The following is a 57397-nucleotide window of genomic DNA, read 5'->3' as shown; positions in this document are numbered from 1 at the left end:
CGCCGATCGCCGAATCGATCAGCTCATTGGCCTTCACGGCCGTCTGCCCGAGGAACTCCCCGACCAGGTCGGCCCGTTGGGCCTCCACCAGGTGGTCCCCGCCGAGCAGCCCGAGAGCGTAGAAGACCCGCCCTAAGATCCTCGCCACCGTGGTCTTGCCCGTGCCGGAGGGCCCCGAGAACACGAAGTGCCGTTTCGGCGGCTGCACCGGCAGCCCCTGGCCGGCGCGCAGCCTGGCCATGTGCAATTGCGCCGACAGCGCCTTCACCTGCCGCTTGACCGGCTCCAGGCCCACCATCCGCTCCAGCTCCGCGAGCGCCTCGGCCAGGGCCTCCGGATCTGCGGGCCCCGGCGGCAGCCCCGCCGGAACGGCCTGCGGCGGCACGGACACCTTGCGCCGTACGCCTTCCAGCCGGCCCCCGGCGGGCGGTGGCCCGAAGCGCTGGTCGGGCGGGTCGGGCGCCGACAGCGGAGCGTCCCCCTGGCCGTCGACCTGCCCGTCCGCCGCGATGTCCTGGACGGGGCCGCCGCCGCCCAGCGCCACCGCCGCGTAGTCCCCGCCGGCCGGCGACAGGCCGTGCCCGGCGAACCCCTCGGCGGAGTGCCCGGCGAACCCCGCGTACCCGTCGAAGTCATCGCTGTCGGCGATGGCCGTCAGCCGCGCCGCCGTGTCCATGAACGCGGGGTCCACCCGGTGTACGGCCCGGTACAGCGGCAGCGCCGCCGCGCTGCGCCCCGTGCCCTCGTGCGCCCGCGCCAGCCAGTACCGCAGCTCCTTGCGCTGGGGCTGCTCGCTGCGACATCGCATCAGGGCCGCCGACAGCAGCGGCTCCGCCTGCCCGTACATCTCCAGCCGGACCCGGGCCATCCCGCCGAACAGGCCCGCCTCGATGCCCAGCAGCGGATCGTCCACCAGCGGCTCGGTGTGCCGGACCAGCTGCTCCCAGTCCTTGACCAGGTACGCCCGGCAGGCGTGCAGGAACCGCACCTGCGGATCGGCGTCCACCGGGGGCAGAGTGGCCAGCGCCTGGTCCAGCTCGGGGACGTGGCGGCCGTCCAGCCAGTGCGAGGCGTGGGCCAGCAGGAGATCCCGCCGGCTTTCCAGCACCGGCTGCACCCACCAGCCCAGCCAGTACCAGGAGTTCAGCGTCCGCCGGTGCCGGGCCCGCTGCTCCCCGAAGCGGTCCCGGTGGGTGTACATGCGTAATAAGGCGTTGGTGGTGTCCACCCGGAGCGCGTGCAGGCCCAGCCAGGCGTCGGCCATCGTGGGATCGAGCCGTACGGCCGCGCCGAACTCCTCCTCGGCCTGCGGATAGGCGCCCATGGTGCAGGCGTCGACGCCGCGCAACCAGGCGAGTTCGGCCGGGGCGTGCGTACCGCCCGGAGTGCCGAAGTCCATCACATCCCCCACAAGCCCGCCCTCGTGGTGCGCGGCAACCCCCGCGTCGCGCCCGCGAGTTGTCTGGCGCCCCGACTGGTGTCGATGAAATCAGGGCTGCATCGTACCTGCGGTTACGCACCTTACGTAGGGTGCGGCGGGCACGCGTCGATCGCGGACCCGGGGAGCGCACGGTGACTCAGGGTGAAGAACTGGGAACGAATCGACCCGTGTGACACCGGTGCGGAGGGGGTCGAGGGCAGAACGAAGCCCCCGATCACGGGGGAACAACCGGGGGCTTCGTGTCCGCTGCGGCCTTCGCAGACCGCGCATTCAGAACGTAAGGCCGCTGCGGGCCCTGGGTCAAGCACGCCGGAGAAGGCCCGTGCGGGCGGATTTCCGGGGTGGCTCAGGCCCGGGGGAGTTCGTCACCCTTGGTGACGGAAGTGGCCGTTCCTGCGATCACAGCCGCCCCGGAAGACCACTCGTATCCCGTACTGCTCTGGCGTACCAGAGTGTCGGCGAAGGGGCGCGAAGGGTCGTTCGCGAAGTGCGCGTGCTCCGCGCGCTCCCATCCGTCCCAGAAATCGGAAAGTTCACGCCCGTCCCGGTTTCTCCCGCGTCCCCAGGACTTCGTACGCGACGTCTCCATCCACAGCAGCCGCGCCAGATGCGGGCGCAGGGCCCGCCGGCCTGCCCCGACTCCCTCGACGAGCAGGACCGGCACCGGCTCCAGCACCCGTTCCGGGCCGAAGCGGCGCTCCACCCAGTCGTACGGAGCCCAGTGCGCGGGCCGGCCGGCGGCGAGCGGCTCCAGCACCTGCGCGAACAGCCGGTCGGGCCAGTCGAACAGCTCGTCGTGGGTGGCCACATCGTCCAGGTGCAGCACCGGCGCCCCGCCCAGCGCCTCGGCGAGCCGCCCGGCGAAGGTGCTCTTGCCGGAGCCGGCGTGCCCGTCGATGCCGATCAGCCGCACGGGCCCGAGCGACGGGGGCAGGGCGGCGATCTCGTGCGCGAGTGACGTTAGTGATGTGAGTGATGTGCGTGACGGCTGTGGCTCCACCCGGCCAGCCTACGGCCGGACCGGGCATCATCCCCGACACGGGCCCGGGGCTTCGGCCCCCCGGCGAGGGGAACTGGAAGGGTGAATTCACCAATGAAACCGGCTGGACCGGCTGGACCTGCTGGACCGGCCGCACCGAACCACCCCGGGGGGATCCCGCGATGACCGCACCCACACCGCGCAGGGCCGTACTCGTCGCCGCACTCGCCGTCGCCGCCGCCACCGTCTCCGGCGGCAGCGCCTCGGCCTCCGCCCCGAAGGGGGACGGGGCACTGCCGCCGGGCAAGGGCGCCGGCCGGACGGTCGACAACCGGTTCTGGTACGCGTACCGCCACTGGCTGGCCGGTACCCACAACGGCACCGCCGCCACCCGCGGAGCCCACGGCGGCCGCGCCGGCCTGGAGATCGGGACCCCGGCCGGCCGCACCGAGTACCAGGACCCGCACACCGGCAAGAAGAGCACCTGGGAGTACGCGGCCTGGACCTCCCCGATGCACCGTTCTACCGTGCCCGCCACCGAGGCCATCGCCTCCTGGAACGCCCACACCCCGGCCGGTACCTGGATCCAGACCGAACTGCGCGGCACCTACACCGACGCCACCACCACCCCCTGGTACGTGATGGGCCGCTGGGCCTCCGGCGACGGCGACATCCGCCGCACCTCGGTGGACGGCCAGACCGACGGCAAGACCACGGTCTGGACCGACACGCTGGCCGTCGACCACCACGAGAGCGGCCTGCGGATCACGGACTGGCAGCTGCGCCTGACCCTCCACCGCAGGCCCGGCAGCGCCGGTGGCCCCGTGGTCTGGCTGGCCGGGGCCATGGTCTCCGACATCCCGGACCGGTTCACCGTCCCCGCTTCCGTCCCCACCGCCGGCGGGGGCCGCGAGCTGAAGGTCCCGCGCTACTCGCAAGAGACCCACGCCGGCCAGTACCCGGAGTACGACAACGGAGGCGAGGCCTGGTGCAGCCCCACGTCCTCGCAGATGATCATCGAGTACTGGGGCGGGAAGCCCGACGGCAAGGCCCTGGCCTGGGTCAACCCGAAGTACAAGGACCCCCAGGTCTGCCACGCGGCCCGCTCCACCTACGACGCCGCGTACAAGGGCTGCGGAAACTGGCCCTTCAACGCCGCCTACGCCGCCACCTACCGCGGCCTCGCTGGAGTCGTCACCCGGCTCAGCTCCCTCGCCGACCTGGAAACCCTGGTACGGGCCGGGATCCCGGCGATCACCTCCCAGTCCTTCCGCCCCGAGGAGCTCACCGGCGCGGGCTACGGCACGGCCGGCCACCTGATGACCGTCATCGGCTTCACCGAGGGGGGCGACGTGATCGCCAACGACCCGAACTCGGCCGACAACCCGGCCGTCCGCCGCGTCTACAAACGCCGCGAGTTCGAGAACATCTGGCTGCGGACCAAGCGCCACAACGCCGCGGGCAAGGTCGTCTCCGGCAGCGGAGGCATCTGCTACCTCTACGCCCCCGCCCGCCCGGCCCCCGACGGGATCCGGGCCCTGCGCGCGGTCGGGGTGATCTGAAACTGTTCCGTTCCCGTTGACCCGAATGGGTTGTAAGCGGAACATAAAGGGCATAGGGCATATAAGGCTTCGACAGGAGGCGGCCCGCCATGACCACCCATCCGAGCATCGAACAACACCCCGACCTCGCCGAGATGCGCACGAGGTTCGAGCAGGTCACCACAACGCCGCGCGCGCAGGCCGTGGAGGCACTCGCCCTGCTCACGGGCCTGTACATCGCGGCCTCGCCGTGGATCGCCGGGTTCAGCGTCCTCACGGCGCTGGCGATCAACAACTTGATCGCCGGCCTGGCGTACTGCCTGTGCATGGGCGGGCTGGGCTCCGCCTACGAACGCACCCATGCCATGGCGTGGACGGCCGTCGGCATCGCCGCCTGGACGATCGTCTCCCAGTGGGTCATCGTGGGTGACGTCTCGACCACCCGCACCGTGGTCAGCAACTGCATCGCGGGGGGCGTCGGGCTGTTGCTTGCCCTGGCCATGGCCGGTATGGCCGGCCGCGAGCGCCGCACTACCTGACAGGAGGGCGTTCGCGTCCCAGACCTCACGCCCGTCGGTTTCCGGCGGGCGTGAGGTCTGCCACCAGTGACGAGCGGTACGGGTCCGGGTTCCGCGCGCCGCGCCCGCACCGGGATCACGATGCTTCCAGCCGCAGACCGTCGGTGACGATCACATCCGAGGTGACCAGTGCCTGCTCGGCGCTGACCCGGGTCATGAAGACGAACGGTGGGATCACCGGGGGAGCGGGCAGTCCCTCGGGGGTGAAGGTGACGCAGACCAGCCCCTCGATGCACCCGCTGAACCTGGTCAGGTACAAGGTCACGTGGCCGCGCAGGTCGAGGGAGTCGGCGGCCAGCCCGTACTCGTCGCGGCCGTCGCGGGTGCGCAGCCGGTAGTCGTAGAGCGAGGCCGCCGCCATCTTGAGCACCAGCACCTTCCGCGGCCCGCCGGCCGTGGACACCTCGCTGACGCCCGCGAGGGTGAAGCCCTGCGGCGCGAAGAGCGAGGTGGTGACCGTCGGGGGCGTCCGCCCGGCCGTCGGCGGCCCGGGGACGGCCTCGGCCGATACCGTCGCCTCCGCCGTATCCGTCGCCTCCTCCGGCCGGGCGCCCGTTGCCACCGCGGCCAGCAGCACCACCACCGGCAGTACGGCGGCCGGCGTCCGCGGACCGCTGCCGTCCAGGCGCGGTACGCGAGGACTCCCCGCCTCCTCCTCATCGGGCAGCGGGGTCCAGCCGAAGGCCAGCGCGCTGCCCGCGATGCCGAGCAGCATGCCGATCAGGAACCCGCCCAGGTTGGTGGCCACGAAGGACAGCACCGACAGCAGCAGCGCGTGGATGCTGACATACGCCCGGGCCTGCGGCAGGAACCACAGGAACAGCCCCGCCGCGATCAGCGCGATGCCGATCCCGATCGCCGCGATCCCGCCCAGGCCCAGGCTGACCAGCACGGTCAGCGGGGAGAGCGGGACCAGCAGCAGCTCGGCCCCGCCCAGCACCACCAGCAGCCCGCCCCAGAACGGCCGGGTCCGGCGCCACGCGCGCAGCCGCCGCCGGTGCTCCGCCGGCGCGGGCCACCGCGCCGGCAGGCCCCGTACGCTCAGAAGCACTTCTTGCCGTCCAGGCTGACGTTCAGCTTCATGCCCTTGAGGTGGAAGTTCCCGCCGGTCGCGGACCAGGCGTGCGATTTCACGCCCGCGACCTCGATGTTCCCGGCCTGAAGGCCGAACTTCCCCGGCTCGCCCTTGACCCCGTCCACCTCGTCGAGGGTGGAGGCGTCCCGGCCGATCTGGGCGGTGCCGAAGGTGGCGTCGCCGTTCAGATCCTCGCCGTCGATCACGAGATTGCTGGCGGTGACCTGCCCGGCCGGGCCGCCGGCGGTCAGCTTGAAGACCACCGTGCCCAATGGGGTGTCCACCTCGGCGGCCTGGCAGATGTCGGTGAGGGTGGCCTCGCCGATGCCCAGCAGGGCGACTGGATGCCCCTTGCCGTCGACGGACCGGTCCGTCTGCACGTAGGAGGCGAGTCCCTCGCTGCTGAGCTTGGATGAGGAGACCTGGAAGCTGGTCCCCGAGACGGCGAAGGAGGCGGCGAGCGCGCCCTGCGCCATGACCACGGCCATCGCCCCGACCGCGACGACCGCGGGCATCGCGGCGGCGGCCGTCTTCTTCCAGTCGACCCGGCCCTCGCGTCTGCTGTTCGTGCTCATGGAAGTGCCTCCCGTACGTCGTCCAGTGCGCAGGGGAAGTGCATGAGGCAGGTCTGCCATACTTCGGGCATCCTGTGGGAGTTCGAGGCTAGGGCCGAATTTGAATAATAGTCAACAGCGCGGAACGGCCGGGCGTTCGCAGGTCCGCAGGGCCGAACTCATAGCCACCGGGCGGAAGTTGTTCGCCGACACCTCGTACGACGCGCTCTCCATGGACGACATCGCCAGGCAGGCGGGCGTCGCCAAGGGACTGATCTACTACTACTTCAAGAGCAAGCGCGGCTACTACCTGGCCATCGTCGAGGACTCGGTGGCCGAGCTCGTCGCCCGCGCCGTCGGGGAGCCGGACCTCCCCAACGCCGAGCGGGTGCGCCGCACCATCGAGGGGTATCTGTACTACGCCGAGCACCACCAGGCCGCCTACCGCACCATCGTCACCGGCGGCGTCGGCTCCGACGCCGAGGTCCTCGCCATCCGGGACACCGTCCGTGAGGAGCTGGTGGCCGCCATCGCCGAAGGCGCGTACGGGCGGCCCACGGTTCCGCCGATCGCCCGGCTCGCCCTGGTGGGCTGGCTCTCCGGGGTCGAGGGGGCCACCCTGGAGTGGATCGGCACCCTCGCCGCCGACCCGACGGGAGAGGAGCAGCCCGACCGCGCCCGGCTCGGGGCCCTGCTGGTACGACAGCTGCGCGCGACGCTCACGGTCATCGGGGAGTTCGTCCCGGAGTGTCCCGCGCCGCCCGTTCCCGAGGGGTCGTCCGACCAGGTCGATGATCTTGTACCGGTGACGGGAAGCCCCTGATCGGGCATACTCAACCCGCCGCAGCCGCTGGTCAGCCCCTCTCGTGATCCGTGAGGGCAGCATCGGCTGCGAGAGAACCGAGACCCGGCGTCGCGTCCCACACCTCACGCGCCGCCGCCGTTCCCGACCAGGGAGGAGAGCGCCGCCATGACTGACCGCGCCCCGCAGCCGGTGGACCGTCAGCTGCCCACCGAGGAGTCCCGGGACCTCCTCGCACTCGTACGCGAGATCGCCCAGCGGGAGATCCGCCCCAGGGCCGCCGACGAAGAGGACGCCGGGCGGTTCCCGCGCGAGATCTTCACCCTGCTGTCCGAGGCGGGCCTGCTCGGGCTCCCGTACGACGGTGAATTCGGTGGCGGCGAGCAGCCCTACGAGGTCTACCTCCAGGTCCTGGAGGAGCTCGCCGCGGCCCGCCTGACCGTCGGGCTGGGCGTCAGTGTCCACTCCCTGGCCTGCCACGGCCTGGCCGGCTACGGCACCAAGGAGCAGCAGAGCGCCCACCTGCCCGCGATGCTCGGCGGCGGCCTGCTCGGCGCGTACTGCCTGTCCGAGCCGGCCGCCGGGTCGGACGCGGCCTCGCTCGTCACCAAGGCGGTGCGCGACGATGGGGGTACCTCCCGCTCGAGCGGAGCCGAGAGTGGGGGAGACTGGATCATCACCGGCACCAAGGCCTGGATCACGCACGGCGGAGTCGCCGATTTCTACACCGTCCTGGCCCGCACCGGAGCCGATGGCCCCAAGGGCATCACGGCCTTCCTGGTCCCGGGTGACGCGGAGGGCCTCTCGGCGGCCGTTCCCGAGAAGAAGATGGGCATGAAGGGCTCGCCCACCGCCCAGCTGCACTTCGACGGCGTACGGGTCCCCGACGCGCGCCGCATCGGCGAGGAGGGCCAGGGCTTCACCATCGCCCTGGCCGCGCTGGACGCCGGCCGCCTCGGCATCGCCGCCTGCGCGATCGGTGTCGCCCAGGCGGCCCTGGACGAGGCCCTGACCTACGCGCTGGACCGCAAGCAGTTCGGCCACCCCATCGCGGACTTCCAGGGCCTGCGGTTCATGCTGGCCGACATGGCGACGAAGATCGAGGCGGGCCGCGCGCTGTACCTGGCGGCGGCGCGGCTGCGGGACGCGGGCAAGCCGTTCTCCCGGCAGGCGGCGATGGCCAAGCTGTTCTGCACCGACGCGGCCATGGCCGTCACGACGGACGCGGTGCAGGTCCTCGGCGGCTACGGCTACACGGCGGACTTCCCGGTGGAGCGGCTGATGCGGGAGGCGAAGGTGCTCCAGATCGTGGAGGGCACCAACCAGATCCAGCGCATGGTCATCGCCCGCCACCTGGCGGGTCCCGAGTCGCGCTGATGTCCTCCCTGGACATCGCGATACGCCCGGCCCTGGCCGACGTCGAACTGAACGAACTGTTCGCCGCGGCCGGGCCCGGGCACCAGGCGGTGTCCTTCGCTCCGGTGCTGGAGCGCAGCACGGCATGGATCACGGCCCGCCGGGCCGGCCGCCTCGTCGGCTACGTCAACGTGGCCGGCGACGGCGGCGCCCACGCCTTCATCCTGGACACCACCGTCCACCCGGACGAACGCCGCCGAGGCCTCGGCGTCCAGCTGGTCCGCGCCGCCGCCGAAGCGGCGCGGGCCTCGGGCGCGCAATGGCTCCACGTGGACTACGAGCCGCACCTCGCCCCCTTCTACGCGGCCTGCGGCTTCCGCCCGACGGCGGCGGGGCTCCTCCCGCTCTAGGCGTTCTGCCGCCGCCTCACGGTGTGAACCGATGTAGGCCGTCGGGGTGGACCTGCACGGGTTCTGCCGTGCCGCCGGGCGCCACGCGGGTCCGGCGGAGAAGATGATGGGGCGGTGATCCATCTCAGACGCTCCGCGTTGCTTTTGCTGCACGTGCTTCTGCTGGTTCTCATCACCCTGCCGACCGGCAGGGCCTCGGCCCAGGCTGCCGAGGCCCCAGCTGCCGACTCCTGCCGCGCCGACCAGCTCAGCGAGGCGAAGGTCAAGGCATCGGCGAAATTCGACCACCGCGGCAGCGACTACAGCGTGCTGACGAGCACCATGGAGCTCAGAATTCCGGCGGGCTGGGCATACGCCTCCGACCTGCTCCTGGACACGCGCTCGGGTCACTACCGTTTCGCGCTGCGCTGTCTGCTCGGAAAGGTTTCACCGGATAGCGTCTATGACTACGAGTGGCGCTTGAAGCCGGTTGGGGTCGGGGCCGATGGGAAATGGGTCACCGTCCACTATGAGGCCGTCGCATGGGTTCAAGCACTTGGTGAGTACAGGGCCGGACCCTGGCAGCTGAACGCGGGAAAGAACGAGTGGACCGTTCAATTGAGACCTCCCGCGAATCTCGCGGCAGCCACGTGGGAAGACGTGCACGTCCATCTTGGGGGCCCTGGGGCCATGTCGGCCACGCCTCCGCCGACTTTCGGTGAAGCGGGCACCGTACTGAGGTGGCAGAGCAAGAGGCGGACACCGATCATCCGGGCAGAGTTCCGCCCGCCCCCAGCGCAGCAGTGGTACGCCATCAGCGCGACGGACGAAGAATTCTGGGAAGCACTGGGATCCTACAGTGCGTCAGGCGCATTCTATTATGTCGCCGCAAGTGCCCTCCTGATCATTTCCGCCAGACGGCTTCGGCGGAGTCTGGGAAGGAATGTCGTTCCGAAGGAGGACAGGACACTCAAGGTCGTGATGTCATGGGCGCTCTTGCAGGCGCTTATCGGTCTGACTGTCTACATGGGCGACAACATTTATCGGCTCTTGAGTCATCGGCTGTCGTGGAGCCATGATTACGAGCCGGTGTTCCTCCTGTTTTCTCTGATGTTCTTCGGAGTCGCCCTGTGTTTCTTCGGCAGGGTGGGGAAGCGTCTGCTCGTCTTCGTGTGCGCTTTTTTCCTCTGTGCAGCGGGTTTGTATTTCGGCGTTGAACTGTCCGAATTGGACCTGCTGCCCAACAGCGACGTCACGCTTTCCCCTGCCGGATCATGGGTTTCTGCACTCGTCTACCTGGTAGTGATTTTCGCCTGTTTTCTGGGATTGGTTTCAGCTGGACAGCGGGTCCTGTTCATGGGCGACAGAAGTTTGCCTCAATGGCTGGTGGTATCTGTTTCCCTCCTGGCGTCGGCATCGACTCTGCTGTGGGCGTACCTCGCCTTTGATCGCTCCTGGGAACGCGTCAGCTGGCTCGCCGACCCTGAATGGCCGCAATACTGGCCAGAGTGGGCCACATTCCGCGACGGGTGGTGGTGGTATTTGCCTTACACTGCACTCGTCAGTCTGGCGGACCTCGGCTTGTTCTTGACACCCCTGGCTTTGCTCGGCGTGCTACGCGTCTGCCGGGCTGAACAGCATCAGGATGATTCGTTTACGCCCAACCAGGCGGAGAAGCTCCTGTTGGTACTTTTCTTCGTCATTGCCGTTCTGCCCGGCTATGCTGTGTATTTCGGGTTCTCGGGGTATGTTCTGACCTTGATTATCGGCTTCGTTTCCGTATGGGGCGTTCTCGCTTTGGGCTATTCGAAGTCCGTACTGGAGCAGCCCGCCGCAGACAACGCGCCATTGGGTAAAGTGATCTCGCGAACCGATAGATCAGAGATGTTGCGGCTTGCGCGTCATTTTCGGGAACTCCAGTCCCGCCTCCAACGTCTCAACACCAGTAATTCGCCCGAGTCGTCCAGGGTGCAGGAATCAATCGAGCGTGAAATCGACCAATTGGATCGATCTCTGCCAGAAGGGGTGCGGCCTGTTGACCTGCCGTTCGCTTTCGGTCCGATGTCCACTTGGTGGGGAAACGCTTGTCGCAGTGCGCTCATCGCCTGTTTCTTCGGGCTGCCCGCCACCGCGCTGATGTATTGGACCGACCTGGTCCAAAATGAATCCTGGATCGTCATCACACAAAATGACAGCGGATTCATTTCGATCGTGGCGGAGATCCTCTACTGGCACACCACCTGGGTGGCCGGAGGATTCTTCTTGGGGGCGCTGTGGCGTGATCTCCCCGGTCGTCACGGACCCACGAAAGCGTTCTGCGTGGGCGTGGCGTTCGTCATCCCGGTCGTAGCCCATCAGATCATCGCTCAAGCCATCGGCCAAAGTGTGCAGGGTGCGAGCACCGCTATTGCCGCATTCGTTTCGGTGATGACACTTACAGGCTTTGCCATGGACGTGCAGACCTTTCAGAGCGAGCGGCGTTACTGGCCGACCAATGCCAACCTGGTCGCGTACGTCTACCAGATGCGCTTCGCCTCGGTGGCGTTCTTTCTCGCCCAGCTTCTGGCGCTGGCCACGATCTGGAAGACCCTCCGTGAAGGGGGCCCCATGGCGCCTCCGCCGCGGTAGTCGCGACTCGCGGATCCGACGCGCGCCGGCTCAGCCGCCGAAGAGCGGGCCGCTCGGCCAGATCGGGGACGAGGCGACCTCGGACCACTCCGGGTCGCCCCGACCCGGCAGGGTGCGGCCGTCGTCGGCCCAGCGGGCCAGTAGTGCGCGATAGATCGGCGGATCCGGGTACCGCTGCTGCTGAACCGATTCTTCGTGGCCGGGCGGCGTCGGCCGGCGACGGCGTCCCGTCCGCGGCGTGGCAGTCTCAAGCGTGGTCATACCCGGCCAACGCGAGACCCGACCCACGGTAATCGCCCCCGCCGCGCGCCCATGCGTTCGACCTGTCCCCGTCGTAGGCGCGCCCTCCCGGTCCAGTACCCCCGCACCGGCCGCCTCTCCGTCGCGCGCGCCCTGGTGCAGGCCATCCGCCGGCGCACGCCCCCTGTGGTCGGGGGGGTGCTCCGGGGTGGCCCCACCCCGGACTCCGGTTCGATCGCGGCCGACGGAATGGCAGGGAGTGCCCCGCTGGCAGGCCGTGCCAGAGTATGGCCTCCGGCCCCGTTTCTGACGTACCGTCATATCCGCCGATCCGCCCGCCCCCGCGCCCAGGAGGTTTGCCATGCCCGCGGACCGCCCCATATCCCTTGACGAATACCCCATCCACCAGGCCCCATTGTCGATGAAGCACCTCGTCAGCGGTGACCGCAACGCCTACGACCGCTGCATCTTCCACGTCTTTGATCACGCCGGCCGGGCCGTGCTGATCCTCGGGCTCGGTGTCTACCCCAACGCCGGGGTCATCGACGCCTACGCCACCCTCCGCGTCGGCGACGAACTCCTCGCCGTCCGTGCCTCCGACGCCCTCACCGACGACCGCATGAACCTCTCCGTCGGGCCGCTCCGGATCATCGTCGACGAACCCCTGAAGCGGATCACCCTCCAGTGCGACGCCGACCCCGCCGACCCCGACGGGCTCTCCTACGACGTCACCTGGACCGCCGAGTTCCCCGCCGTCTGGGAGCCCCACCACGTCCAGCGCCGCGGCGACCGCCTCATGCTCGAAGGCCGCCGCTTCGTCCAGGCCGGCCACGTCACCGGAACCATCCGCGCCAAGGGCGAGGGGTTCACCCTCACACCCCACGAGTGGACCGGAACCCGCGACCGCAGCTGGGGCGTGCGCCCGATACCCGGCGAGGACGGCGGCCGGGCCGCCGAGGAGTACCGCCCCGAGGGCTTCCACTGGCTCTGGATCCCCGTCCGCTTCGAGGACCGCTTCCTCATGGTCATCGCCCAGGAGGACGCCGACGGCCACCGCACCCTCAACGAGGCCGTCCAGGTCTTCCCCGAGGGCAGCGGCCGCCAGGACGTCCAACTCGGCTGGCCGCACACCGAGATCCGCTACCGCCCCGGCAGCCGCCACCCCGACAGCGCCGTCGTCCACCTCACCGACCCGGCCCGCAAATCCCTCGAACTCGGCGTGGAGATCCTCAATTCCTCCCCGCTCGCCATCGGCGCCGGCTACCCGCCCGCCGCCGACTGGCAGCACGGCACCTGGCAGGGCCGCGGCTGGACCGACCGCCGCGTCTACGACCTGTCCGACCCCGGCGCCCACCCCATGGCCGCCTTCGGGGTGACCGACCACTCCGCCCGCTTCACCCTCGACGGGCAGATCGGCCACGGCATCTTCGAGCACGGCAGCTTCGGCCGCCACGACCCCAGCGGCTTCACCGACTACAGCTCCGTCGCCCAGTAGAAGCACACGCAGGAACGCACATAGGGCCACACGTACGGCCACACGTAGGAAAGGGGTAGTCATGGCAGCATCGGCACCACGTCCCCGCACCTCCACCCGCGAGCCCGAGGAACTCGGCCGACGCCTCGCGGCCTGGCTCGACACCACGCTCCCCGGCGCGAAGGTCGCGGGCGTCTCCGTCCCCGCCTCCAACGGCATGTCCAGCGAAACCCTGCTCTTCGACATCGAGCACCCCGACGCCCCGGTCCGCGCCTGCGCCCTGCGCCTCGCCGCCGACCCGGCCGCCTACACCGTGTTCCCCACCTACGACATGCCCCGCCAGCACCGCGTGATGAGCCTAGTCGCCGCCCACACCGACCTGCCCGTCCCGCGCGTGCTGTGGCTGGAGGAGGACCCCGCCCCGCTCGGCGCGCCGTTCTTCGTCATGGCCCGTGCCGAGGGCCGGGTCCCGCCCGACGTCATGCCCTACACCTACGAGGGCAACTGGCTGCACTCCGCCACCGACGCCGAACGCGCCGCACTCCAGGAGGCCAGCATCTCCCTGCTCGCCCGGCTGCACGACCAGTTCCCCGCCAAGGAGGCCGAGTTCCTCCTCCCCGAGGGCACGGGCAGTCCGCTGCGCCGGCACGTCGACGCCCAACACGCCTACTACGCCTGGGTGGTCGGCGGCCTGGCCCCCTCCCCGCTGCTGGAGCGGGCGTTCGACCGGCTGGAGGAACTCTGGCCGGTGGACGAGGGCCCGGCCGTCCTCAACTGGGGTGACGCCCGCATCGGCAACGTCATCTACGAGCCCGACGGCTTCGCCCCCGTCGCCGTCCTCGACTGGGAGATGGCGGCGTACGCCCCGCGCGAGGTGGACCTCGGCTGGACCGTCTACCTCCACCGCTTCTTCCAGGACTTGACCGTCGGCTTCGGCCAGCCTGGCCTGCCCGACTTCCTGCGCCGCGAGGACCTGGAGCGCCGGTACGCCGAACTCACCGGGCACACTCCGCGGGACATGGAATTCCACACCCTCTACGCCGCCCTGCGGCACGGGATCGTGATGCTGCGCATCGCCTACCGGCAGGCGCACTTCGGCGAGGTCGAGGTACCGGCGGATCCGGACAGCCTGATCCTGCACCACGCCAGCCTCGCCGCCATGGTGCAGGGAACGTACTGGTAGGACGGGTAGACCGGGTAGGCCGGCTACGTCAGGTCAGGCAGCCTGGGCGTGCTGCCGCATCTGCGGCAGCACCGCCGGCACGGGCATCCGTACGGGACGCGAGCCCGGACCGCCGACGTGCGAGAACGGCTGCGTCCGCCAGTCCAGCCCCTGCGGCAGCGTCAGCAGTACGACGGGCTCCAGCTCCTGCACGCCCTCCGGCTGGAGCATGCCCACGGTCGGCAGCGCCTCGGAGGCCGGCCGGCCCGTACCCGCGCACACCGTGAGCCCGAAGGGGTTCCACGGGGTCAGGCAGAGCGCGTGCTCCGGGAGGTGCTCCTCGTCGGCGACGAGGGCGATGGCCTGGCCGCAGTCGGGGCAGATCGCGTGGTGGATCTCGAAGCCCTCGGCGTCTTCGAGGTAATCGTCATCCTCGGAATCGAGAAGTTCGAGGGGCTCCGGTTCGGTGCGACCGGCGCGCTTGGTGTTCAGCATGGATGTACTCCCCCTTGGGTCGGCCGGGCGGGCAGTTCCTTCAGCCACGGCCACAGCAAGCACTTCCCGTCGCGCGGCACGAGTAACCGCGACAGACCGGCATAGGCCCGCAGAGGCTTGTGGCCTTGGTCACATGCCCGGTGCAGGTGCCAGTTCATCCGTGGACACCGCTGGGCGTGGAGCGGTGTTGGGCCGTAGGTTGTGCGGCTATGAGCGCAATGGAGGAGCTGGACCGCCAGATCGTTGATCTGCTCGTGCGGGACGGGCGGATGAGCTACACGGATCTGGGCAAGGCCACCGGACTGTCCACGTCGGCAGTCCATCAGCGAGTACGCCGCCTGGAGCAGCGCGGGGTGATCCGCGGATACGCGGCCGTCGTCGACCCCGAGGCCGTCGGGCTGCCCCTGACCGCCTTCATCTCGGTCAAGCCCTTCGACCCGAGCGCCCCGGACGACATCGCGGACCGCCTGGCCGGCGTCCCCGAGATCGAGGCCTGCCACAGCGTCGCGGGCGACGAGAACTACATCCTCAAGGTCCGCGTGGCCACCCCGCTGGAACTGGAAGACCTCCTGGGCCGCCTGCGCGCCCTGGCACACGTGTCCACCCGCACGACGGTGGTCCTCTCGACCCCGTACGAGTCCCGCCCGCCCCGGGTGTGATTCCCCCTTCCTGAAGCGGCGGGCGGCGGCGGGCTTCCTGACGCGGCGGGCCGCGGCGGGCGGCGGGCGGCGGCGGGCCCGGGACGGTCCGCCCGGGGGCCGTGTTCGGACCGCGCACGCGGACCCGCGAGACTGTTCCGCATGACTGACCGCACCGCCGACTCCGCCACCGCCGCCGGAACCCACCGCACCGTCCTCCTCCGCGGCGGCGAAGTGCACAGCCCCGCCGACCCCTTCGCCACCGCGATGGTCGTCGAGCGCGGCCACATCGCCTGGGTCGGCTCCGAAGGCGCCGCCGACGCCTTCGCGCAGGGCGTCGACGAGGTCGTCGACCTCGCCGGGGCGCTCGTCACTCCCGCCTTCACCGACGCCCACGTCCACACCACCTCCGCCGGCCTCGCCCTCACCGGGCTGGACCTGTCCGGGGCCCGTTCCCTTCAGGACGCCCTCGCCCGCGTCCGCGCGTACGCCGACAGCCGTCCCGCCGACCGGGTGCTCCTCGGCCACGGCTGGGACGCCGCCCGCTGGCCCGAGCGGCGCGCCCCGCGCCGGGAGGAGCTCGACCGGGCCACCGGCGGCCGCCCGCTCTACCTCAGCCGGATCGACGTGCACTCGGCGGTCGTCACCACCGCCCTGCTCGACCTGGTCCCCGGCATGTCCGATCTGCGTACGGAAGCCGACGAGCCGCTGATCCGCGACGCCCACCACGCCGTACGGGCCGCGGCGCTCGACGCCGTCACCCCGGCCCAGCGCGCCGAGGCCCAGCGGGCCGCCCTGGACCGGGCCGCCTCCCTCGGCATCGGCTCCGTGCACGAGTGCGGCGGCCCCGGCATCTCCTCCGCCGAGGACTTCACCGCCCTGCTCGAACTCGCCGCGGGCCGCCCCGGGCCGCGCGTCTTCGGGTACTGGGCCGACCGGGACCTCGCCCAGGCCAAGGCGCTCGGCGCGGTCGGCGCCGCCGGCGACCTCTTCGTGGACGGAGCCCTCGGCTCGCACACCGCCTGTCTGCACGCCCCGTACGCCGACGCCGGCCACAGCGGCACCGGCTACCTCGACGCGCACGCCGTGGCGGAACACATCGCCGCCTGCACCGAGGCGGGCCTCCAGGCCGGCTTCCACGCCATCGGCGACGCCGCGATCAGCGCCGTCGTCGAGGGCGCCCGGGCGGCCGCCGAGAAGGTGGGCCTCGCCCGCGTCCGCGCCGCCCGGCACCGCGTCGAGCACGCCGAGATGATGACCCCGGCCACCATCGCCGCCTTCGCGGAACTCGGCCTGACCGCCTCCGTGCAGCCCGCCTTCGACGCGGCCTGGGGCGGCGAGAACGGCATGTACGCGGACCGGCTGGGCATCGAGCGCGCCCGTACCCTCAACCCCTTCGCCGCCCTGCTCAAGGCCGGCGTTCCCCTCGCCTTCGGCTCCGACGCGCCGGTCACCCCGCTGGACCCCTGGGGCACCGTCCGGGCGGCCGCCTTCCACCGGACGCCCGAGCACCGGATCTCCGTACGCGCCGCCTTCGCCGCCCACACCCGCGGCGGCTGGCGGGCCCTGGGCAGGGACGACGCGGGCATCCTCGTTCCCGGCGCCCCGGCCGACTACGCCCTGTGGCAGACCGAAGAACTGGTGGTCCAGGCCCCCGACGACAGGGTCGCCCGCTGGTCCACAGACCCCCGGTCCGGCACCCCCGGACTGCCCGACCTGACCCCCGGCCGGGACCTGCCGGTGTGCCTGGCCACGGTCGTCGGCGGCCGGGAGGTATTCGTACGCCCACAGGGGTGATCCGGCGGGCCTCGGTTCGGTACGGGCGGCCGGACCCGGATAGGTTCGGCCGGGTCCACCACAGGACGTCCGTACCGGACGGATCCGTCCGCTCAGCGCGCCCGCGCCTCGGGGGCGAGGGAAGGCTTCACCGGGCGGCGGGTGGCCCTGGATCGGGGGCCGGCGGTCCAGTAGACAACGGTCACGGCGGCCCGCAGCCAGCGGGAACCGGACCGGCCCGAAGGACCCCGGGCCCCGATCGCTGTTCTAAAATCAACCTGCTGTGACTGGACGGCGCACGAGAACACACAAGGGGACCCAGTGAGTGACGGCGGACAGCGGAGCCACGGACCGCTCGGCACGGCCTTGGTGATCATCCCGACCTACAACGAGGCCGAGAACATCGGGCTGATCGTCGGACGCGTACGCGCGGCGGTACCCGAGGCGCACGTCCTGGTCGCCGACGACAACAGCCCCGACGGAACGGGCAAGCTCGCCGACGAGCTCGCCTCCGCCGACGACCAGGTCCACGTCCTGCACCGCAAGGGCAAGGAAGGCCTCGGCGCCGCCTACCTCGCGGGCTTCGACTGGGCCCTGGAGCGCGACTACGGCGTGATCGTCGAGATGGACGCCGACGGCTCCCACCAGCCCGAGGAACTGCCCAGGCTGCTCACCGCGCTCGCCGGCGCCGACCTGGTGCTGGGCTCCCGCTGGGTGCCGGGCGGCCGCGTCGTCAACTGGCCCAAGAGCCGCGAGTTCCTCTCGCGCGGCGGGTCCACGTACTCCCGGCTGCTGCTGGACGTCCCGATCCGCGACGTGACCGGCGGCTACCGTGCCTTCCGCCGCGAGACCCTGGAGGGGCTGGGCCTGAGGGACGTGGCCTCCGCGGGCTACTGCTTCCAGGTCGACCTCGCCCGCCGGGCCATCGGCAAGGGTTTCCGCGTGGTGGAGGTGCCCATCACCTTCGTCGAGCGGGAGTTCGGCGACAGCAAGATGAGCAAGGACATCGTGGTGGAGGCCCTGTGGCGGGTCACCCAGTGGGGCCTCAAGTCGCGCGCGGCCAAGCTGACGGGCCTCGGCAAGGGCTGACAGCCCCGCCAGGGGGCGCAGTCCCGGCTGTGACGCCCTTAGGGGTTGTCCGGTACCTCCGACTGAGGCCGCTTTTACACCGGCCCAGGCACACTGGGGGAATGACGACCGGCGTTCCCCTTTCGACGGCCCCCCGGCGGCGCTCGCCCGCCCGCACGTTCCTCCCCCTGGCGGTCGCCGCCTGGCTGATCATGGAGATCTGGCTGCTCAGCCTGGTCGCCGGCGCCGCAGGCGGGCTGACCGTCTTCGCGCTGCTCGCGGGCGGGATGGTGCTGGGTGTGGTGGTCATCAAGCGCGCGGGGCGGCGTGCCTTCAAGAACCTGGCCGACACCTTCCAGCAGGCTCAGCGGGGGCAGCAGCCGACACCGCAACAGCCGGGCACCGGCAACGGCCTCACCATGCTGGCCGGCCTGCTCCTGATCATGCCGGGCCTGCTCTCCGACCTGGCGGGCCTGTTCTGCCTGCTCCCGCCCGTCCGGGCCTGGATCGGCCGCCGCGCCGCCCGCTCGCTGGAGCGCAAGATGGCCTCGGCGCCGGCGGGCAGCTTCGGCGACGCCTTCCAGCAGGCCCGTATCCGCTACCCGGACGGCAAGGTCGTCCAGGGCGAGGTCATCCGCGAGGACCGGCCGCACCAGCCGGGCCCGGCCGGCCCCGACACCGGGTACCGGGCGCCGCTGACCCCCTGACGGCGTACCCGCACAGCTGACCGGCGTACAGGACAAAAGCCGAGGGCCCCCGCCACAAGAAGTGGCGGGGGCCCTCGACTTTGTTCTACGTCCGGCTGTCAGGCGGACTTGCGGCTGTCCCGCGGATGCACGGCAATGTTCATGGCGCCGGAGCGCAGGACCGCCAGCCTCTCGGCCAGCACTTCCTCCAGCTCCTCGCGGGTGCGCCGCTCCATGAGCATGTCCCAGTGCGTTCGCGCAGGCTTGCCCTTCTTCTCTTCGGGCCCGTCCCCGTCAACCAGGAGTGCCATGGCGCCGCACGCCTTGCACTCCCACTCCGGCGGAATTTCTGCCTCAACCGAGAACGGCATCTCAAATCGATGTCCGTTCTGGCATGCGTACTCCACCGCCTGGCGCGGGGCCAGATCGATGCCGCGGTCCGTCTCGTAGCTGGTAACCACGAGCCGCGTACCGCGGAGAGCTCGCTCACTCATGAATCGTGCCTCCCGGGCTTGTCGCCCACAGGACAGGTGTCGCTGTCGTCGTCATCCGGTCAACGTCCGGTCGGCGGTATAGATTCCCGCTCCGGGTCAATGCGTCGCCCGTCGTGCCGCCCCTTGTTGTACCCACCAATGCCCGTTTTGTCACATCTGGCAGCAGATGTCACCCAACGTCTTTACTTCTTTAGCGCGCAGTAACGGTCCGCCTGGCAGGCCAAAGGCGTACACTACCGGGCCTTCGCTTCAACGTCGAAATCCGTTCGGAAATCGTTAGTGGATTCGGTCCGCGAGCACGGCCGGATCCCGCTCAGATCCGCTCCGGAACAGGATTGCCCGCCGCCTCCACCGCGCGCCGCACCGGCACCCTCGCCAGCAGCACGAAACCCAGTACGAAGAAGACCACCAACGAGATGATCGCGTCCCGGTAGCTGCCCGTGACCTGGTAGGTCAGGCCGAAGACCAGCGGCCCCACCCAGCTCAGCCCCCGGTCGCTCATCTCGTACGCGGAGAAGTACTCGGCCTCCTTGCCGGCCGGCACCAGGTGCGAGAACAGCGAGCGCGACAGCGCCTGACTGCCGCCCAGCACCAGTCCGATCATCGCGGCGAGTGCGAAGAACCACACCGGCGTCCGCGCCGGCAGGAAGTATCCGGCCCCCAGCGTGAGGCCCCAGGCGGCCAGCGACCCGAGAATCGTCCGCTTGGCGCCGTACTCGCGGGCCAGCCGGCCCATCCCCAGCGCCCCGGCCACGGCCAGGATCTGGACCAGCAGCACCGCCACGATCAGCGTGGACTGCTCCAGCTCCAGCTCCTCCGAGCCGTAGACCGAGGCCTGGGAGATCACCGTCTGCACGCCGTCGTTGTAGATCAGGTACGCCAGCAGGAACGACAGGGTCAGCGGATAGCGCCGCATGTCCTTCAGGGTGGCGACGAGCTGCTTCCAGCCGCTGACGGCCGGTGCGCTCCCGTCCTCCCCGCTCCCGTCCTCCCCGCTCACCCTCTCCGGTATGGCCGCCCGGTCCCGCAGCCGCCGCAGCGGGATGATCGCGAAGGCCCCCCACCACAGGCCCGCCGACGCCAGGCATATCCGGACCGCCGCGCCCTCGGAGAGGCCGAAGGAGTCGTGTCCCTGGAAGAGCACCAGGTTCAGTACGAGTACGAACGCGCCCGCGGTGTAGCCGAAGGCCCAGCCCCGCGAGGAGACGGAGTCCCGCTCGTCCGGGGTGGAGATCTGCGGCAGGTAGGCGTTGTAGAGCACCATCGAGACCGAGAGCGAGGCGTTCGCGACGATCAGCAGCAGCCCGCCCAGCAGATAGCGCTCTCCGCCCAGGAAGAACATTCCGGCCGTCGCCGTCGCGCCCGTGTACGCCGCGGCCGCCAGCAACGGCTTCTTGCGGCCGCTGCGGTCCGCGAGAGCGCCCACCAGCGGCATGATCAGCACGGCCACGATCACCGAGACCGACACCGAGTACGCGAAGAAGGACCCGGCCCGGACCGGGATGCCCAGCGGGTGGACGTAGCCCCCGGCGTCCGCGGCGGCCTTGGCCACCGAGGTCAGGTACGGCCCGAGGAACACCGTGAGCACGCTCGACGAGTAGACCGAGCAGGCGAAATCGTAGAAGTACCAGCCGTGCTGTTCGCGCTTGCGCGCGGCGACCGCGGCTCTGCCGTCCTCGGCCCCCGGTTCCGCCTCGTCCGTCGTCTGCGCACTCATGAGCGCCCCTTCGCTGGTCCCCGTACCGCTCCGGCCGCCCCACCGGGCACGGAGGCCGGTGAGCGGTCAGGCCCAGGCCCCGCGCCGGTCCAGCACCGTGCGCAAGATGTCGATCTGGTCGGTCATGATGCCATCGACACCCAGGTCGAGCAGAGCCTCCATACGTTCCGGTTCGTTCACGGTCCAGACGTGTACCTGGAGTCCCCGTTCGTGTGCGGTCCGTACGAAGCGCCGGTCGACGACGCGGATGCCCGCCTGGGTCTCCGGAACCTGCGCCGCCACCGCTCCGACCCGCAGCGCCGCGGGGATCGCGAACGAGCGCAGCCGCAGGCCCACCACCCCGCGCACCCCGTACGAGGTCGCCAGCCGCGGGCCGGCGGTCTTCTGCGCCCGGGCCACCCGGCTCTCCGAGAACGAGCCCACGCACACCCGGTCCCAGACCCCGGCCCGCGCGATCAGATTGACCAGGGGGTGCACCGCCGACTCGGCCTTGATGTCGATGTTCCAGCGGGCGTCCGGGAACTCCTCCAGCAGCTCCTCGAACAGCGGCAGCGGCTCGCCGCCGCCCACCCGGGCCTCCCGCACCCGGCTCCAGGGCAGCTCGGCGATCCGGCCCCGCGTGTCGGTGACCCGGTCCAGGGTGGAGTCGTGGAAGGCCACCAGCTTCCCGTCGACCGTGGCGTGCACATCGGTCTCGAAATACCGGTAGCCCGCCCCGGCCGCCCGGCGGAAGGCGGCGGCGGTGTTCTCCAGCCCGTCCGCGGCCCCTCCCCGGTGCGCGAAGGGGATCGGAGCCGGATGGTCCAGATACGGGTGCCGAAGGCGTACGTGCGTCACGGCGGCAGTATGCCCCCTGGATCCGGTGGGGCGGGAGCGGCTCGATGGCCGGGCGGTGAACGGCCGCGCACCTCTGGTCCGATGGACCGCTCCATGGCACCCTGTGGCTCAGGAAGCAATCCAATACCGGTGGCACGCAGGGGCCGGTCAGGGCCAATTCGACAAAGGTGGACCGGACGTCATGGCAGAGTGGACCTCGGCGGTGGGTGCCGCACAGCTCGCCCGTCTCATCACCTCCCAGCAGGAGCGGCCCGGCGTGCCGGGCACCCGCAAGCCGCCCGCGTACCGCTCGCTCGCCGACGGAATCCGGCTGCTCGTCCTCGAAGGCCGCGTCCCGGTCGCCGCCCGGCTGCCCGCCGAGCGGGAGCTCGCCGTCGCCCTCTCCCTCAGCCGCACCACCGTCGCCGCGGCCTACGAGGCCCTGCGCGGCGAGGGTTTCCTGGAATCCCGCCGGGGCGCCGGCAGCTGGACCTCCGTGCCGGCCGGGAACCCGCTGCCCGCCCGCGGCCTGGAACCCCTGCCGCCCGAGTCCCTCGGCTCGATGATCGACCTCGGCTGCGCGGCCCTCCCGGCCCCCGAGCCCTGGCTCACCAAGGCCGTCCAGGGAGCGCTGGAAGAGCTCCCGCCGTACGCGCACACCCACGGCGACTACCCCGCCGGGCTGCCCGCGCTGCGCCGGATGCTCGCCGACCGCTACACCGAGCGCGGCATCCCGACCATGCCCGAGCAGATCATGGTCACCACCGGTGCGATGGGCGCCATCGACGCCATCTGCAGCCTGTTCGCGGGCCGCGGGGAGCGGATCGCCGTCGAGTCCCCTTCCTACGCCAACATCCTTCAGCTGATGCGCGCCGCCGGGGTCCGCCTCGTGCCGGTCGCGATGGGTGACGGGCTGAGCGGCTGGGACATGGACGTGTGGCGGCAGGTGCTGCGCGACTCCGCGCCCCGCCTGGCGTACGTCGTCGCCGACTTCCACAACCCGACCGGCGCGCTGGCCTCCGAGGAGCAGCGCCGCGCCATGGTGGCGGCCGCCCGCTCGGCCGGCACCGTACTGATCGCCGACGAGACCATGGCCGAGCTCCAGCTGGACCCGGACCTGGACATGCCGCGGCCGGTGTGCTCCTTCGACCCGGCCGGCTCGACCGTGATCACCGTCGGCTCCGCCAGCAAGGCCTTCTGGGCGGGGATGCGGATCGGCTGGGTCCGGGCGGCGCCCGATGTGATCCGGAGCCTGGTCGCGGCGCGTGCGTACGCCGATCTGGGCACCCCGGTGCTGGAGCAGCTCGCGGTGAACTGGCTGATGCGGACCGGGGGCTGGCAGGAGGCCGTCGGGATCCGCCGCGACCAGGCCCGGGAGAACCGGGACGCGCTGGTGACGGCGGTGCGCAGGGAGCTGCCGGACTGGGAGTTCGCGGTCCCGAAGGGCGGGCTGACGCTCTGGGCCCGCGCGGGCGGGCTGTCCGGCTCACGGCTGGCCGAGGTGGGGGAGCGGGTCGGCGTACGGGTCCCCTCGGGGCCGCGGTTCGGCGTGGACGGGGCCTTCGAGGGCTACGTCCGGCTGCCGTTCACCGTCGGCGGCCCGGTGGCCGAGGAGGCCGCGGCCCGACTGGCGTCGGCGGCCCGCCTGGTCGGCACGGGCGCGGGCGGCAGCGGCGCGGAGCCGCCGCGCACGTTCGTCGCGTAGAGGCGGGGCCGGGGCGCCTACCGGCGCGGGGCCTGTGGGGTTGTGCGGGGCCTGTGAGTGTGTGGGGCCTGCTGGGCCTGTGGGTGTAGGGGGGCCTTTTACGGGGGCCTGCGGGGGAGTGCCGGGCCTGCCGGGCTTACGGCGCCTCGGCCGGGACCTCCGGGATCTCCGTGGCGTCGATCGCCGGGCCCTGGGCCTGGGCCGGGGGCTGGTGGCCCTGGAGCGTCTTGGCCAGCGTGACGCGCCCCGGCGCCCCCGGGCCGGGCTGCTGCCGTGCGGGCAGCAGCTCCAGTACCGCCTGCCGGTACGCCGGGTGCGTGGCGTCGTCGTACGGGTCGGGCGTGGCGGGCACCTGCAACCGGTGGACGGGACCCGTGCCGAGCCGGGCGTACCCGCGTCCGGGCGGCACCTGCGCGGTCGGGGTGGTGTGCGGCGGCAGGCCCAGTACGTCGGCGATCTGCTGGATCGAGGCGGGCCCGAGTACGACCCGGGCCCGGGTGTGCTGCCAGACGGTGTCGTTCAGCAGCTCGAGGTGGTCGAACTGCTCGGCCACCACCACCGTGATGTGCCCGGTGCGGCCGTGCCGCAGCGGCACCTGGAGCTGGGCGAGCGGGTCCGGGGCCCCCTCGGCGGCCGCGAGGTGCGCGAGCGCGCTGGGCCGGTCCAGCAGGATCCACAGCGGGTGCCGGGTGTCCTCGGGCGCGGGGCGGCCGGACTCGCGAGCCCGGTGCGTGGCGATCAGGCGCCGCTCGGTCTCGTTCGCGGCCCACTCCAGGGTGGCCAGCGCCCCGCTCAGGCCGCATTCCACGGCGAGGACGCCGGTACGGCCGGAGAGGCAGGAGTACTCGCCGCTGCCGCCGCCCTCGACGATCAGTACGTCGCCCCCGTGCTGGAGGGCCTGCAAGGCGATCGAGCGGAGCAGGGTGGAGGTGCCGCTGCCGGGCTGGCCCACGGCCAGCAGATGGGGTTCGGTGGACCGGGGGCCGGTGCGCCAGATCACCGGCGGCACGTCGCGGGGCTCGTCGGCCTCCAGGACGGGCAGGGTGCGCTGCACGCTCCGGGCGTCGGTGAAACCGAGCACGGTCTCGCCGGGCGAGGTGACGAACGGCTGGGCGGCGATGCCCGTCGGCAGCGCCGCCAGCACACTCAGGTCGAGCTGGTTGCCCTCCTCGTCCCAGTCGAAGAGATACTCCCGTCCGCGCCCGGACTTGGCGTGCAGCAGTGCCTCGATCCGGGCCCTCGATGCGGCCTCGCCATCGGTGAAGTAGGCCGGGTAGCGGATGCGCAGCCGGGTGACGCGGCCCGCCTCGTCGAACTCGTAGCCGCTGAAGGCCTGCTCCCAGTCCCCGCCGTGAGCGAAGAGCGGTCTCGGGTCCTCCGGGATGGAGAAGTACGGCACGAGGGCTTCGTAGAGGGAGCCGAGCCGCTCGGTCTCGGCATCGCTGGGCCCGGACTTCGCCGGGGTGCGGTCGCGTCCCTGCCAGGCTGCCGCCGCCATGAGGGTGATCAGGGCGCACAGCGGGCCGTAGGGGACGAGCGCGACCACGAGGACGCAGGCGGCTCCCAGGAACAGCGCGGGACCACGCTTGTCCTTGGGGGTCTCGGCCCATTTGCGCCGCCCGGCCGAAGCCAGGATGCGCAGGCCGCGTCCGATGGTGAGGAGCGGATGGAGAACGTCCGTGGCGCTGTCGGCGGCCGTGCGAGCGAAGTCGCGGCCCCGGGCCAGCGACGTTGTGCCGCTGCTGAGAATGCGGGGAAGTGGGCGCCTGGCCACGGGCGTCTCCTGGAGTTGTGGGTGGGGCGGGACGGTGCGGTCGGGGGGCCCTAGAGCTTGATCCCGCCGAGAAGGCTCGCGAGGCTCGCGGTGCTCGCCGTGATGCTGGGGGCGATGGCGGAGCCGGCGAGGAAGAAGCCGAAGAGCGCGCAGACGAAGGCGTGCGTCAGCTTCATCCCGTCCTTCTTGAAGAACAGGAAGCAGATGATGCCGAGCAGGACGACGCCTGAGATGGACAGGACCATGAGAGGTTCTCCTGGTGGGTGGGGACAGTCACCATCAGTTGTTCCAGGCTCACAGGAAGTATCAATGCGACAAAAGGTGCATCCGAGTGAATCTGGGCGTTTTTCACTTGACCGGCCCCCCACCGCTGGCGCGTCCGGCGCGAAGGGGGTCAAGGGTGATCTTTGCCGCGGTCTGCCCCCGTCATGTGCGGGCCCGGGCGCTACTCTGGCGATTCACCCGTACGGATGCAGCGCCGTGCACCCCCCTGCCCGCCCGGCCTGGGGAAACTCCGTATGCCAGCAGCGAGTGAAAGGCGGTACGAACGATGAGCGAGCACACCCAGGACGGCTCCGGAGCCCAGGACGGTCCCGACGAGGACGTCATCGAACTGGCCACCAAGATCTTCGACCTCGCCCGCCAGGGTGAGACCGAGACGCTCACCGCGTACCTCGACGCCGGGGTGCCGGCGAACCTCACCAACGACCGCGGCGACACCCTCGTCATGCTGGCCGCCTACCACGGCCACGCCGACGCCGTGACGGCCCTGCTGGCCCGCGGCGCCGAGGCCGACCGCGCCAACGACCGCGGCCAGACCCCGCTCGCCGGCGCGGTCTTCAAGGGTGAGGAGGCCGTCATCCGCGCGCTGCTCGCCGGCGGCGCCGACCCGAACGCCGGAACGCCCTCCGCCGTGGACACGGCCCGCATGTTCGCCAAGACCGACCTGCTGGAACTCTTCGGAGCCAAGTAGTCCGTTTTTGGCCGTGACCTGGCACGGTCCCACTGGTCCCAGACCTCACAGGTTGGTCACGGCGGCCGTAAATGTGGTCGCGGTGCACAAACCGGCTGGGTCATCATGGCGTCGGATTCGATTCGCGAACATGACGGACGGGCAGGAGCGGGCTGGACACGACGGGTGTCCACACCCACCCTGCCGGACCGGCCGCCATGGCCGCGAAGCACCGACGAGAGTGAGAAGGCAATGGTCTACATCGAGCGGAACATGACGGCGGACGTCCTCACATGCTGTTACGCGGCCCTGTGAATCCCGATTCCCGGTTGCGTCCCCAGCTTGATTTGAGGCCATTTCCATGTTCGAACCAGTCATAGCGCCAAGCGGCACCCTGCTCGGGCTTCTCCAGCGGGGCCGCGGCGACGGCACGCTGCACGCCCTCGCGGCCCCCCGGCCCGAGGCCCTCGCGGCCCTCAACCAGTGCGTGCTCTTCGACCCGCGCCGGGACTGGCAGGTCGAGAACCGCTCCCTGTACTACGCCCGGCTGTACCTGGACCTCGACGGTCCCCTCGGCGAGATCGAGAACCACCTCCTCAGCGCCGACGACCTCGTCGACGAGGACGACAACAGGACCGGCCTCGCCCTGTCCGTACTCGGTCACCTCGCCTCCTACGGCCGCGACGACGCGCTGATGCTGCTGCGCCGGTACGCCGCCTCCGGGACGAACTGGGCCTGGGCCCTCGACGAACTCGCCCTGCGCGACGATGACGAAGGCCTGCGCGGCCTCGCCGTACCGGTCCTCGCCAGATTCCCCGCCACGGCGGAGGGCGAGGCGAGGCTGGCCGCCGCCGTCCGCGACGCGTACGAGCCCCGGCCGTGGTGGCTGTGGGAAGAGACGCCCGAATTCGGCGAGCGGTTGCGCGCCGCCCGGGAGCAGGGCTCCTTCGACCGCTGGCAGCGCCAGCTGGCACCCAGCGGGCCCCGGCCCGGCTGGGGTGTCCAGGCCGTCTTCGACTGGGCCGCCGACGGGCTGCGCCGCGGTACCCCGCTGCACGTACCCGCCGCGCGATGTCTCGCCGCCGTTGCCGCGCCCGAGGACCGTACGGCGATCCTCGCGGCCGCCGCCGGAGCCTCCGGCGAGGCCGCCCGGGCCACCGCCCTGCACCACCTGGTCCTCGCCGAACCGGAGAACCCGGCCGTCCTGGACCTCATCGAAGCCGCCGGGGACGAGCCCGCCGTGGCCGCCTACGAGCGCATGGGCGGCCCCGCGGCGGTCGACCGGGCCCGGCACTGGGTGCACCGCCCCGACGCCCTGGGAGCGGCCGCGGCGGCCCTCCTGGCCGCCCGGGGCGGAGCCGTGGACGCCGGACTCGTCCTGGGCGCCCTCCGCTCCACCGTCCGCGGTTCGGGCCCGGACAGCCTGCGGCTGTTCACCCTGGTGGACGGAGCCGGCCGGCTCTCCATCGGGTGCGCGGCGCCGGTGCTGCGCCACATCTACCGCGAGACGGCCTCGTCCCACCTTCGCGGCCGCGCCGCCCGCGCTCTGGCCAGCACGGATCCGTCCTTCGCGGCCGGGTTCGCCGTCGAGTGCCTGTGGGACTGCGAGGAGACCACCCGCGAGGTGGCGGCCCGCCACGCCGAAACGGCCGACGCCCGCGTCGCCCCCCGCCTGCGCCGCCTGGCGGCGGACCCGGCGGAGGAGGAAGACGTCCAGTCGGCGGTGCGAAGCCGCATAGCGCCGGAGTCGGCCGTGTAGCTGCGGTGTGGCTGTCGGCGTGTGGCTGCCGTGACGGTGTGGCTGCCGTGACGCTTGGCCGGGACCCGGGCCGGGGGCTTGGGCTGGGGGCCTGGGCTGGGGGCCCGGGCGGTCCCGCAGGCGGTACCGGTCCGGCATCGGCGGTAGCCGCAGCCCGGGCGAGGCTCTTCGGGCCGCCGTGCCCGCTCGGGAACGTGGCCGGCCCCCCGTCCCCCTCTACGCGGCCACGAACCTCACCGCCACGCCCGGACGGGCCTGGGCCGCGGCGTCCAGGGGTGGGCCCGGCGGGATCACGCCCACCACCGGGTAGCCGCCCGTCACCGGGTGGTCGGCCAGGAAGACCACCGGCAAGCCGTCCGGAGGGACCTGGACCGCGCCCAGGACCATGCCCTCACTCGGGAGTTCGCCGCCCCGGGCCCGGATCAGCGGCGGGCCCGCCTCCGTTCGGAGCCCGATGCGGTTGGACATCGCCGAGACCCGGTATCCCGAACGCCAGAGGCCGGCGAGTGAGCCCGGGGTGAACCAGTCCGCCCTCGGGCCCAGCCGCACCGGCAGCACCAGTTCCGAGGGCGGTCCCGGCACGGCCAGCACATCCACCCCGGACACCGGATCCGGCCCCGGCCGGCCCACCGGCAGCACCGCCCCCGCCGTCAACACCGCCGGACCCAGCCCCGACAGCAGGTCCGTGGCACGGCTGCCCAGCACCGGCGGCACGCCGAAGCCTCCCCGCACCGCCACATAGCTGCGCAGCCCCGACTCCGCCCGGCCCACCTCCAGCTCGGCCCCGGCCGGGAGCCACACCGGCGCGCCCCACGCCACCGCGCGCCCTGATGCCCGTACCGCACACGGCGCACCCGTGACCGCCACCGTCACCGGGGCCGACGTCCGCAGCGCGACCCCGTCCAGGGTGGTCTCCAGCGTCGCCGCGTCCGCCGGGTTGCCCAGCAGGCGGTTGGCCAGAGCGTGCGCCGCCGCGTCGAGCGCGCCCGACCGGGGGACACCCAGGTGTGCGTACCCGGGCCGTCCCCGGTCCTGGACGGTGGTCAGGGCCCCGGCCCGGAGCACCAGCAGATCCGTCACGCCCCCGCCTCCTCGAACCGCACCAGCAGATCCGTCACGCCCCCGCCTCCTCGAACCGCACCCGCAGATCCGTCACGCCGTCGCCTCCTCGAACCGCACCCGAACCCCCGGCGCGAACAGCGCCGCCGGTTCCCGCTCCGGGTCCCACAGCACCGCGTCCGTGGTCCCGATCAGCTGCCACCCGCCGGGGGAGGAACGCGGGTACACCCCCGCGTACTCGCCCGCCAGCGCCAGCGAGCCCGCCGGGACGGCCGTACGGGGCGTGTCCCGCCGCGGCACGTGGAAGCGCTCCGGGAGGCCGGTCAGGTATCCGAACCCCGGCGAGAACCCGCAGAACGCCACCCGGAAGACCGTCGCCCCGACGATGCCGGCCACCTCGTCCGCCGCCACCCCCCACAGCTGGGCGACCTCGGCCAGGTCCGGTCCGTCGTACCGCACCGGGACGGTGATCAGCGGCCCCTCGGTCTCCGCGAGCGGTGGTACCTCCCACCCCGCGATCCGGGCCGCGAGCGCCTGCGGCTCCCGTACGCCGTCCAGCAGCACCGTCCGCGCCGCGGGCACGATCTCCCGTACGGGGCCGAGTTCCGCCCGCCGCCGCAGCAACTCGGAGTGCAGCGCGGCCACCTCCGCGGCCGAGCCCAGCTCGACCAGCAGCGCCTCGTCACCCACCGGCAGCACCCTCCGGCCGCTCACGCGAAGGCCTCCACCCGCACCCCAGCGGCGCTCAGCGCCTCCCGGACCCGGCGGGCGAGACCGGCCGCTCCCGGGGTGTCCCCGTGCAGGCACAGCGAACGCGCGGCCACCAGGACCGGGGACCCGTCGGCGGCCGTCACCGAGCCCTCGGCGGCCATCAGTACGGCCCGCGCGACCACCGCGTCCGGGTCGAGCAGCACCGCCCCCGGCTCACCGCGTGGCACCAGCGTCCCGGCCGCCGTGTAGGCGCGGTCGGCGAACGCCTCCGGTACGGGCGTCAGCCCGGCCTCCGCGGCGGCCGCGAGCAGCAGCGACCCGGGCAGCCCCAGGACGGGAAGCCCCCCGGCGGCTGCTCCCCCGGCCGCTGCTCCCTCGGCCGGCGTCCCCCTGGCCGCTGCCCCTTCGGCCCCTTCCCCGACCCCCGCCCCCACGGCCAGCCGGATCCCGGCGACCACCGCTCCCGCCTGGTCCGCGTCGTGCACGGTGCGGTTGTACAGCGCACCGTGCGGTTTCACGTAGGACACCTTGGAGCCGGCCGCCCGCGCGAACACCTCCAGCGCGCCGATCTGGTACGCCACCTCGTCCGCCAGCTCACCGGGCGGCACGTCCATCGAGCGCCGCCCGAAGCCCGCCAGGTCGCGGTACGAGACCTGCGCGCCGATCCGTACGCCGCGCTCGGCGGCCAGCTCGCAGACCCGCCGCATGATGGACGGGTCCCCGGCATGGAAGCCGCACGCCACGTTGGCGCTCGTGACCACCGACAGCAGGGCCTCGTCGTCGGTCAGCGTCCACCGCCCGAACCCCTCGCCGAGGTCTGCGTTGAGGTCGATCGTCGGTGTGATCATGGGATCGATCGGTGTGATCATGGAAGCCATGCGGTGAGCGTAGAACAGGGTCCGCGGCGTCCGGCGAACGATCGAGGGCCGGTCGAGACCCCGTTGAGCGGCTGCGTGGCCGTCGGAACACGCGGCGGGCACCCGAACGCGGACCGGGCGGGGACGATCCGGCCGAACCATGCCGTTTGGGATGTTGTCCGTGTCAGCGCCTAGTCTTTGCCCGTGACTCTCCCTGCCCCGGCGAAGCCCCTACCGTCCCCGGCGCCGGGCCCGGCCGCCGACGAGGGCCTGGCCCGGCGGCTGCGCGCCCTCGCCTGCACCGCCCCGCTGCACGATCTCGACGTACGCAAGGCCAATCTGGCCGGCGAGTACGGGGTCTACGCGATGGCGGAGGTCGCGCTCGCCGCGATCGACCTGGTCACACTCAACATGGACTTCGACACCGGCGCCGACCACGAGCAGATAGTGGCCCGGCTGCTGCCCCGCGTCGCCGCCCAGGCCCCCGCCCGCCCCGCCGCCGAGCACGAGCGGGTGGCCCGCTGGGTGCTGGAGAACCTGATCAACGTCGGAAGTGTCGACCGCGGCTTCCGCGCGATCTACGGCACCTTCGGCCCGGACGGGGTCTACGTACGCCGCGACTACGACTTCAAACTCATCGAGGAAGTCCCCGGGCACGGCGGCGCGGTGTACCTGCGCACCACCGACGAGGCCGTCAACGTGCTGGTCGGCGCCCTCGACACGGACGTCACCAGCGCGCAGATCGCCGCCGAGGTCAAGCTGGAGGTCCTGATCAGCCGGGGCCGCCTCGCCGACGCCCAACTCGCCGCCGAACAAGCCCGCTACCGCACGGTCCAGTACGCGGAAACCCTGCGCCGCACGCTGGACGCGACGCGGCGCAACGTACGCGCGGTGGACTGGCTCCAGGCCGTCCCGGACATGATCGCCGAGGCCCTCGACCACGTCGCCGACCGCTACCGCCACGAGAACGCGATCCTGACGAACATCCGCCGCGCCCGTGACGAAGCGGAGGAGCCGGAGAACAAGCGGCGCGCCGCCGAGCTGGTGGACATCGTCAAGGACTGCATCCGCCGCCACACCCAGCTCCAGTCCCGCCTTCTGGACGCCGGCCCGCTCTTCCGCGCCGAGCAGGACCGCCAGGCCTTCGCGGCCCCGGCACCCCGCTCGGGCATCGACCTGTACGGGCAGCTCGTGGCCCCGGTCCTGCCGCTCCCGCTCTCCCAGGCCACGCGGGTCACGGACGCCTTCTTCGCGGCCGGCACGGGCCTGCGCACGCCCGTCTCCGTCCGCGTCGCCGACCTGGTCGAGATACTCCTCACCCCGCCCGTGGAGCGCGAGCACCTCGGCGTGGAGATGCCGGAGCCCGACCTCATCGCGACCCCGGACGACAGCCGCTTCAGCGAGGAGCAGCTCGCCTGCGCCATGGAGCTCCTGGACCTCCCGCACGACGCCCCGCGCCGCCTGTCCGGCCTGCTCGCGCAGGCCCGCCGCAGCGACCCGGACCTGCCGTACCTGGTGGCCCTGCTGGCGGTCCACGCGGCGAGCCCGGCGGTCGGCACGGCGTACCGCCAGGGCGAGGAGCGGCTGCTCTTCGCCGTGGACGACGGCACCACCCTGGACGACCCGGAATTCGGCGGCGCGGACCTCATCGTCGGCACCGCCCTCCTCGACGCGGCCGGCATGGCAGCGGCCCGCTCGGAGTCGTCATGACCCGCACCGCTGCCCTGGCCGGGCGCGGGACGGAGTTCGCCGCTGCCCTGGCCGGGCGCGGGACGGAGTTCGCCGCCGTGCCGGTGGGGGGTCGGGCTGTGCCCGTTGTTGGCGCGGCCTCGCGGCGGGCTGTGCCCGTTGTTGGCCCGGCCTGGGGTCGGCGTGTGTCCGTTGTTGGCCCGGCTTGGGGTCGGCGTGTGTCCGTTGTTGGCGCGGCCTCGCGTCGGGCTGTGCCTGTTGTTGGCCCGGCCTGGCGTCGGGCTGTGCCTGTTGTTGGCCCGGCCTCGCGGCGGGCTGGGATCGTCGTTGCCCGGGTGGCGAGGCCGCCGCTGGGCGGAGTCCTCCCGGCCGATCCGGGCCTGCCGGTCCCTGGCGCGGTGCGGTGTGCGGCCGGTGCCGTGTCCGTGCGCGGCTGCGGCTGTGGCAGCCTGTCGTCCTCCGAATCCCGCGGGCCGTGGTCCGGCCCGGCCGGGCAGGGTGAGAGCGGCCGTCGCGGGCCAGGCGGGACTTTTAGAACACGCCCTACCCCCCGCGGCAACCCCGCGAGGAGCCCGGGGGCTCGGGGGCCCGCCCCCGATTTCGGGAAGGGGCGGGGTGGGGAACAGAGCCCGCCCGCCGGCACAACCACCGCACACCACGAGAGGCAACACCCGTGAGCGACCACCACGCCGAGCACCCCGCGTGGAGCGAGCCCGACGCACCGTCGGCCCCCGTCACGCACGTGACCACCGGCGGAGTCACCCCGGCGGACGCCGCGGACGCGTCCCGGCTCGTCGCCTTCGGGCTCCAGCCCAAGCTGCTCCCCGCCCGCGACGCCGAGTACGCCGAACTCCTGCGCCGCTACCGCGAGGACCCCGCCTTCGGCCGTCTCGCCGACGCCATCGCCACCGGCCTCGGCCTGGTCGTCCTGGAGGTCTCCCCGCGCGCCGGCATGGCCGTGGCCGCCGGCGAGGACTCCGTCTTCGCCGTCCGCATGGGCGACTACGCCCGCCGCACCGCCGCCGACTCCGCGGACCGCTTCCTGCACGGGCTGGCCCACCTCGCCGTCGCCGCCCTGGCCTTCCCCCGCCCCGAGGACCTCGCCGACGACGGCTACATCGGCCGCATCACCGTCAACGGCGTCGACGCCTTCGTCCGGCAGACCTGCCGCCGCCTGGAGCAACGCGCCGACGAGCTCGGCGAGAACACCGACCCGGCCACCGACGCCCCGGGCCTGGAGGCCGCCTGGCGGGTCTACTCCCGCCGCAGCGCCACCGGCGCCACCAAGGACGCCCGCCGCCTCGCCGGCTCCACCACCGGCATCGTCGGCAAGGCCGCCGCCTTCCTCACCGACTCCGGGTTCCTCCAGCGCACCGGCGACGAGGCCGGAGGCACGTACCGCACCACCCCCCGCTACCAGCTCCAGGTCCGCGACATGGCGGGCAGCTCGGCCATGGCCGAACTCCTGGAACTCGGCGTGGTCCCAGTCAGCGACGGCTCCGCCAGTCTCCTGCCGCCGCCCGAGGGCGACGACCTGGAGCTCGCCGCCGACGCCGGCCTGCCCTTCCACGCCTGACCCGGCCGCCCGACCCAGCTGCCCGACCCGGCCGCCTGAGCCCAACGCCCCGACCGCCGCTCCGCGTACGACCCCCCGTACAACCCCGTAGAACCCCTCCGTACGACCCACGAGACACCACGAGAGTCCGCCGCCATGTACGAGCTGTCCCGGATCCGCCTCTACTCCATCGGGCCCGCCGGTGCGCGCTACGCCGACACCGTGCTCGACCTGCGCGGAGTCGGCGAGCCGGTGCCCCACCCGGCACCCACCCAGGCGGAGTTCTTCGAGGACGAGCCCACCGGCCCGCCGCGCCGCCCCGCGCCCGCCGGCGTGCTCTTCCTGGAGAACGGCGGCGGCAAGTCCGTCCTGCTCAAGCTGATCTTCTCGGTGATGCTCCCCGGCCACCGCAACACCCTCGGCGGCGCCAGCTCCGGCGTCCTGCGCAAGTTCCTGCTCGCCGACGACTGCGGCCACGTCGCCCTGGAGTGGCAGCACACCCAGACCGGCGAGTGCGTCGTCGTCGGCAAGGTCAGCGAATGGCGCGGCCGCCAGGTCTCCAACGATCCGCGCAAGTTCGCCGAGGCCTGGTACTCCTTCCGCCCCGGCCCGGGCCTGAGCCTGGACAACCTCCCCGTCGCCGAGGCCACCGCCGTCCGCCCGCCCGCCGAAGGCGCCTCCGGCGCCCACGGCCGCCGCCGCACCATGAAGGGCTTCCGCGACGCGATCACCGACGCGGGCAAGGCGTACCCGCACCTGGAGGTCTACTGGGAGGAGATCCACGACCGCTGGAACGAGCACCTCACCGAACTCGGCCTCGACCCCGAACTCTTCCGCTACCAGCGCGAGATGAACGCCGACGAGGGCGAGGCCGCCGGCCTCTTCGCGGTCAAGAAGGACTCCGACTTCACCGACCTGCTGCTGCGCGCCGTCACCGACACCCGCGACACCGACGGGCTCGCCGACCTGGTCCACGGCTTCGGCAACAAGCTCGGCCGCCGAGCCGAGCTGATGGCCGAACGGGACTTCACCGCCGGCTCCGTGGACCTGCTCACCAAGATCGTCGAGGCCGGCGAGACCCGGTCCCGGCTGCGCGACGTCCACGCGGGCGCGGAACGCCGTACGCGCACCCTGGCCCGGCGGCTGTCCGCCCGCGCCGCCGAGGAGCGCGGCCGCGCCGCCGACCTCGCCCAGCGGGTCACCGGCGCCGCCCACGCGGTCACCGACGCCGAGTCCGCCCGCGACCGCAGCGCCGCCGTCTCCGCCGAACTCGCCTACCGGCACGCCTCGCTGGCCCTGACCGTCGCCGACAAGGCCGCCGCCGCGCAGCGCCGCGAGCTCCTCGAAGCGCGCACCCTGCACTCCGCCTGGCAGGCCGCCGAGAACGTACTGCGCCACCGCGCCGCCGCCGACCGCTCCGCCCGGGTCGCCGCCGCGATCCTGGAGGCCGAGCGGGACGCCGCCCCGGCGCTGGCCGCGCGCGCCACGGCCGCCGCCGAGCTCGTACGGGCCCTGCACACTGCCGCCGAGCACGGCGAACGGGTCGCCAACGAGGAGGAGGAGCGTTCCGCCGCCCTCCAGGACACCGGCGAGGCCGCCCACCGCGACGCCACCGCCGCCGCCACGGCAGCCCAGCGCGCCCGCAGCGAGGCCGAACACCTCCGCGCCCGCCTCTCCGAGGTCCAGCAGGAAACCGCTGAGGCCGTCCGGGCCGGCTGGCTCGACGACTCGGCGCCCGACGCCGACCCGGCCCGCGCCGCCCTCGCCGCGACCGACGCCGAGAAGACCGCCGTCGCCGCCTGGGACGAGGCCCGCGAGGCCGCCCGCACCGCCGCGGAAACCGCCCGCGAGGCCGCCGCCGCGGAATCCCGCGCCGAACTCACCGCCGCCCGCGCGGCCGACGCCGCCGACGCGGCCGAAGCCGCCTACGAAGCGGAGTCCCGAGCCGCCGCCTCCCTCGCGGAATCCCCCCGCCTGACCGCCCTCCTGGGCCTCCCGGCCGCCCTCCCGGCCGCCCTCCCGCACCCGCGAACAGGCACGCCGACCGGCGTACCCGCGCAGGCCACCGCAGCCGGGCGGGCCGCAGCCGGGCGGGCCGCGGCCGGGCGGGCCGCAGCCGGGCGGGCCGCGGCCGGCCTCGGCCCGGCCGGCGAATCCGGTACGCCGACCAGCGCACCCGGCGCTGCCGGAGGCTCCGCCGGAGCGGTGTCCGTGTCCGGCCTGCCGGGATCCGGCCCAGCCGGTTCGGCCGACGGGGTCGGAACGGCGACCGGCGCTGCCGGGTCGGCCGCGGTTGCCCGGGGTGCTGCTGGGGCCGGAGCAGACACGCCGGTTTCCGGCGCCCAAGCCGGCGCCCCCGGGACCGGCGCCGCCACCAAGGCCGGCTCCGCAGGTCACGGCGCCGCCGGGCAGCCCGGCCTGGGGGCGGGAGCCGCCGGCTCGCGTACCCCGGCCGGCCACCCCGTACCCGCCGGAGGGCTCACCGTCGACGACCTCGACCGGAACGCCGACGACCTCCGCACCCTGCTGACCGACGGAGTCGCATCCGCCGAGCGCCAGCTGTTCGAGCTGCGCACCGCCGCCGCCGACGACGCCCGCATCCTCGGCGCGCTCGGCGACGGCGGGCTGCTGCCGCCCGGCCCCGACGTCCTCGCCACCGTCGAGTACCTCGGCGAACACGGCATCCCCGCCCTCCCCGGCTGGCGCTACCTCGCCCAGTCCGTGGACCCCGCCGACCACGCCGCCGTCCTCGCCGCCCGCCCCGAACTCGTCGACGGCGTCGTCATCACCGACCCCGACACCCACTCCCGGGCCCGCGAGGTCCTCTCCGGCGCCGCACTGCTGCCCCGCTCCACCGTCGCCGTCGGCACCGCGGCCGCCCTGCTGGCCCCCGTACCGCCGACCGGCGCCGAGACCGACTCCTCGGTGTTCCTCGTACCGCCGAACCCGGCCATGCACGACGAGCACGCCGCCGATGAGGAGCGCCAGGCGCTGCGCACCCGCGCCACCGCCCGCGACACCGAGATCCGGGACCTCGCCGCGCGCCTCTCCGGCGACCGCGAGCTCGCCGCCCGCCTCGCCTCCTGGCGAGGCGGCTGCCCGCCCGGCCGCCTCACCGAGCTCGCGGAACAGGCCGCCGCCGCCCGTACCTTCGCCGAGGAGGCGGATACCGAGCTCGCGGAGGCCCGTACCGTACGCGCCGAGGCCGACGAGGCCGCCGCTGACGCCGCCCGCGTCCGCGACGAGCGCCAGGACACCGCCCAGCGCGCCCGCCGCGCCGCCGACGCCCTCGCCGGACTCGCCTTCCGCCTGCGCGAGCGCGCCGGCTGGCAGGCCCGGCTGCGCGAACTCGCCGACGAGGCCGCCGAGTCCGAGGCCCGCGCCGAGGTCTGTCTGGACCGGGCCCGCGCCGCCGACGAGGACCGCCGTGCCGCCCAGCGCGCCGCCGACGACGCCCGCCGCACCGCCCGCGCCCTGCGCGCCGAGCGCGCCGAGATCGCCGGTGTCCCCGAGGCCCTCCCCAAGGACGACACGACGCCGAAGGCCCCGCTCCCCGAACTCCGCGAGGCCTACCGCGCCGCCTCCCAGCTCTACGAGAAGGTCGGCGTCGGTGCCGACCTGCGCGCCGAACAGGCCCGCGCGGAGAGCGACGAGAGCGCCGCCCTCGCCGAACTCGACCGCCTCACCAACAAGGTCCGCACCCGCGCCGCACAGCTCCTCGAAGGCACCGACGGCGCCGACGGACCCTCCCGGCTGGCCGCGGCGGCCCGCGCCGAGTCCCTCGTACAGATGCTGGAGTCCCGTGCGTCCGCGGCCAGTGAGCAGCTCGGCCGGCTGCGCGGCGAGGCCGAACGCCTCGCCCCCGCCGACGGCGAGGCGCACACCGACCTGCCCGAGGAGCTGATCCCCGAGCACGTCGAGCACGCGCAGGCCCTGCTGCGCACCGCCACCGCCCAACTCGCCGCCCACACCGGCGCGGTGGAGACCGCCCGGGCCGCCCACGCCGACCTGCTGCGCGCCCACCGCACCGCCGAGGAGGGCGCCGGCGGCTTCGACGAGACCGCGGCGATGCTGCGGGATCTCCTGCGGGACCACACCCACCAGGAGGACGAGCAGGAGCCGGTGGCCCACCCGGGCAGCCTGGAGGAGGCCCGGCAGTCCGCCGCCGAGGCCCGCCGCTCACTGCGCGGCTGCGCGGCCGACCTCTCGGCCGCCGAATCCGCGGTGCGCGAGGCCAGCGACATCCTGGTCCGGCATGCCAACGCCAACCGCTACGAGCAGGTACGCACCCCCGCGCGCCAGCAGATCCGCGAACTCCCCGCCTCCGCCCTGCCGGAGCACGCGGCGGCCTGGGCCACGGCCTTCGCCCCCCGGCTCCGCGTCCTCACCGACGAGCTGGCGCAGCTGGAGCGCAACCGCGACAGCATCGTCGACCGGCTTCGCGGCCTCGTCGACTCCGCCCTGGCCACCCTGCGCTCCGCCCAGCGGCTCTCCCAGCTCCCCGAGGGCCTGGGGGAGTGGTCGGGCCAGGAGTTCCTGCGCATCCGCTTCGAGGAGCCCGACCAGGCCACCCTCACCGAGCGCCTCGGCGAGGTCATCGACGAGGCGACCCGCGCCGCGGTGAAGAAGAACAGCACCGCATCCTTCGGCGAGGGCCGCCGCGACGGCATGTCCCTGCTGCTGCGCGGAGTGCAGGCGGCGCTGGAGCCCAAGGGCATCTCCGTGGAGATCCTCAAGCCGGACGCGGTGCTGCGCGCCGAGCGCGTCCCGGTCGGCCAGATGGGAGACGTCTTCTCCGGCGGCCAGCTGCTGACCGCCGCGATCGCGCTGTACTGCACGATGGCGGCGCTGCGCAGCAACGACCGCGGCCGCGACAAGCACCGCCACGCGGGCACGCTGTTCCTCGACAACCCGATCGGGCGCGCGAACGCGACGTACCTGCTGGAGCTCCAGCGGGCCGTCTCCGACGCGCTCGGCGTCCAGCTGCTCTACACGACGGGCCTGTTCGACACCACGGCCCTGGCCGAGTTCCCGCTGGTCATCCGGCTGCGCAACGATGCGGACCTGCGCGCGGGCCTGAAGTACATCAGCGTCGAGGAACACCTCCGTCCGGGTCTGCCCCAGCAGTCCCCGGGAGAGGAGACGATCCACGGCGAGATCACGGCGACCCGTATGTTCCGCCGCTCGACGACCGGCGCCTGACCCCCGTCCTCGGCTGCGCCCGCCCCCGCGCCCTCCGCCTGCCTCACCCTCGGCCCAGTCGGCCCACCCCGGCGAAGCCGAGGGCACGGAGGCCCGGGGCAGAAGCCGGGGGCACCAAAGCCGAGGGCACCGAAGCCCAAGGTGCACGGAAGCCGTACGGCCAACCGCGCTGGCCAACCGCGCTGGCCAACCGCGCCGGTCAGCCGCGCCCGGAGCTGGCCTGGTACCGCCTGTCCCCCACCGGAGGCGACCAGGGGGAGCGCCGCCCGCCCTGGCCGACCTGCTGCTGCCGTATTCGCCCCGCCGCGCCCGCCGCGCCCGAGCGGACCTCCCGGCGGGCCTGACGGCGCTCACGGCGGCGGGCCCGCGCCGTACTGCTCGGCTGCGACACCACCCCGTACCGCTGGTTCCACGTCTGACGGGTGATCAGCACGTCCAGCACCCCCCAGGTGGCGACGACGGTGCCGGCTATCGCGCCGAGCGCCATCGGGAAGGCCAGCCAGGAACCGGTGAGGGTGAGGAAGAAGGTGATCGTCGCCTCGGTCAGCGTGACCGCCACGATCAGCACCGCCCGCACCGCGGAGCTCCGCACCGGGTCCGGCATCCGCCACCGCTCGGCCGGCTCCTCCACCCAGAGCCCCCGCCGCGCCGCACCGAAACCCGCGCCGCCGTCCTCGTACATCCCCATGGTTGGCTCCCTCCCCGCGCACGGCCGGTCATACCTACCCGAACGCCCTTACCCCAACGCCCCTACCCCAACGAGTCCCCTCGAACAGGTAGACGTCCGGCAGCCGCGAGAGATTCCCGAATCGTGGGACACCTTGAACGGGTCCGACCCACACGGAACGAATAATTCCAGCCATCCATTCGATTGCGGGAACCGATGCCCCACCAAGTCTCATCCGCCACATATCGGGCCGGTCTTGACCGGAATTGCCGGACAACTCGTGATCTTCATCCCGGAGTCCGGCCGAAAACGTCCGGACACGTCTTCGAAGCCGCTCGGTGGCAGTAGTAGGCTCACGCCGTTTAAATGACGGAACACCAACCCCCGCCAACGGGGTTGAGCTGGGGGAGGCTGGGGAGGCCATGCGCTTTCGCGGAAAGTCCATCCGCCGGAAGATCGTGGCGTTGCTCCTTGTGCCGCTCGTCTCCCTGACCGCCCTCTGGGGCTTCGCCACGGTCATCACCGGCCGGCAGGCTGTCCAACTCCTCGATGTCGCCTACGTCATCGACAAGGTGGGCTACCCCATCGAGGACGTCGTCCGCGTCATCCAGAAGGAACGCCGCCAGACCCTCGTCGTCGTCGGCGACCCCCGTTCCTCCGTCGCCACCGCCGAACTCGCCAAGAGCCGCGCCGCCACCGACGCCGCGGTCGAAAGCATCAGCGTGAACGCGCGGGACCCCGAGGTCATCGACGAGCTCAGCCCCAACGCCGCCCAGCGCCTGCGCTCCATCCTGGACGCCTTCCACGGCATCGCCGCCGTGCGCGTCTCCGTCGACCAGAACAGCCTGGACCCGAGCCAGGCCCTGGAGCTCTACAACCGGCTCGTCGACCCCTGCTACGAGTTCCTCATGAACCTCCACGCCCTCGAGAGCGTGGAGATGGACAAGCAGGGCCGCGCCCTCGTCGGCATCACCCGCGCCCGCGAGACGCTCTCCCGCGAGGACGCCGTCATCGCCTCGGCCCTCGCCGCCCGCAGCGTCAGCGCCGCCGACATCCGGCACGTCTCCGACTTCGCCGCCAACCGCACCCTGCTGTACGAGTTCAACCTCGCCATCCTTCCGGGCACCGACCGCGAGCATTTCGAGGCGTACTGGACCAGCCCCGCGACCAAGCCCCTGCGTGAGGCAGAGGAACGATTCGTCGCCGCCGGCGCGGGCAAGAACCCCCGCAGCGTCACCACCGCCGAGTGGGACGCGGCCGCGACCAAGGTCCTCGACGACCTCGCCACCATGGGCACCGCGGCGGGCGACAGCTACCAGAAGCGCGTCGAGCCCGTCGCCATGGACGTCCTGGTCCAGGCCGCCGTCGCCGGCATCCTCGGCTTCATCGCCCTGATCGTCTCCCTCGTCCTGTCCGTACGCATCGGCCGCGACCTGGTCCGCGACCTGTCCCGGCTCCGCAAGGACGCCCACGAGGCCTCCGGCGTCAGGCTCCCCAGCGTCATGCGCCGCCTCGCCGCCGGCGAACTCGTAGACATCGAGACCGAGGCCCCCCACCTGGAGTTCGAGAAGGACGAGGTCGGCCAGGTCGGCCAGGCCCTCAACACCCTCCAGCGCGCCGCCGTGGAGGCCGCCGTCAAGCAGGCCGAACTCCGCCGCGGCGTGTCCGAGGTGTTCGTCAACCTGGCCCGCCGCAACCAAGTACTGCTGCACCGCCAGCTGACCCTGCTCGACACCATGGAACGGCGCACCGAGGACACCGAGGAACTCGCGGACCTCTTCCGCCTCGACCACATGACCACCCGTATGCGCCGCCACGCCGAAGGCCTGGTGATCCTCTCCGGCGCCGCGCCCTCCCGCCAGTGGCGCAAGCCGGTCCAGCTGATGGACGTCGTACGGGCCGCCGTCGCCGAGGTCGAGGACTACGAGCGCATCGAGGTACGCCGGCTCCCGCGCCTGGGCATCGAGGGCCCCGCCGTCGCCGACGTCACCCACCTCATCGCCGAACTCCTGGAGAACGCCACCGTGTTCTCCCCACCGCACACCGCGGTCCAGGTGCACGGCGAGCGCGTGGCGAACGGCTTCACCCTGGAGATCCACGACCGCGGCCTCGGCATGACCCCGGAGGCGCTGCTCGACGCGAACCTCCGCCTCGCCGAGACCCCCGAGTTCGAGCTTTCCGACACCGACCGGCTGGGCCTGTTCGTGGTCAGCCGCCTCGCCCAGCGTCACGGCGTCAGGGTGGTCCTCCAGCACAGCCCCTACGGAGGCACCACCGCGGTGGTCTTCCTCCCGGCGGACCTGCTGACCGAGGCCCCGGAGACCAACGGCACCGGCATCCGGCTGGCCGAGGGCAAGCGCTCCGGGCGGCCCGCACCGGCCGCCGTCGGGCGCGCGTCAGCCGGCCACCCGCTGCCGCCCGGCGCCCTGCACGGCCCGGTGGAGCTGGAGGCCCCGCTCACCGTCCTGGGGCTGGGCGGTATCGACGGCACCGCCGGCCTCGACGCCCTCGACGAAGCCCCCGCCGGAATCACGGGCCTCACCGGGGTCCGCGGCCGCCCGCCCATGGCCACCCTGGACGACGAGACACCGCCGAACGGCACCCCGCGCAGCGCCCTGCTGGGCCTGCGCCCGGCGGAACGGCCGCACCCCGGCCGGAACCCGCAGCGCGGCGGCGCCTGGAAGGGCGACCGGATCGGCGGAGACCGCACCGGCGGCGACTGGACGGGCGGGGACCGCAACAGCGGAAACCGCAACGGCGGCGACGGCAGCCGAGGCAGCGGCGAAGCCCGGATAGGCGGCGACTGGACCGGCGGCGACCGCAAGGGCAGCGATGGCACCCGCGGCATCGGCGGAGACCGGATCAGCGGCGACCGGACCAGCGGAGACCGGACCGGCAGCGATGGCACCCGCGGCATCGGCGGAGACCGGATCAGCGGCGACCGGACCGGCAGCGATGGCACCCGCGGCGGCGCAGACCGCATCGGCGGCGACCTCGACCGCGAGCCGCTGGCGCCCACCGGACCGGTCCGGCGCGAGCGCCCCAGGGCGGACGCCGTCCGCGTCGACGGCCCCCGCGCCTCCGGAGCCGTACCGCTCCCGCGCCGCCGCCCCACCCCGACCCTGGTCGCCGAGCACGGCCGCCGCGTGGAGCCCCGCCCGGTCTCCGCGGTCCCGCAGCCCGCGCCCGAGTCCGCGCCCGAGTCCGCGTCCGCGTCCGCGTCCGAAGAGGCGAGGGCCAAGCCCGCCAAGCCCGTCACGCCCGGCCAGGGCACCGGCACCGGCACCGGCCCGGGAGGGCTGCCCCGCCGGGTCCGCCAGGCCAGCCTGGCCCCCCAGCTCAAGAACGCCCCGGCGCCCGCGCCCGCCGAAGCCGCCGCCGAGCAGCTGGAGGACCGCGACGCCGAGGACGTACGCAGGCGCATGTCCGCACTCCAGCGCGGCTGGACGGCCGGACGCATCCACTACGCACAGCAGCAGTCCGAGACCGCGGCCGGCACTTCCGCCGCCACCGGTCCTGCGAACGAGAACGAGGGGGACGGTCGATGACCGCACCGCAGACCGGCAACGACACCAGGGGCCGCGGCTCCGGCCCGCTCAACTGGCTCCTCGACGAGCTCGTCGACCGGGTCGGCAGCATCCGCAAGGCGGTGGTCCTGTCCAGTGACGGACTGCCCACCGGCAACTCCAAGGACCTGACCCGCGAGGACAGCGAGCACCTGGCGGCGGTGGCCTCCGGCTTCCACAGTCTGGCCAAGGGCGTCGGCCGCCACTTCGACTCCGGCAAGGTCCGCCAGACCGTGGTCGAGCTGGACGAGGCCTTCCTCTTCGTCATGGCGGCCGGCGACGGCAGCTGCCTGGCCGTGCTGGCCGACGCCGACTCCGACGTCGGCCAGGTCGCGTACGAGATGACCCTGATGGTCAAGCGAGTCGGCGACCACCTGGCGACCGCCCCGCGGACCGGGCTGCCAGCCGGAGGGTGAGTCGGACGGCATGAGCGATTCAGGCCAGGACCACCCCGCCTTCACCCCCGGCATCACCCCCGCCATCACCCCTGAGGGAACTCCGGCCCCCGCCCTCGCCCACCCGCACTGGTTCGACGACGACGCCGGCCCCGTGGTCCGCCCGTACGCCATGACCCGCGGCCGGACCAGCCACGCGGGCCAGCACCGGCTCGACCTGATCGCGCTCGTCGTCGCCGAAGCGGCGGCCGACGATCCGGTCTGGGACATGACCCTGTCCCCGGAACACGCCCACATCCTCGGGCTGTGCCGGGAACGCCCGCAGTCGGTCGCCGAACTCGCGGCCGAACTCGATCTCGCGATCGGGGTCGTCCGGGTCCTGATCGGCGACCTCGTCGACGACGAACTGGTCCATGTGACCCGGCCGGTACCGCCGGCCGAACTGCCCGATGAATCCATTCTGCGTGAGGTGATCGATGGCCTTCGGGCGCTCTAGCCGCACCGGCGCGATGCATGCCGTGTCGCCGGTCGAGCCGCTGACCCTGAAGATCCTGGTCGCGGGCGGCTTCGGGGTGGGCAAAACCACCCTGGTCAGTGCGGTGAGTGAGATCAGACCGCTGCGGACCGAGGAACAGCTCTCGGAACCGGGCATCGGTGTCGACGACACCGGGGGAGTGGAGGGCAAGAGCACCACGACCGTCGCCATGGACTTCGGGCGCATCACGCTGCGCGAGGACCTGGTGCTGTACCTGTTCGGCACGCCCGGCCAGGACCGGTTCTGGTTCCTGTGGGACGAACTGGCCCAGGGCTCGCTCGGCGCCGTGGTCCTCGTCGATACCCGCCGCCTCGCCGACTGCTTCGCCGCCATCGACTACTTCGAGCGGCGCGGCATCCCGTTCGTGGTCGCGGTCAACTGTTTCGACGGCGCCGACCGGCATCCGGTGGTCACCGTGCGGGAGGCACTGGACCTCGATCCCGAGGTGCCGGTGCTGCTGTGTGACGCGCGCGACCGGGAGTCCGTCAAGGACGTGCTGGTGGGGGTCGTGGAGCACGCGATGTCACTGGCGCGGGCCCGGCGGCAGAGCCTGACGACGGGGGCCTGAGGGGCGGGGGCCTGACGGCGGGGCCCGACCCTGCGCACAACCTGACGGGCCCCGGCGTACATGGAGGCGACCCGTACCCCCGCCGACTGGGGTACGGGCCGCTGCTCTCACAGGGGATGCGGGGGCCTCGCCCACGGCACCGGGCTGTCGAGCGAGACCGTGGAGCGAGTGTGAACCCGTCGCCGGGGGCCGTCAAGCGCTGTGACACCACCGCCTGTTCAGCCGCGGCTCCGTGACCCCCCTACCGCACGGCGATGACGGCCGACCCGTGCCCGAACAGCCCCTGGTTCGCGGTGATCCCGGCGCGCGCCCCCGGTACCTGCCGCTCCCCGGCCCTGCCGCGCAACTGCCAGGTCAGCTCGCACACCTGGGCGATCGCCTGAGCCGGCACCGCCTCCCCGAAGGAGGCCAGCCCGCCACTGGTGTTGACCGGCACCCGCCCGCCGAGCGCGGTCGCCCCTTCCCGTAGGAGCTTGGCCCCCTCGCCCTCGCCGCAGAGGCCGATGTCCTCGTACCACTCCAACTCCAGGGCGGTGGAAAGGTCGTACACCTCGGCGAGCGACAGATCGTCCGGCCCGAGCCCGGCCTCCTCGTAGGCGGCGCGGGCGATCGACGCGCGGAACGACCCCGGCGCGGGCTGTACGGCCGTCACCGAATCGGTGGCGATGTCCGGCAGGTCCAGCACCGTACGCGGATAGGTCGGCGTGACCGTCGACACCGCCCGGATCCGCACCGGATCGCTCACACCGCGCGCCCGCGCGAAGTCCATGCTGCTCAGCACCAGCGCCGCGCCCCCGTCGGAGGTCGCGCAGATGTCGAGCAGCCGGAGGGGATCGGCGACGACGGCCGAGGCCGCCACGTCCCCGGCCGTCACCGCCTTGCGGTAGCGGGCATTCGGGTTGAGCGCCCCGGCGGCCGAGTTCTTGACCTTCACCTGGGCGAAGTCCTCGACGGAATCCCCGTACACGGCCATCCGGCGCCGGGCGTACAACGCGAAGTACGCCGGATTCGTGGCCCCCAGGACCCGGAACCGCAGCCAGTCCGGGTCGTCGGGCCGGTCCCCGCCCACCGGGGCGAAGAACCCCTTGGGCGCCGCGTCCGCCCCGACGACCAGCACGACGTCGGCCAGCCCGGCCAGGATCTGCGCCCGGGCCGCGCCGATCGCCTGGGCCCCGGACGCGCAGGCGGCGTACACACTGGTCACCCGTGCGCCCTGCCAGCCGAGCGCCTGGGCGAAGGTCGCACCGGCCACGTAGCCGGGGTAGCCCGAGCGCACGGTGTCGGCCCCGACGATGGACTGCACGTCGGTCCAGTCCAGCCCGGCGTCGGCGAGCGCTGCCAGGGCGGCGGCCCGCCCGTACTCGACGAAGCTTCGGCCCCACTTGCCCCAGGGGTGCATGCCGGCTCCGAGCACCGCGATGCCGTCGGTCACGACTGCCCCCCGACGGGCTTGAACCGCCAGGTCGTCCAGGTGGTCCCGGCGTCCTCGTCCTCGTTCAGCACACCGCCCACCACCTCGACCTCCATCCCGACCGCCAGCTCGGCGACGGTCACCCCCGGTGCCGCCTGCCCGAGCACCATCATCCCCTCGGCCTCCAACTCCACCGCGACCAGCGTGTACGGCTCCCAGGGCGCGTCCGGATCGGACACGTACGGGGCGGGCGGCCGGTACCGCCCGTCGGTGTAGGACCAGACCCGGCCGCGCGGGGACAGCGGGACCTCGGCGAGCTCACCGCCGCCGGGGCAGCGGGGGTTGCGGCAGTACGCGTCCTCGCGCGGGAAGAACACGGCGGCGCAGGCGGAACACCGGGTGCCGAGCAGGCGGAAGCCGCTCTCTGGTCCGGCGTTTGCACCGGCACCGGCATCGGTGAACCATCCACTGACTACGGGTGTGCGTGTATGCGTGCGTATGCGTTCCAAGACCGACGACCCCTCCCGAACAGCGTGACCCGACAATTCATCTGACGAAGCGTCAGAAGTCTGTCACGGGAGGGCGTACGGGTCACCGGTTCTCGGCGAGCCACTTCTGCGCGGTCTCGGCCAGCTCCGCGTCCCGCCCGGCCAGCATCATCCGGATCATCTGCGCGTCCCCGCGCAGCGACCACCCCGGATGCCCGAAGGTGGCCGGGTTGTTCCTCTCGATCAGGAAGTGCGCGGGCCAGGCCGTCCCGTACCCGATGACGGGGAGGGCGGCGAGGTAGCGCTTCCGGCCGCGCGCCAGCCCGTACGCGGTCAGGGCGAGCCCGGTGAGGGTGCCGGTGAGGTGGACCCAGCGGGTGGCGGCGCGGGAGTGCATAGCTACGTAGTAGGGCCAGAACTCCTCGTACGAACTGAATGTCATGGCCGGCACGGTACTCAGGGACGGATCGAGGCGACAGGGACAGGGACAGGGACCGCGACAGGGAAGTCGAAGTAAGTGTCGGGAAACGCCTCGGGCTTGTAGGTGAAGTGCCACCACTCCTCCGGGAGATTGACGAACCCCTGCCGGCCGAGAACCTGCCGGAGCAGTTGCCGATGCTCCCGGGCGGCCCCGCCGACCCGCGGATCGTCGGTGTGCGAGAGGGGGTCGAAGAAATCGAACCGAGTGCCCATGTCGAGTTCCCGGCGCGCGGGCAGGCGTGCGAGCGTCACATCGAGGGTGCTCCCGCGGCTGTGCCCGGACTTCTCGGCGATGTAGCCGTCAGGAATCAGGCGGTTCTTCTGCACATCCGGATAGAACTCCGCCTTGGTCGCCTGGTCGGCCTCATCCCGGGCCCACCGCACGAACCGGTCCACCGCGCGCTGCGGCCGGTAGCAGTCGTACACCTTCAGGGAGTACCCGCCTCGCAGCAACTCCCGCTGTGCCCGCCGCAACGCCTCGGCGGCGGGCCGGGCGAGCAGGCAGACGGGCTCTTCGTACCCGTCCACGACCCTGCCGGTGAAGTTCCGCGCGGACGCGTACCGCATGTCCTGCCCGATGGTCGGATCGACGTCCGCCAGCGCCGCGAACTCCGGCGGAGCGGCGAACTCCGGCGGAGCCGCACCGCCGACGAACCCCAGCAGCAGGACGGCCGCAACACCCAGCATCCTCATACCCCTTGGCATATCATCGCGGGATGCCGGCACAGTTGAGGGACTCGCACTGCTCCACCTGCGGAGTACTGTTCGAAGCCACCGCCTGGCCCCGTACCTGCACGTCGTGCGGCGCCACCACGTACCGCAACCCGCTCCCGGTGGCTGTCGCCCTCCTGCCGGTCGAGGACGAGGACGGCACCGGCCTGGTGGTCATCACCCGCACCATCGAACCGGCCCTCGGCGGCATCGCCCTGCCCGGCGGCTTCATGGACTTCGGCGAGGACTGGCGCGAGTCGGTGGTCCGCGAGCTGCGCGAGGAGACCGGCATCGAGGCCCCGGCCGCGGAGGTCACCCTCGCCGACGCCATGAGCTCCCCGGCGGGACACCTCCTGCTCTTCGGCCTCCTGCCGCCGCGCCCGGCCTCTTCGCTTCCGCGGTCCGTCGCGACGGACGAAACCTCGGGCTGGCACGTGCTGCGCGCCCCGACGGAGCTGGCGTTTCCGCTCCACACGCGTGCTGCGGGCGCCTGGTTCGCGGGAAAGTACGCGTGACGAAGTAGGAGCCGTGCCGGGGGCTTCCCCCAGCTAAAGCCCCCGAAGGAACGGCCTGGGCGATACCTACCCCCGCCGGGGGGCACCGCCCATCCCCGCCGGGGATACCTGCCGCCCCTCCGCCGGGAGCACCTGTCAGCTTCGCCGGGTACTCCCCGGGCTTCGCCGGGGTACCTCCCCAGTTCTGCCGGGACCCCCAGTTCCTCCGGGGCGCCTGCCAGCTTCGGCGGGGCACCCCCATCCCCGCCGGAAGCAACTCCAGCCTCGCCGGGGAACCTTCAGCCCCGCCGGCGTTTGAGGCGCGGGGGCCGGGGCGGCGCCCCGGTAGGGCCGCGGGCGCGGGCGGCGCTGTCCGGCACCCGGTGGGATCGGGGAGGCGGGCGCCTACAACCCCCGTACCGTCACCCCCGCCACGCCCGCCCCGGCCTCCGTTTCAACGACCACCGCGTCCCCCACCCACCGCACGGTGTACCGCTCGACCTCCCCCGGCTCGAACCCCGGTCCCGGGTCGCGGATCACCACGCCGCCCCCCGTGCGCCCCCGGGCAGGCGCCCACGCCTCCAGGGCCACCGAGCCGTCGCCGGAACGCACCGGCAGGACCGACCCCGCGCGGGCCAGCACCGGGATCCGCCCCGCCGGCGCGTCCAGCAGTACCTGCCCGGGACCGTCGTACGCCGCCCCCGTCGCCGTGTCGTGCCAGCGGCCCCGCGGCAGCCGGACCGCCCGCCGGTCGGAGCCGCACTCCAGCACCGGGGCCACCAGCAGCGCGTCCCCCAGCAGGAACGCGTCCTCGCAGTCCCGTAGCCCCCGGTCCTCCGGCGCGCCCCACCACACCGGACGCACGTACGGGGCCCCGGTGCGCCGCGCCAGATGGGCCAGCGTCACGAAGTACGGCCGCAGCCGCTCCCGCTCCGCCAGCACCGCCCGGGCGTGCTCCGCCACCTCGGGCCCGAACTCCCACGGCTCCCGCCGCCCCGCCCAGATCGCCGAGTGGGTCCGGAATAGCGGCAGGTACGACCCCAGCTGGAGCCACCGCAGGTACAGCTCCGGAGACGGCGAACCCCCGAAGCCCCCCACATCCGGCCCCGAGTACGGCACCCCGCACACCCCGAGCCCCAGCACCAGCGCGAGCGAGGCCCGCAGGCCCTCCCAGCCGGTCTCCACATCACCGGACCACGTGCCCCCGTACCTCTGCATCCCCGCCCACCCCGACCGGGAGAAGAGGAACGGCCGCTCGGCGGGCCGCAGCCGGACCAGCCCCTCCCAGCCCGCCCGGGCCATCCCGAGGGCGTACACGTTGTGCGCGGCCCGGTGATCCCCGCCGGCCCCGTCCAGGGCGTGGCGCGCCGACCGGGGCAGCGTCGGGTCCCCGAACGGGGCGAAGGAGACGGGCTCGTTCATGTCGTGCCAGATCCCGGAGAAGCCCTGCGCGAGCCGTTCCGTGTACAGCCCGCCCCACCACTCCCGTACCGCCGGATCGGTGAAATCCGGGTACGCGCACTCCCCGGGCCACACCTCACCCCGGACCTCCCGCCCCCGCGCGTCCCGTACGAAGGCTCCGCTCGGCCCTACCGCGAGGCCCGAGGTGTGCACCGGGTCGCCCGCCTTCACCGCGGGGTCGACGATCGAGACGAGCCGCACGCCCTGCTCCCGCAATTCCCCGGCCAGGCCCGGGAGGTCCGGGAAACGCTCCTTGTCCACCGTGAAGACCCGGTGCGCGTCGTAGTGGTCGATGTCCAGGTGTATGGCCGACAGCGCGAGCCCGCGCGAGGCGTAGCCGGACACCACGCGCCGTACCTCCGCCGCGCTCCCGAACCCCCAGCGCGCGTGCTGGTACCCCAGTGCCCACTCGGGCGGCACGGCGGCCGCCCCCGTCAGCCCCGACCACCCCTGCAACACCCGGGCCGGCGTCCCCACCAGCACCCAGCACCGCAACGGCCCGCCCTCCATACGGAGCTCGGTCAGGCCCGGACGGTCCGGCCCCGAGCCCGCGCCCTCCTCGCCCTCCCGCAGCACCACCCGCCCGTCCCACGTGTTGTCGTGGAACACCAGGTGCGTCCCCGCGTCCGCGACCACCATCTGCACCGGCATCGTGATGTACAGCGGATCATGGCCCGGCCCGAACCCGCCCTTGGGGTCCGTGTTCCACAGCCGGTACGCCCCGTCCCGCAGCCTCGGCCCCCCGGCCCGCCCGCCCAGCCCGAAGAACCGGGCATCCGCCGGCACCTCAGCCCGCTGAACCCACCGCGCCCCACCCCACCCCGACCGCCGCCGACCCGGTCCGCCCTCGCCCGGCCCGTCCCCACCCGGCCCGTCCCCACCCGGCACGTCCTCGCCGGGTCCGCCCGTGTCCGGCCGGCCCTCGCCCACAGAGCCCCCGCCCGGCCGGCCCCCGTCCCCGCCCGCGGCATCCCCGCCCGGCCGACGCTGCCCCGGTACGTCTCCGCCCACGGCGGCCCCGCCCGCCCCGTCCTCCACCGGCTCCCACCACCGCGGCGGCAGCTCCCGCCGCAGTACCGTCCCGCCCGGGGTCCGGATCTCCACCGCCCCGTGCCGGGACACCGCAACCGTCACGCGTTCCGACACCACCCGCCAGCCGCCCCCGGTGTCCGCCTCCAGCACCGCGCGCGGATCCGGCTCCGGGCCGCTGCCCACCACCGCGTACGACGGCGTCGGCTCCGCCCCGTCCCAGCCCCAGAACACCGCACCGCCCACGGTGACCCGTACCAGCAGCTCCGAGCGCGCGAACCGCAGCACACCCCCGCCCGGGCGCGGCTCCGTACCCGTCAGCAGCCCCGGCACACGCGCCCGCTCCGCGCCCCGGCGCGGGAGCCCCACCGCGTCCGCGCGCCGGTGGCGCCAGGCCGAGCGCCACGCCCGGCGCCCCCGCGCCGTACCGATCTCTTTCACCGCACGCACCAGATCACGACCGTCCATGGCGCTCACCCTGCCACCGGCCCCAGGCCGAGAGGGCTACGTTCAGCTTCCGTTCACCCACAAATGGATCACACCCGACCGCCCATGACGGCTCTGGTGCGGAGGTCGATCACATGGCATGGTCCCTGTGAGCCGCCACGCGCACACCCACCGCGTGATGGCACCGTACGCACACGAAGCGCGAGCCGCAGACTTGACCGGGAGCCGACCCATGACCTCAGCCAGCACGCCGGAACCCCTCTGGTCCCCCGGCCCGGAGCGGATCGCCGCGGCCCGGATCACGGCCTTCCAGAGCTGGGCCGCCGAGCGGTTCGACGCTCCCGCCGACGGCGGCTACCCGGCCCTGCACAGCTGGTCCGTCGATGAGCTGGACACCTTCTGGCAGGCCGTTGCCGAGTGGTTCGACGTCCGCTTCACCACCCCGTACGAGTCCGTCCTCGCCGACCGCTCCATGCCGGGCACACGCTGGTTCACGGGCGCCACCCTCAACTACGCCGAGCACGCCCTGCGCGCCGCCGAAGACCCGGCCCGCGCCGGTGAAGCCGCCCTCCTCTACGTGGACGAGAGCCACGAGACGGTCCCCGTCACCTGGGCCGAACTCCGCCGCCAGGTCGGCGCGCTCGCCGCCGAACTGCGCGCCCTCGGCGTACGCCCCGGCGACCGGGTCAGCGGCTACCTCCCCAACATCCCCGAGGCCGTCACCGCGCTCCTGGCCACCGCCGCCGTCGGCGCGGTCTGGACATCCTGTGCCCCGGACTTCGGCGCGCGCAGCGTCCTGGACCGCTTCCAGCAGGTCGAGCCCGTGGTCCTGTTCACCGTCGACGGCTACCGCTACGGCGGCAAGGAGCACGACCGCCGCGACACCGTCGCCGAGCTCCGCGCCGAGCTCCCCTCGCTGCGCGCCGTCGTCCACATCCCGCTGCTGGGTACGCCGGCCCCCGCGGGCGCCCTCGACTGGTCCGCCCTCACCTCCGCGGACGCGGAGCCCGTCTTCGAGGCGGTCCCCTTCGACCACCCGCTCTGGGTCCTCTACTCCTCCGGCACGACCGGCCTCCCCAAGGCGATCGTCCAGTCCCAGGGCGGCATCCTCCTCGAACACCTCAAGCAACTCGGCCTGCACTGTGACCTCGGCCCGCAGGACCGGTTCTTCTGGTACACCTCCACCGGCTGGATGATGTGGAACTTCCTCGTCTCCGGCCTGCTCACCGGTACGACGGTCGTCCTGTACGACGGCAGCCCCGGCTACCCCGACACCGGTGCCCAATGGCGCATCGCCGAGCGCACCGGAGCCACCCTCTACGGCACCTCCGCCGCCTACGTCATGGCCTGCCGCAAGGCCGAGGTGCACCCCGCCCGGGACTTCGACCTCTCCGCCGTGAAGTGCGTGGCCACCACCGGCTCCCCGCTCCCGCCCGACGGCTTCCGCTGGCTGCACGACGAGGTGGCCGAGGACCTCTGGATCGCCTCCGTCAGCGGCGGCACCGACGTCTGCAGCTGCTTCGCCGGCGCCGTCCCCACCCTGCCCGTCCACATCGGCGAGCTCCAGGCCGCCTGCCTCGGCACGGACCTCCAGTCCTGGGACCCCTCCGGCAAGCCCGTCATCGGTGAGGTGGGCGAGCTCGTCGTCACCAACCCCATGCCGTCCATGCCCATCCACTTCTGGAACGACCCCGACGGCAGCCGCTACCGCGACAGCTACTTCGAGATGTTCCCCGGCGCCTGGCGGCACGGGGACTGGATCACGATCACCGACCGCGGCTCGGTCGTGATCCACGGCCGTTCCGACTCCACGCTCAACCGCCAAGGCGTCCGGATGGGCTCCGCCGACATCTACGAGGCCGTCGAACGCCTTCCGGAGATCAAGGAGTCCCTGGTCATCGGCCTGGAGGAGCCGAACGGCGGCTACTGGATGCCGCTCTTCGTGCACCTCGCACCCGGAGCCACCCTCGACGACGACCTCCGCGCCCGGATCAAGGCGACGATCCGCGAGGAGCTCTCCCCGCGCCACGTCCCCGACGAGATCATCGAGGTCGCGGGCATCCCGCACACCCTCACCGGCAAGCGCCTGGAGGTTCCGGTCAAGCGTCTCCTCCAGGGTGCGCCCATGACCAAGGCGGTCAACCCCGGCTCGGTCGACAACCTCGACCTCCTCCACTTCTACGAAGAGCTGGCCCGTACCCGCCGCTGAGGGGCACTGTCAGTGGCCCTGGTTACTGTGAGTGAGCAAGTGATTGCGCCACTCAGGGGGAGCCATGCCATCGACGAACAAGCCCACCAACACCAACACCAACACCAACACCAACACCAACACCACCAAGACCAACAGCGCCATTAGCACCGACAGCACCGCGACCAGCAGCACCAGCCGGCGCCGCACGCTGCGCCGCGAAGTCCCCAGCACGGTCGGCCTCCTGGCCGACGCCGGGGACTTCGCGGCCATGCGCGGCTACCGCAGCTTCAGCTTCGACGACCACCAGGACTACCTCCGCCACGTCGACGGACTGCTGCGTTCCCTCGCGGCCCAGGGGATCCACACCACCGTCGCCCTCTTCGACCCCGAGGAGTACACGGTGTTCTGCGCGGAACACGGCCTCGACCCGGACACCGCCAAGACCCGCACCCGCTTCACCGCCGAGCTGGCCGGCAGCAGCGGGGGACTGGCCTACGCCGGCCAGCCCATCGAGGAACTGGTCCCGCTCCTCGTCGACGAGGCCGTCCGCCAGGCCACCTGGGAGTACGCCTCCATGCTCCTCGCCGGAGTCGGCAGTTGCGCGGACTGCGGCGAGGACATCGGCCACGCCTCATTCGAACGTGCGGCCGATGCGTTCAAACGCCTCGTGGACGGAGCCGGCCCCGGCCACCACCATCTGGTCTGCAGCATCCCGACCGAGGAGGAACAGCTCGTAGCCGTGCTCCACGCGGACGCTGACGGCGATCTCGATGCCCCACCGCGCATCGAGGGACGCGACGGCCTCGACTTCGTGACCGTACTGGCCGCCGGCATCGCCCTCGGCGGCCCCGGGGGACTGGTGCTCCGCAGTACCACCGACGGCTTCCGCGACCGGGTCCACGGCTGGCGCCTGGACCGCGGCCGCCTGGTCCCCCTCTCCGCGGCAGCCGTGTTCAACGCCTACTGCACGGACGCCGACACCGGAGATCCCGTCGCCCCCGAACCAGGCGTCGAGTACTGCCCCGGCTACGAGGTGGACGACCCAAGCCCGCACCACTGAGCAGACCGGCGGCGGAGTCAGGAGACGGCCGAGGGGCCCTCGCCACCGGCGAAGGCCCCTCGATCGACAACACACCCACACACCGTCCGGCTACTCGCCGGACAGCACCGCCTGCGCGGCCACTCGGGCCTCCTCGGCGGTGTCCGCGGCACGCGCGGCGGCAGCCGCACGCTCGCACTGCGCGAGGGTGTGCTTGGCCAGCGTCGCCCGCACGTAAGGAATGGAAGCGGCACCCATCGAAAGAGAGGTGACACCCAGACCGGTCAGCACACAGGCCAGCAGCGGGTCGGAAGCGGCCTCGCCGCAGACACCGCAGCTCTTGCTCTCCGCCTTGGCGGCTTCCGCCGACAGGGCGATCAGGTCCAGCAGCGCCGGCTGCCACGGATCCTGGAGCCGCGACACCGCACCGACCTGGCGGTCTGCGGCGAAGGCGTACTGCGCGAGGTCATTGGTGCCCAGCGACAGGAACTCGACCTCCTGGAGGATCGAGCGCGCCCGGAGCGCGGCGGAGGGGATCTCCACCATCGCGCCGAACTTCGCCTGCAGACCCGCCTCGCGGCACGCGTCCGCGAATGCCTTGGCGTCGATCCGGTCGGCCACCATGGGGGCCATGACCTCCAGGTAGACCGGCAGGCCCTCGGCGGCCTTGGCCAGCGCGGTGAGCTGCGTACGCAACACATCCGGGTGGTCGAGGAGCGCGCGCAGACCACGGACACCCAGAGCCGGGTTCGGCTCGTCGGCCGGCGTCAGGAAGTCCAGCGGCTTGTCGGCGCCCGCATCCAGCACCCGTACGACGACACGTCCCTCGGGGAAGGCTTCGAGCACCTTGCGGTACGACTCGATCTGCTTCTCCTCGGACGGCGCCTTCTTGCTGTCGTCCAGGAACAGGAACTCGGTGCGGAAAAGCCCCACACCCTCGGCCCCCGCCTCGACGGCCGCCGGCACGTCCGCCGGACCACCGACGTTGGCCAGCAGCGGCACCTTGTGCCCGTCGGAGGTGGCACCCGGACCGGACGACGCGGCGAGAGCGGCCTTGCGCTCCGCGGCAGCGGCCTCCAGCTCGGCCCGCTTCTCCGGCGACGGGTCGACGAACAGGTCACCCGTGCTGCCGTCCACCGCGATGAGGGTGCCCTCGGCGATCTCGCCGGCACCCGGCAGCGCGACGATGGCCGGCACGCCCAGCGCCCGCGCGAGGATCGCGCTGTGGCTGGTCGGGCCGCCTTCCTCGGTCACAAAACCGAGCACCAGCGCCGGGTCGAGCAGAGCCGTGTCGGCGGGCGCAAGGTCCCTCGCGATCAGTACGTACGGCTCGTCACTGTCCGGCACACCCGGCATCGGCACGCCGAGCAGGCGCGCCACGATGCGGTTGCGTACGTCGTCCAGGTCGGCCACCCGGCCGGCCATGTACTCGCCGGCCCCCGCGAGCAGCTCCCGGTAGGCGGCGAACGCGTCGTACACGGCGCGCTCGGCGGTGCTGCCGACGGCGACCCGCCGGTCGACGTCCGCCATCAGCTCGGGGTCCGTGGCGATCATCGCCTGGGCCTCGAGCACGTGCTGAGCCTCGCCACCGGCCAGCTGGCCGCGCGCGATCAGGTCGGCCGAAACAGCTTCCACGGCTTTGCGGGCGCGCCCCTGTTCGCGCTCCGCGTCCTCCGCGGCGATCTGCTTGGCCGGCGGTTCCAGAACCGCCGTACCCATGTGCCGGACCTCGCCGATCGCCACACCGTGGCTCACGCCGACGCCTCGCAGCGTTGTCTCCATTTCACCGTCTCCGATAGAGCGGCGGGCCCAGCCGCCGCGATGGATGTCCGACTCGCAAGCGCAGCGGACGCGTCACTTCCAGCTGAAGAGGACGTCCTCGGCCTTCACGTCGCCGGACTCGACGACGTCGGAGAGGGACTCCGCGGAGGCCTCCAGCGCCACGATGGGGCAGATGGGCGACTTGCCGGCCGTCTCGACGTCGGCAGGGTTCCAACGAATGACGACCTGACCGCGAGCCACGGTGTCGCCCTTGTTGACGAGCAGCTCAAAGCCCTCGCCATTGAGCTGAACAGTGTCGATCCCGAGGTGCGTGAGCACGCCGTGACCTTCGCTGTCGACGACCACGTACGCGTGCGGGTGAAGAGAGACGACCACACCGTCTACGGGGGACACCGCCTCCGAGGGCTCGCGCAACGGATCAATAGCGGTGCCCGGTCCCACCATTGCGCCGGAGAACACCGGATCGGGCACTGCCGCGAGTCCGATGGCACGCCCGGCGAGTGGGGACGTCACGCTGGTCATGGGGGCCTCCCAGGGGTGGGGCTTCTTCGTGTCGCCGTCACAACCTGTCCTGGACGGCGTACTTTCAGCAGGGTATGTCATGAGATGCCCCGGTTCTGCGCGAAGTGCACCTCTTGAACGAGGCCACGCCGCGCTCCCGCGACACCGTAGTGGACTAGACCATACGCCTGATTCGATTTGCCTGGGCACTGGCAGGCCTGTACTGTCGTGACTCCCGCCAGGACGGACCGCGTGAACTTCTCGCGAACTGCCGATGGACGGGAACCCTCCTCTTAAGTACCGATCTTGATCTCGACGTCTGCACGCATGCCTATTCGGCAAAACGGCAGGTGGTCAGGGAGACGGAAAAGCACTGATAGAGTCGGGACCGCCGGAAAGGGAAAACGCGAAAGCGAAGAACCTGGAAAGCGAGCGGGAATGACTCTGATAGAGTCGGAAA

47 protein-coding genes (1 of these 47 cut by a window edge) are annotated in these 57397 nt (G+C 72.6%); 25 read left to right on the top strand and 22 right to left on the bottom strand.

All coding sequences use genetic code 11. The features are described 5' to 3' along the window. Both J7I97_RS35705 and J7I97_RS35700 read right to left on the bottom strand, forming a co-directional pair. A protein-coding gene (locus tag J7I97_RS35705; RefSeq protein WP_214943996.1) for an AAA family ATPase crosses the window boundary here: on the bottom strand, positions 1-1399 show its 5' portion. It extends 548 nt beyond the left edge of the window; the window shows 1399 of its 1947 coding nt (coding positions 1-1399); the start codon lies at positions 1397-1399; its stop codon lies off the left edge, out of view. Between the two features lie 388 nt (positions 1400-1787). Further along, positions 1788-2441, bottom strand: a complete 654-nt coding sequence (locus J7I97_RS35700) for a uridine kinase (RefSeq protein WP_374103761.1) — start codon at positions 2439-2441, stop codon at positions 1788-1790. A gap of 161 nt (positions 2442-2602) precedes the next feature. Here J7I97_RS35700 and J7I97_RS35695 point away from each other — a divergent pair, with 161 nt between their 5' ends. Both J7I97_RS35695 and J7I97_RS35690 read left to right on the top strand, forming a co-directional pair. Next, positions 2603-3982 carry a peptidase C39 family protein gene (locus J7I97_RS35695; RefSeq protein WP_214943994.1) on the top strand — a complete coding sequence of 460 codons (1380 nt, stop codon included), beginning with the start codon at positions 2603-2605 and terminating at the stop codon, positions 3980-3982. Positions 3983-4071: 89 nt separating this feature from the next. Further along, positions 4072-4500: an SPW repeat protein gene (locus tag J7I97_RS35690; protein ID WP_214943992.1), complete on the top strand. Its 429-nt coding sequence runs from the start codon at positions 4072-4074 to the stop codon at positions 4498-4500. A 115-nt stretch (positions 4501-4615) separates the two neighbouring features. Here J7I97_RS35690 and J7I97_RS35685 read toward each other — a convergent pair whose 3' ends face one another. Continuing rightward, on the bottom strand, positions 4616-5590 hold the full coding sequence (locus J7I97_RS35685; RefSeq protein ID WP_308365830.1) for a DUF6114 domain-containing protein: 975 nt from the start codon (positions 5588-5590) through the stop codon (positions 4616-4618). Further along, positions 5581-6189, bottom strand: coding sequence for a DUF6230 family protein (locus J7I97_RS35680; RefSeq protein ID WP_214943990.1), 609 nt, complete (start codon positions 6187-6189; stop codon positions 5581-5583). Before J7I97_RS35680 ends, J7I97_RS35685 begins: the two co-directional genes overlap by 10 nt. Positions 6190-6289: 100 nt before the next feature. On the opposite strand from J7I97_RS35680, the gene J7I97_RS35675 reads away from it, so the two are divergent. From J7I97_RS35675 to J7I97_RS35660, 4 genes are all read left to right on the top strand, one after another. Further along, on the top strand, positions 6290-6991 hold the full coding sequence (locus J7I97_RS35675; protein WP_214943988.1) for a TetR/AcrR family transcriptional regulator: 702 nt from the start codon (positions 6290-6292) through the stop codon (positions 6989-6991). 147 nt (positions 6992-7138) lie between these two features. Further along, entirely contained in the window at positions 7139-8347 is a 1209-nt protein-coding gene (locus tag J7I97_RS35670; RefSeq protein ID WP_214943986.1) for an acyl-CoA dehydrogenase family protein, read from the top strand. Beyond that, positions 8347-8736, top strand: coding sequence for a GNAT family N-acetyltransferase (locus tag J7I97_RS35665; protein WP_214943984.1), 390 nt, complete (start codon positions 8347-8349; stop codon positions 8734-8736). Before J7I97_RS35670 ends, J7I97_RS35665 begins: the two co-directional genes overlap by 1 nt. 114 nt (positions 8737-8850) lie before the next feature. Then, a complete protein-coding gene (locus J7I97_RS35660) occupies positions 8851-11343 on the top strand; it encodes a DUF6185 family protein (RefSeq protein ID WP_214943982.1) in 2493 nt (830 codons plus the stop codon). Between the two features lie 30 nt (positions 11344-11373). On the opposite strand, the gene J7I97_RS35655 is transcribed toward J7I97_RS35660, so the two are convergent. Next, positions 11374-11604, bottom strand: coding sequence for a hypothetical protein (locus J7I97_RS35655; protein ID WP_214943981.1), 231 nt, complete (start codon positions 11602-11604; stop codon positions 11374-11376). Positions 11605-11944: 340 nt separating this feature from the next. Between J7I97_RS35655 and J7I97_RS35650 the strand changes: the two genes are divergently transcribed. Both J7I97_RS35650 and J7I97_RS35645 read left to right on the top strand, forming a co-directional pair. Further along, a complete protein-coding gene (locus J7I97_RS35650; RefSeq protein ID WP_214943979.1) occupies positions 11945-13078 on the top strand; it encodes a hypothetical protein in 1134 nt (377 codons plus the stop codon). A gap of 61 nt (positions 13079-13139) precedes the next feature. After that, the gene (locus J7I97_RS35645; RefSeq protein WP_214943977.1) at positions 13140-14240 is read left to right on the top strand and encodes a phosphotransferase family protein; all 1101 of its coding nucleotides are present in this window, start codon (positions 13140-13142) and stop codon (positions 14238-14240) included. Between the two features lie 33 nt (positions 14241-14273). On the opposite strand, the gene J7I97_RS35640 is transcribed toward J7I97_RS35645, so the two are convergent. Beyond that, positions 14274-14714, bottom strand: a complete 441-nt coding sequence (locus tag J7I97_RS35640; RefSeq protein WP_214943975.1) for a hypothetical protein — start codon at positions 14712-14714, stop codon at positions 14274-14276. 218 nt (positions 14715-14932) lie between these two features. Here J7I97_RS35640 and J7I97_RS35635 point away from each other — a divergent pair, with 218 nt between their 5' ends. From J7I97_RS35635 to fxsA, 4 genes are all read left to right on the top strand, one after another. After that, a complete protein-coding gene (locus J7I97_RS35635; RefSeq protein WP_214944041.1) occupies positions 14933-15373 on the top strand; it encodes an Lrp/AsnC family transcriptional regulator in 441 nt (146 codons plus the stop codon). Between the two features lie 141 nt (positions 15374-15514). Continuing rightward, a complete protein-coding gene (locus J7I97_RS35630; RefSeq protein WP_214943973.1) occupies positions 15515-17149 on the top strand; it encodes an amidohydrolase in 1635 nt (544 codons plus the stop codon). 300 nt (positions 17150-17449) lie between these two features. Then, positions 17450-18217, top strand: a complete 768-nt coding sequence (locus tag J7I97_RS35625) for a polyprenol monophosphomannose synthase (protein ID WP_214943970.1) — start codon at positions 17450-17452, stop codon at positions 18215-18217. Positions 18218-18318: 101 nt separating this feature from the next. Then, the gene (fxsA, locus tag J7I97_RS35620) at positions 18319-18903 is read left to right on the top strand and encodes an FxsA family membrane protein (protein ID WP_214943968.1); all 585 of its coding nucleotides are present in this window, start codon (positions 18319-18321) and stop codon (positions 18901-18903) included. Positions 18904-19001: 98 nt separating this feature from the next. Here the strand turns inward: fxsA and J7I97_RS35615 are convergent, their stop codons facing one another. The 3 genes from J7I97_RS35615 to J7I97_RS35605 all read right to left on the bottom strand — a co-directional run bounded on the left by J7I97_RS35615 (position 19002) and on the right by J7I97_RS35605 (position 21930). Beyond that, positions 19002-19376, bottom strand: coding sequence for an RNA polymerase-binding protein RbpA (locus tag J7I97_RS35615; RefSeq protein ID WP_007262928.1), 375 nt, complete (start codon positions 19374-19376; stop codon positions 19002-19004). A gap of 313 nt (positions 19377-19689) precedes the next feature. Beyond that, positions 19690-21093 (bottom strand): MFS transporter, encoded by a 1404-nt coding sequence (locus tag J7I97_RS35610; protein ID WP_214943966.1) that lies wholly within the window; start codon positions 21091-21093, stop codon positions 19690-19692. Positions 21094-21159: 66 nt separating this feature from the next. Next, on the bottom strand, positions 21160-21930 hold the full coding sequence (locus J7I97_RS35605) for a glycerophosphodiester phosphodiesterase family protein (protein WP_214943964.1): 771 nt from the start codon (positions 21928-21930) through the stop codon (positions 21160-21162). Between the two features lie 181 nt (positions 21931-22111). On the opposite strand from J7I97_RS35605, the gene J7I97_RS35600 reads away from it, so the two are divergent. Further along, on the top strand, positions 22112-23614 hold the full coding sequence (locus J7I97_RS35600) for a PLP-dependent aminotransferase family protein (RefSeq protein ID WP_214943962.1): 1503 nt from the start codon (positions 22112-22114) through the stop codon (positions 23612-23614). 136 nt (positions 23615-23750) lie between these two features. Here the strand turns inward: J7I97_RS35600 and J7I97_RS35595 are convergent, their stop codons facing one another. Then, positions 23751-25388, bottom strand: a complete 1638-nt coding sequence (locus tag J7I97_RS35595; RefSeq protein WP_214943960.1) for a hypothetical protein — start codon at positions 25386-25388, stop codon at positions 23751-23753. Between the two features lie 50 nt (positions 25389-25438). Further along, entirely contained in the window at positions 25439-25633 is a 195-nt protein-coding gene (locus J7I97_RS35590) for a hypothetical protein (RefSeq protein WP_007262923.1), read from the bottom strand. Between the two features lie 305 nt (positions 25634-25938). Here J7I97_RS35590 and J7I97_RS35585 point away from each other — a divergent pair, with 305 nt between their 5' ends. Continuing rightward, entirely contained in the window at positions 25939-26361 is a 423-nt protein-coding gene (locus J7I97_RS35585) for an ankyrin repeat domain-containing protein (RefSeq protein WP_214943957.1), read from the top strand. Between the two features lie 340 nt (positions 26362-26701). After that, positions 26702-28099, top strand: a complete 1398-nt coding sequence (locus J7I97_RS35580) for a HEAT repeat domain-containing protein (RefSeq protein ID WP_214943955.1) — start codon at positions 26702-26704, stop codon at positions 28097-28099. A 216-nt stretch (positions 28100-28315) separates the two neighbouring features. Here J7I97_RS35580 and J7I97_RS35575 read toward each other — a convergent pair whose 3' ends face one another. The 3 genes from J7I97_RS35575 to J7I97_RS35565 form a co-directional block, all read right to left on the bottom strand. Beyond that, positions 28316-29179, bottom strand: a complete 864-nt coding sequence (locus J7I97_RS35575; protein ID WP_214943952.1) for a biotin-dependent carboxyltransferase family protein — start codon at positions 29177-29179, stop codon at positions 28316-28318. Positions 29180-29251: 72 nt separating this feature from the next. Continuing rightward, on the bottom strand, positions 29252-29872 hold the full coding sequence (locus tag J7I97_RS35570; protein WP_214943950.1) for an allophanate hydrolase subunit 1: 621 nt from the start codon (positions 29870-29872) through the stop codon (positions 29252-29254). Beyond that, positions 29869-30717 (bottom strand): LamB/YcsF family protein, encoded by an 849-nt coding sequence (locus J7I97_RS35565; RefSeq protein ID WP_214944039.1) that lies wholly within the window; start codon positions 30715-30717, stop codon positions 29869-29871. The genes J7I97_RS35570 and J7I97_RS35565 overlap by 4 nt, the downstream gene beginning before the upstream one ends. A 213-nt stretch (positions 30718-30930) precedes the next feature. Here J7I97_RS35565 and J7I97_RS35560 point away from each other — a divergent pair, with 213 nt between their 5' ends. The 3 genes from J7I97_RS35560 to J7I97_RS35550 all read left to right on the top strand — a co-directional run bounded on the left by J7I97_RS35560 (position 30931) and on the right by J7I97_RS35550 (position 39172). Further along, positions 30931-32436 carry a hypothetical protein gene (locus J7I97_RS35560; RefSeq protein ID WP_308365822.1) on the top strand — a complete coding sequence of 502 codons (1506 nt, stop codon included), beginning with the start codon at positions 30931-30933 and terminating at the stop codon, positions 32434-32436. Positions 32437-33088: 652 nt separating this feature from the next. After that, on the top strand, positions 33089-33991 hold the full coding sequence (locus tag J7I97_RS35555) for a hypothetical protein (RefSeq protein ID WP_214943946.1): 903 nt from the start codon (positions 33089-33091) through the stop codon (positions 33989-33991). A gap of 135 nt (positions 33992-34126) precedes the next feature. After that, entirely contained in the window at positions 34127-39172 is a 5046-nt protein-coding gene (locus J7I97_RS35550) for a hypothetical protein (protein ID WP_214943944.1), read from the top strand. Between the two features lie 199 nt (positions 39173-39371). Here the strand turns inward: J7I97_RS35550 and J7I97_RS35545 are convergent, their stop codons facing one another. Continuing rightward, positions 39372-39860, bottom strand: a complete 489-nt coding sequence (locus J7I97_RS35545; protein WP_251051707.1) for a hypothetical protein — start codon at positions 39858-39860, stop codon at positions 39372-39374. Between the two features lie 401 nt (positions 39861-40261). Between J7I97_RS35545 and J7I97_RS35540 the strand changes: the two genes are divergently transcribed. The 4 genes from J7I97_RS35540 to J7I97_RS35525 are packed head-to-tail and all read left to right on the top strand — an operon-like array spanning position 40262 to position 44903. Then, complete coding sequence (locus tag J7I97_RS35540) at positions 40262-43387, top strand: nitrate- and nitrite sensing domain-containing protein (RefSeq protein ID WP_214943942.1); 3126 nt, start codon at positions 40262-40264, stop codon at positions 43385-43387. Further along, on the top strand, positions 43384-43821 hold the full coding sequence (locus J7I97_RS35535) for a roadblock/LC7 domain-containing protein (RefSeq protein WP_214943940.1): 438 nt from the start codon (positions 43384-43386) through the stop codon (positions 43819-43821). The genes J7I97_RS35540 and J7I97_RS35535 overlap by 4 nt, the downstream gene beginning before the upstream one ends. A gap of 10 nt (positions 43822-43831) precedes the next feature. Then, complete coding sequence (locus J7I97_RS35530; protein ID WP_251051704.1) at positions 43832-44296, top strand: DUF742 domain-containing protein; 465 nt, start codon at positions 43832-43834, stop codon at positions 44294-44296. Continuing rightward, entirely contained in the window at positions 44277-44903 is a 627-nt protein-coding gene (locus tag J7I97_RS35525; protein WP_214943938.1) for an ATP/GTP-binding protein, read from the top strand. The genes J7I97_RS35530 and J7I97_RS35525 overlap by 20 nt, the downstream gene beginning before the upstream one ends. A 241-nt stretch (positions 44904-45144) precedes the next feature. On the opposite strand, the gene J7I97_RS35520 is transcribed toward J7I97_RS35525, so the two are convergent. From J7I97_RS35520 to J7I97_RS35505, 4 genes are all read right to left on the bottom strand, one after another. After that, positions 45145-46335: a lipid-transfer protein gene (locus tag J7I97_RS35520; protein ID WP_214943936.1), complete on the bottom strand. Its 1191-nt coding sequence runs from the start codon at positions 46333-46335 to the stop codon at positions 45145-45147. Continuing rightward, entirely contained in the window at positions 46332-46814 is a 483-nt protein-coding gene (locus J7I97_RS35515) for a zinc ribbon domain-containing protein (RefSeq protein ID WP_214944035.1), read from the bottom strand. The genes J7I97_RS35520 and J7I97_RS35515 overlap by 4 nt, the downstream gene beginning before the upstream one ends. A gap of 91 nt (positions 46815-46905) precedes the next feature. Then, entirely contained in the window at positions 46906-47244 is a 339-nt protein-coding gene (locus J7I97_RS35510) for a DUF962 domain-containing protein (protein WP_251051693.1), read from the bottom strand. A 14-nt stretch (positions 47245-47258) separates the two neighbouring features. Further along, the gene (locus J7I97_RS35505) at positions 47259-47969 is read right to left on the bottom strand and encodes a M15 family metallopeptidase (protein WP_251059484.1); all 711 of its coding nucleotides are present in this window, start codon (positions 47967-47969) and stop codon (positions 47259-47261) included. A 29-nt stretch (positions 47970-47998) separates the two neighbouring features. On the opposite strand from J7I97_RS35505, the gene J7I97_RS35500 reads away from it, so the two are divergent. Next, on the top strand, positions 47999-48508 hold the full coding sequence (locus J7I97_RS35500; RefSeq protein ID WP_214943930.1) for an NUDIX domain-containing protein: 510 nt from the start codon (positions 47999-48001) through the stop codon (positions 48506-48508). Between the two features lie 384 nt (positions 48509-48892). On the opposite strand, the gene J7I97_RS35495 is transcribed toward J7I97_RS35500, so the two are convergent. Then, on the bottom strand, positions 48893-51445 hold the full coding sequence (locus J7I97_RS35495; protein WP_214943928.1) for a TIM-barrel domain-containing protein: 2553 nt from the start codon (positions 51443-51445) through the stop codon (positions 48893-48895). A 211-nt stretch (positions 51446-51656) separates the two neighbouring features. On the opposite strand from J7I97_RS35495, the gene J7I97_RS35490 reads away from it, so the two are divergent. Together J7I97_RS35490 and J7I97_RS35485 are read left to right on the top strand one after the other, a co-directional pair. Then, positions 51657-53633 (top strand): acetoacetate--CoA ligase, encoded by a 1977-nt coding sequence (locus tag J7I97_RS35490; RefSeq protein WP_214943926.1) that lies wholly within the window; start codon positions 51657-51659, stop codon positions 53631-53633. 64 nt (positions 53634-53697) lie between these two features. Beyond that, the gene (locus J7I97_RS35485; RefSeq protein ID WP_251059483.1) at positions 53698-54675 is read left to right on the top strand and encodes a hypothetical protein; all 978 of its coding nucleotides are present in this window, start codon (positions 53698-53700) and stop codon (positions 54673-54675) included. 90 nt (positions 54676-54765) lie between these two features. On the opposite strand, the gene ptsP is transcribed toward J7I97_RS35485, so the two are convergent. Further along, entirely contained in the window at positions 54766-56436 is a 1671-nt protein-coding gene (ptsP, locus tag J7I97_RS35480; RefSeq protein WP_214943924.1) for a phosphoenolpyruvate--protein phosphotransferase, read from the bottom strand. A gap of 72 nt (positions 56437-56508) precedes the next feature. Next, entirely contained in the window at positions 56509-56958 is a 450-nt protein-coding gene (locus J7I97_RS35475; RefSeq protein ID WP_214943921.1) for a PTS glucose transporter subunit IIA, read from the bottom strand. Positions 56959-57397: the final 439 nt, after the last annotated feature.

This window comes from Streptomyces sp. ISL-87, from assembly GCF_018614095.1.
GTDB lineage: Bacteria > Actinomycetota > Actinomycetes > Streptomycetales > Streptomycetaceae > Streptomyces.
Note: the sequence above shows the minus strand (reverse complement) of the source record. Positions and strands in the feature narration are given on the sequence as shown.

What these genes read in the sequence shown, in the direction of transcription:
- J7I97_RS35695 (WP_214943994.1), top strand. Translation starts at nt 2,603, where the DNA reads ATGACCGCACCCACACCGCGCAGGGCCGTACTCGTCGCCGCACTCGCC.
- J7I97_RS35690 (WP_214943992.1), top strand. Translation starts at nt 4,072, where the DNA reads ATGACCACCCATCCGAGCATCGAACAACACCCCGACCTCGCCGAGATG.
- J7I97_RS35680 (WP_214943990.1), bottom strand. Translation starts at nt 6,189, where the DNA reads ATGAGCACGAACAGCAGACGCGAGGGCCGGGTCGACTGGAAGAAGACG.
- J7I97_RS35670 (WP_214943986.1), top strand. Translation starts at nt 7,139, where the DNA reads ATGACTGACCGCGCCCCGCAGCCGGTGGACCGTCAGCTGCCCACCGAG.
- J7I97_RS35665 (WP_214943984.1), top strand. Translation starts at nt 8,347, where the DNA reads ATGTCCTCCCTGGACATCGCGATACGCCCGGCCCTGGCCGACGTCGAA.
- J7I97_RS35655 (WP_214943981.1), bottom strand. Translation starts at nt 11,604, where the DNA reads ATGACCACGCTTGAGACTGCCACGCCGCGGACGGGACGCCGTCGCCGG.
- J7I97_RS35650 (WP_214943979.1), top strand. Translation starts at nt 11,945, where the DNA reads ATGCCCGCGGACCGCCCCATATCCCTTGACGAATACCCCATCCACCAG.
- J7I97_RS35645 (WP_214943977.1), top strand. Translation starts at nt 13,140, where the DNA reads ATGGCAGCATCGGCACCACGTCCCCGCACCTCCACCCGCGAGCCCGAG.
- J7I97_RS35640 (WP_214943975.1), bottom strand. Translation starts at nt 14,714, where the DNA reads ATGCTGAACACCAAGCGCGCCGGTCGCACCGAACCGGAGCCCCTCGAA.
- J7I97_RS35635 (WP_214944041.1), top strand. Translation starts at nt 14,933, where the DNA reads ATGGAGGAGCTGGACCGCCAGATCGTTGATCTGCTCGTGCGGGACGGG.
- J7I97_RS35630 (WP_214943973.1), top strand. Translation starts at nt 15,515, where the DNA reads ATGACTGACCGCACCGCCGACTCCGCCACCGCCGCCGGAACCCACCGC.
- fxsA (WP_214943968.1), top strand. Translation starts at nt 18,319, where the DNA reads ATGACGACCGGCGTTCCCCTTTCGACGGCCCCCCGGCGGCGCTCGCCC.
- J7I97_RS35615 (WP_007262928.1), bottom strand. Translation starts at nt 19,376, where the DNA reads ATGAGTGAGCGAGCTCTCCGCGGTACGCGGCTCGTGGTTACCAGCTAC.
- J7I97_RS35610 (WP_214943966.1), bottom strand. Translation starts at nt 21,093, where the DNA reads ATGAGTGCGCAGACGACGGACGAGGCGGAACCGGGGGCCGAGGACGGC.
- J7I97_RS35600 (WP_214943962.1), top strand. Translation starts at nt 22,112, where the DNA reads ATGGCAGAGTGGACCTCGGCGGTGGGTGCCGCACAGCTCGCCCGTCTC.
- J7I97_RS35590 (WP_007262923.1), bottom strand. Translation starts at nt 25,633, where the DNA reads ATGGTCCTGTCCATCTCAGGCGTCGTCCTGCTCGGCATCATCTGCTTC.
- J7I97_RS35585 (WP_214943957.1), top strand. Translation starts at nt 25,939, where the DNA reads ATGAGCGAGCACACCCAGGACGGCTCCGGAGCCCAGGACGGTCCCGAC.
- J7I97_RS35580 (WP_214943955.1), top strand. Translation starts at nt 26,702, where the DNA reads ATGTTCGAACCAGTCATAGCGCCAAGCGGCACCCTGCTCGGGCTTCTC.
- J7I97_RS35565 (WP_214944039.1), bottom strand. Translation starts at nt 30,717, where the DNA reads ATGATCACACCGACGATCGACCTCAACGCAGACCTCGGCGAGGGGTTC.
- J7I97_RS35550 (WP_214943944.1), top strand. Translation starts at nt 34,127, where the DNA reads ATGTACGAGCTGTCCCGGATCCGCCTCTACTCCATCGGGCCCGCCGGT.
- J7I97_RS35545 (WP_251051707.1), bottom strand. Translation starts at nt 39,860, where the DNA reads ATGGGGATGTACGAGGACGGCGGCGCGGGTTTCGGTGCGGCGCGGCGG.
- J7I97_RS35540 (WP_214943942.1), top strand. Translation starts at nt 40,262, where the DNA reads ATGCGCTTTCGCGGAAAGTCCATCCGCCGGAAGATCGTGGCGTTGCTC.
- J7I97_RS35535 (WP_214943940.1), top strand. Translation starts at nt 43,384, where the DNA reads ATGACCGCACCGCAGACCGGCAACGACACCAGGGGCCGCGGCTCCGGC.
- J7I97_RS35530 (WP_251051704.1), top strand. Translation starts at nt 43,832, where the DNA reads ATGAGCGATTCAGGCCAGGACCACCCCGCCTTCACCCCCGGCATCACC.
- J7I97_RS35525 (WP_214943938.1), top strand. Translation starts at nt 44,277, where the DNA reads ATGGCCTTCGGGCGCTCTAGCCGCACCGGCGCGATGCATGCCGTGTCG.
- J7I97_RS35510 (WP_251051693.1), bottom strand. Translation starts at nt 47,244, where the DNA reads ATGACATTCAGTTCGTACGAGGAGTTCTGGCCCTACTACGTAGCTATG.
- J7I97_RS35505 (WP_251059484.1), bottom strand. Translation starts at nt 47,969, where the DNA reads ATGCTGGGTGTTGCGGCCGTCCTGCTGCTGGGGTTCGTCGGCGGTGCG.
- J7I97_RS35500 (WP_214943930.1), top strand. Translation starts at nt 47,999, where the DNA reads ATGCCGGCACAGTTGAGGGACTCGCACTGCTCCACCTGCGGAGTACTG.
- J7I97_RS35495 (WP_214943928.1), bottom strand. Translation starts at nt 51,445, where the DNA reads ATGGACGGTCGTGATCTGGTGCGTGCGGTGAAAGAGATCGGTACGGCG.
- J7I97_RS35490 (WP_214943926.1), top strand. Translation starts at nt 51,657, where the DNA reads ATGACCTCAGCCAGCACGCCGGAACCCCTCTGGTCCCCCGGCCCGGAG.
- J7I97_RS35485 (WP_251059483.1), top strand. Translation starts at nt 53,698, where the DNA reads ATGCCATCGACGAACAAGCCCACCAACACCAACACCAACACCAACACC.
- ptsP (WP_214943924.1), bottom strand. Translation starts at nt 56,436, where the DNA reads ATGGAGACAACGCTGCGAGGCGTCGGCGTGAGCCACGGTGTGGCGATC.
- J7I97_RS35475 (WP_214943921.1), bottom strand. Translation starts at nt 56,958, where the DNA reads ATGACCAGCGTGACGTCCCCACTCGCCGGGCGTGCCATCGGACTCGCG.